The following is a 57,671-nucleotide window of genomic DNA, read 5'->3' on the forward strand; positions in this document are numbered from 1 at the left end:
GAAAAAGGCTAGATACTGGCTATATCTACTATGCCAGTTCCCACCAGCGTCAACCGGTGGCGATCGATCTTGCTTTACGGCAACGGGCGATCGCTACGATCCGAGCAGTTGAAACCCTGATCCAGACGGGAAAAATGCCCCCGGCGATCTATTCACCCCGCTGCAAGGGATGCAGTTTGTTCGATCGCTGCTTGCCCCGATTAACCGAAAAAGTCCAACGATATCGAGAGGAAGACTAAAAAATATGGGAACGGTATATGTGACAAGAGAAGACGCATTTCTCGGCAAAAATGACGAGCGTTTAACGGTTAAAGCATCCAAAGAAACGATCCTCGATGTACCTCTATTGAACGTGGAAGGAGTGGTGATTTTCGGACGGGGTTCAGTTTCTCCCGCATTGGTGATCGAATTGTTGGAACGTCATATTCCGCTCAGTTTCGTCACATCCACCGGACGCTATCTCGGTAGATTGGAACCGGAGATGACCAAAAATATTTTCGTTCGTCGAGCGCAATGGCAGGCCGCCGGCGATTCCCCGAAAGCCATTCATTTAGTTCGGGGATTCGTCCGCGGCAAGCTGAAGAATTACCGCAACATTCTACTCCGTCGTCAACGCGATCGAAAGGAGTTGGATTTACAAACGGCGATCGCTTGTTTGGAAGCAGCGATCGGCTCGATCGCAACAACCTCGGCGATCGATTCTCTCCGGGGGTTAGAAGGAGCCGGAAGCGCAGCCTATTTCAGTTGTTTTGATTCCTTAATTCTCGGTGATACTTTTACCTTTACCTCGCGTAACCGTCGCCCCCCGCGAGATCCAGTCAATTCTCTTTTGAGTCTGGGTTATGCGTTATTGCGCCATGACGTGCAGAGTGCGATCAATTTGGTCGGTTTTGACCCCTATCTCGGTTATCTTCACTATCAACGCTATGGTCGCCCCTCGCTGGCACTGGATCTGATGGAGGAATTTAGAGCGATCGTCGTTGATGCCGTGGTTCTCAATGGGGTCAATCACCCTTATCTTACCCCCGAACATTTCACCACCGAACCCTTAAGTGGTGCGGTTTCCTTGACGAGAGAAGGTTTACAGATTTTCCTGCGCTTGTACGAACAGAAGAAACAATCGAAGTTTAAGCATCCAGTAATGGGTAAACAGTGTACTTATCAAGAAGCTTTCGAGATTCAGGCCCGACTAATGGCGAAATATCTCATGGACGAGACGGATAAGTATCCACCTTTGATTTTAAAGTAGGTAGAGGCGATCATGTATTTTGTTGTCAGTTACGATATTTCCGACGATAAGCGACGAACCAAAATTCACAATACGTTAAAGTCCTACGGCCAACGGGTGCAGTATAGTGTTTTTGAGTGCGATCTAACCGATACCCAGTACGCTAAGCTGCGCGGGCGCTTGAGTAAGTTGATCAAACCCGATACCGATAGCATCCGCTTTTATTTTCTCTGCGCCTGTTGTCGGGGTAAAGTGGAACGTATCGGTGGTGAGTTACCCCGGGATAATACGATTTTTTTTGTTTAGCTCGGTTGCGCTTCCGGGTAGCTGTAAAAATCCTTAACTATTATCTGGTGGCTGAAAAGCTTATGCAATATAGATTCGAGATGATTTTCCTTTCTAACGCGGGGCGCACCTTATCCCGTAGGGTTTTGCGGGGTCTTGAAGAACTGGGTCACTTGCTGTACAATAGATTTATTGCGGGTGCGGCGCATACGAACCTTGAAAACCCCATAGCGTATAGCTTTTACCACTGGGCGGTTCCAATTAATCTTAAACCCTATTAGGGATTGAAACAAGGGCGTGCGGCCATTGCCCTATCAGGAATTTATAAGTTCCAATTAATCTTAAACCCTATTAGGGATTGAAACGTTTTTCCGATTAATGCCGGAAATTCTAAAAATAGTTCCAATTAATCTTAAACCCTATTAGGGATTGAAACATCAGCTACCAGCGATTATCAAGTAACTAGGAGTAAATCGTTCCAATTAATCTTAAACCCTATTAGGGATTGAAACGTGCCAAAGTATCGCCGGGAGAGATCATCTATACTTGTTCCAATTAATCTTAAACCCTATTAGGGATTGAAACTGGCTAGGGCTAGGATGCGAAAATTTTCCGGGTTCCAATTAATCTTAAACCCTATTAGGGATTGAAACTTTTCCGTTTTGCCCAGGATCTCCTTTAAGTCCTGTTCCAATTAATCTTAAACCCTATTAGGGATTGAAACACCCAAAAAACTGGAATGCGATCGCTTTGAAAATTAAAGTTGTTCCAATTAATCTTAAACCCTATTAGGGATTGAAACAGGTGTAGATTTAGTGGCTTATCAGCTTACAACTACCGTTCCAATTAATCTTAAACCCTATTAGGGATTGAAACAATCAAAGTTAAAGGAGGCTAATCGGAATCGGGCTAGGTTCCAATTAATCTTAAACCCTATTAGGGATTGAAACGCAGGTAATTTTGAAGAAACAATTGCATTCCTCACAACTGTTCCAATTAATCTTAAACCCTATTAGGGATTGAAACCTTGGTGCGTTGACTACGGACGAATTGAACGAAATGTTCCAATTAATCTTAAACCCTATTAGGGATTGAAACGGGCAAATCGGCAAAACTAAGCCCAATTTTAGCCATGTTCCAATTAATCTTAAACCCTATTAGGGATTGAAACAGTTGAAACTTGAGAGGGAAATTTTTCGGGAGACTGGTTCCAATTAATCTTAAACCCTATTAGGGATTGAAACAGGAGATTGTATTCTAGATTTTTGATCTGAGTATCGTTCCAATTAATCTTAAACCCTATTAGGGATTGAAACAAGGCCTGCCGCGATTTGTATCGATAGGCTAGAGTTCCAATTAATCTTAAACCCTATTAGGGATTGAAACGACTTGTAACAGTCTGGTTCACCTTGCAGCACAAAGGTTCCAATTAATCTTAAACCCTATTAGGGATTGAAACTAAGAGCCGGCAGAAGCGCCGTGATGGGAAGGTAGTGTTCCAATTAATCTTAAACCCTATTAGGGATTGAAACGAAATGATCGCTCTGATAGCTTCTGATTGCAAAGGTTCCAATTAATCTTAAACCCTATTAGGGATTGAAACTCGACCAGCAAGGACAAGCCTGGGTCTGGGGAGAAGGTTCCAATTAATCTTAAACCCTATTAGGGATTGAAACGCTGGTACATTCGATTAAAAGAATCTCGATCTATCGTTCCAATTAATCTTAAACCCTATTAGGGATTGAAACATGGATTCTATAATCAAGATATTTTTATTAAAATGTTCCAATTAATCTTAAACCCTATTAGGGATTGAAACTTAACCCCATTAGGAGTGAATCGATGATGCTATCGTTCCAATTAATCTTAAACCCTATTAGGGATTGAAACCTTTCCACACCCCGCCTAGGCCAATCGCACAAAGCGTTCCAATTAATCTTAAACCCTATTAGGGATTGAAACGCGATATATTGAGGAGCCAAATCAATCACCAGAAACGTTCCAATTAATCTTAAACCCTATTAGGGATTGAAACACTTCGATAGTAATGGACATCGATCCAGTGAATTCGTTCCAATTAATCTTAAACCCTATTAGGGATTGAAACAATGCTGTTGTTAATAATTGCAAAGAGGGAAATAGTTCCAATTAATCTTAAACCCTATTAGGGATTGAAACGACATACCCAGAATAATATAATATATTATATGTATAGTTCCAATTAATCTTAAACCCTATTAGGGATTGAAACTTCACAAGCTTCTTTGTAAAGAGTAGAAATGTAAGGTTCCAATTAATCTTAAACCCTATTAGGGATTGAAACACTAAATGCTTATCCGGGTATAGGAATAGGAATCAGGTTCCAATTAATCTTAAACCCTATTAGGGATTGAAACAAAAACTCCAAACATTAGTAAAATTCACACTATCAGTTCCAATTAATCTTAAACCCTATTAGGGATTGAAACCTTCATTTAAACCAGTTAATCTGTCCTCGTATAAAGTTCCAATTAATCTTAAACCCTATTAGGGATTGAAACCTAAAGTTAGTACTATTGGGTGTACTTTGTAAAGTTCCAATTAATCTTAAACCCTATTAGGGATTGAAACGAATTTATCATCAAAGGCTTTTAGTGTGTCTTGTTCCAAGTTCCAATTAATCTTAAACCCTATTAGGGATTGAAACAAAGAGCCGAAATCTTAGGCTTAAAAAACCAAGAAGGTTCCAATTAATCTTAAACCCTATTAGGGATTGAAACAGAGAGCCGAGATTTTAGGTTTGAAAACTCCAAAGTTCCAATTAATCTTAAACCCTATTAGGGATTGAAACCTCTCCTATTCCCTTCTTCAAAAGCTTCTCTAGAGTTCCAATTAATCTTAAACCCTATTAGGGATTGAAACTTCGCCGTCCTCTGGTTTGGCGTGAATATTTATACGTTCCAATTAATCTTAAACCCTATTAGGGATTGAAACTTCCTAAGTAGGAAGCAAATGATGGATTAATCGCGGTTCCAATTAATCTTAAACCCTATTAGGGATTGAAACTAGGGGCAAATAGAGATAATAATAGGTTAGCTCCGGTTCCAATTAATCTTAAACCCTATTAGGGATTGAAACCAACCCTTCGCAATCACTATCGGATGATCGTAAAAGTTCCAATTAATCTTAAACCCTATTAGGGATTGAAACCCATTAGCAAATATTAATTTAACCAGTTTCACTAGCGTTCCAATTAATCTTAAACCCTATTAGGGATTGAAACTATTTTGGAACTAAAAATAAAATCAATACTAAAGGTGTTCCAATTAATCTTAAACCCTATTAGGGATTGAAACATCCGACTGATGAGGAAATGGAATTAATCAACCAAGTTCCAATTAATCTTAAACCCTATTAGGGATTGAAACTTCTATCTGGCTTATTAGTTCATTAAGATTTTTTGTGTTCCAATTAATCTTAAACCCTATTAGGGATTGAAACTTGGCACTTAAGAAAGGAACCCAAGATTTAAGCGTGTTCCAATTAATCTTAAACCCTATTAGGGATTGAAACCCAAACACTAGCTTTTACAAAGCAACCAGCTCGTGTTCCAATTAATCTTAAACCCTATTAGGGATTGAAACAAGCATGGAAAAACTAAGCGAGTTAACATCAGAATGTTCCAATTAATCTTAAACCCTATTAGGGATTGAAACAACCCTGATTCTAATGCAAGAGAATTGACTTCTAGTTCCAATTAATCTTAAACCCTATTAGGGATTGAAACCGGCATTCTCTATCGGCGCGTCTCCGATAGACTCGTTCCAATTAATCTTAAACCCTATTAGGGATTGAAACAAGAGAGCTATCTTATCCCTTACCAGACGGAAAGTTCCAATTAATCTTAAACCCTATTAGGGATTGAAACTTTTGGAACTTCGCTTAGATGCCTTATTGGGTAAGGTTCCAATTAATCTTAAACCCTATTAGGGATTGAAACTTAACAGAAGCAGAAGCTCAAAAAGTCTTTGAAGAAAAGAGTTCCAATTAATCTTAAACCCTATTAGGGATTGAAACCAATAGTGATGGAACACCTCGCAAACGAGTAAAAGTTCCAATTAATCTTAAACCCTATTAGGGATTGAAACTTCGGCTGCATACATATAGCACCAATCAGGCTTGCCACAGTGGTTCCAATTAATCTTAAACCCTATTAGGGATTGAAACATGATTTACTGTGTAATAGTAATTGTGATGAGTGTTCCAATTAATCTTAAACCCTATTAGGGATTGAAACCCCTTTAGCCGATTTAATTCCTATGATTTTGGGATTCTCGTTCCAATTAATCTTAAACCCTATTAGGGATTGAAACTTCCTAAGTCAGCAAAGTTGTTGATCGTTTTTTCCGGTTCCAATTAATCTTAAACCCTATTAGGGATTGAAACATTTTACCCTGTATTTCAGAAATTAGAAGAAAAAGGTTCCAATTAATCTTAAACCCTATTAGGGATTGAAACACGATGACACTAGCAAATTCTCGGTTTATTGCTGCGTTCCAATTAATCTTAAACCCTATTAGGGATTGAAACATCACGGATATAATCGTGAGCCATATCCTGAGTGTTCCAATTAATCTTAAACCCTATTAGGGATTGAAACAAAGTCTTAGCGGGAAAAGAATTAGGCATTCCTGGTTCCAATTAATCTTAAACCCTATTAGGGATTGAAACTGGTAGAATCCTTTACCCTGGCACTCTTATTTATGTTCCAATTAATCTTAAACCCTATTAGGGATTGAAACATAAGCAATTTTTTATAAACTGAATCGCTCCCATGTTCCAATTAATCTTAAACCCTATTAGGGATTGAAACACGAGTAGCTGAATTACGCACCCTAGACGTGGCTGGTTCCAATTAATCTTAAACCCTATTAGGGATTGAAACAACGGGCAGCACCGGAGAAAGTGGATTCAGATTCGTTCCAATTAATCTTAAACCCTATTAGGGATTGAAACAATGTGACTGCTCCTAACCCTTCGGCCTTCAACGCTTCCGTTCCAATTAATCTTAAACCCTATTAGGGATTGAAACAAATTTTTGCCTACTATTCCTTTAGCTTTTGATTGTTCCAATTAATCTTAAACCCTATTAGGGATTGAAACAAGTTCCTTATCTGGCAAGGGTTTCGAGTCTTGATGTTCCAATTAATCTTAAACCCTATTAGGGATTGAAGTGAAGGGAATTTCTGAAATGGAATTCAGTCTGTCTATATTTGACTATACTTTTACTAACTAGGGCTTGCTGAATAATGGTAAAACCCTTTGAAAATAAGGCTTTTGACCTGTTAAAATCCGATGTTCATGCTGCGAAAATCGGATTGGGACCCTCAAAAACCTTGCATTATCCTTCTTGTAGTATATAAGTTGGTACGAAAAGAGAGGGCAACAAAGCCTGAAACGACCGGCTACTGACTCCTAACCCCACCAACAAACTTTTTGCCGCAAACCCTATCTAAAAATCAAACTCGTCTAACCCCGGTTGTGGGGGAGGAAAGCGACTGCGAGGAGATTTTTTCGACTTTCTCAAAAAAGCGGGGATAAATGCGGCCATAAAAAATCCAATTCCCAAAGAAAAAGCCAATAAAACACCGATAGGTACTTTAATTGACTCAAATTGTAGAAACTTTAAAGAAACTGGTTGGATATTTTGAATAGCAAAAACTGCCATGGTCATAATCCAGCCGCCGACAATAGCACTAGCTAAAAAATTACTAATTGTATTCATGCTTGTCCTCGCCATGTTTGTGGGAGATTTTTTCAGGTTTTGTAGGCTAATTTCGCAGTTAGCTCCCTATTAATACCATTTTTCTTTATTCGTGGCCCTCCTATCCATTAGTCGCATCTTTCTTAACATAAAATTTGACAAAAAGAGAAAAGTGTGCAAGATTGCTCAAGGGGGTTCTATGGGGGAAATAATTTGATCAGATAGTTTCCAAGTCTGGCTGATATCATGTTACCTTCCCAGTCCTAACCAAATAGTTTTAACACTAGGTTCACCGTCGCCTTTTCTACCTAAAAAAACCCCAAGAGAAGCAATCATTCTCACCGCTGAAGGTTGAAAATAGGGTGAATTCCCAAAATCAGATGTGGCACTGACGGCGGCTAGATTTGCCGAGGAATGTCGTACGCTTGTACTAAGTTGGCTGGCCAAGTTTTCCACGATACTGATTAACCTTTTCTTTCTTCTCGTGTCCCCTAGGTCTGCATACTGTAATTCTTGGGCTGCTCATTTCTCCATTTTTTTGCTCACCTCCACCTTGATTCCTTCTTTCTTTTAAAACTATACCTATCAATCGGTTCCCCTTTTTTTAAGTTTCTTCTCTTTTTGTTAAGAAAGCTCCGACTAACTGATTACTGATCACTGAAAAATCTCTTGTCTCTTAATCAAATTCTGCTTTTAAATCCCGACGCATCAATTCATAAACGGCAACTTGGGGAGAAATTTCCCCGCGCAAAAGACGATCAACTTGGCAGGTAATCGGTACATATAAATTTTTTTCTTGGGCAATTCTCATCAAAACTTCTGTGGTATTTATTCCCTCGGCAGTTCCCTCTAACTTCCCTAAAATCTCAGGCAAAGATAAACCTAAAGCTAATTGATAACCCACTTGATAATTGCGAGATAAAGGACTATTACAGGTGGCTAATAAATCCCCTAAACCCGATAAACCGAAGAAAGTTTCTTGACAACCTCCTAGACAAGTTCCCACCCGAACTATTTCCGGTAAAGCGCGAGTTAACAGGGCAGATTTGGCATTAGTACCTAACTGTAAACCATCGCAAACCCCAGAAGCGATCGCCATGACATTTTTTAAAGTGCCACCTAACTCAGTCCCCAAGGGATCGCTATTAAGATAAACCCGAAAAGATTCCCCAGATAATAATTTTTGTAACAATATTGCTGCTTTCTGCACATAACTTGCTACCACCGTGGCAGCGGGTAAACCTTGATTAATTTCTTTAGCTAAATTGGGACCGGAAAGAACCACAAGGGGATTAGCGGGAAAAGCTTGATTCCACAGATGAAAAGGGGTACGAGTGGTGATTGGCTCTAATCCTTTAGTAGCGGTGACGATAATTATGCGAGAATTTAATTGTAATTGCTGTAATTTTTCGATCGTTGGAACAACTCCTTTAATCGAAACTGCTGAAATAATTACCTCAGTATCTGCTATGATAGCCCCCAAATCTTCCCCAATATGACGCGACCAAACCCTAACAGCTAAGTGATTACGTCTAGCCAAATTAGCGAGAGTTTGTCCCCAAATTCCCCCACCTATCACCGTAATTTTCTTGGCATTTTCTAACAACTTTTATTCTCCTCCTTATTAGTGATCCCTGATCAGTGACTGGTTAGAAATGATTCGATTTGAAGGTTATGAGTCTTAAATGAAATTATTCACCGATTACTGATAAGTAGGTAGGTGTTAAAAGTTGTCAGACACCCCCCTTATCAAGGGGGATTAAGGGGGGATCGGCACCCCCCTTATCAAGGGGGGATTAAGGGGGATCGGCACCCCCCTTATCAAGGGGGATTAAGGGGGGATCGGCACCCCCCTTATCAAGGGGGGATTAAGGGGGGATCGGCACCCCCCTTATCAAGGGGGGATTAAGGGGGGATCGGCACCCCCCTTATCAAGGGGGGCAGGGGGGATCAGAGGCAAAATCTATCTTCAATTTAATTATAACTACTTACTTAACTGTTCACTGATAACTGAAAAAAATGACAAACTATCGCAATCCTGCCCCCACTGTTGATATTATCATCGAACTGATCGACTCGCCCCACCGTCCGATCGTACTAATTGAGAGAAAAAATCCGCCCTTTGGCTGGGCAATTCCGGGGGGATTCGTGGACTACGGCGAATCGGTGGAAACGGCGGCCATTCGGGAAGCTTACGAGGAAATCAGCTTGCAGGTGCAGTTAATCGAGCAATTTCACGTCTATTCCGATCCTAACCGCGATCCGCGTCAACACACCATTAGTATCGTTTTTATCGCCACGGCAAAAGGAAAACCGATCGCTGCCGATGATGCCAAAAAAGTGGGGATTTTTCATCTCTGGGAATTCCCCCAACCTTTATGCTTTGATCACGATCGCATTCTCAATGATTATCGTCGTTATCGGGATTATAAAATTCGTCCCACACATTAGACCCCAACTTAAGTAGCTGGTTTCAAGGGGTGACAAGGCGACTAAAAGGCTTGCTGGATAAGGCGCATAGCCGTTAGACCCCTAGAAAAATCGGGGTGTTTTCCTGGCTTGAGGCGGATCAAAGAAAAGGCGAGTTCCGAGTACGCGTCCATCGACTCGATCCAGAAGCTCCCATAAGTACCTATCCAAAAATCGCTATGTCTTTCCGGACCGCGTTTCGCTTCTTTGGAGCGACAAATATAATCGCGAGTTCCCGATTTCTTGAGATTTTGACCACGGGTTGTATTCAAAGAGTAAGCGATAGCGATTAATAAAATTAAGGCGAGAAAGCGAGGCTCGCTCACTTTCGTTTTTTCAAGATTATATCCTCCCGTTTGACAATCTTTGAACATCGCTTCAATCCCGAATCGAGATTTATATAACTTGAGAGTTATCTCTAAAGATTCTAGGTTGGTCAATAAATACCAAGGCTCTTTAGACCCTTTAGTTCGATAACCTCTTTTCCCATAAGTTGCTAGGTTGAACCCCTCGATCTCATGGCTTTTCGTGTGGGTCACTCCCCGAAAGAAGTTTCGCTCGCCCCGGTTCGGTTCTAACTCGGAAAGGGCTTGATAGTTTTCTCCATCTTTCAATCGCGTGTAGGTACTTTTCTTTTGACGGAAGATAAAAGCTACACCTCTGTCGTCAAGCCACTTCCCTAATTGCGCTGACTGAAATTCACGGTCTCCCATTACGACGAGCGGATAGGGTTTCAACAACCCTAAGACTGGCTTGAGGAATTTTTTCGGTTCCCCGAGAGCGCTACTTCCTTTTTTATTCAGTAACACCCAATATACGGGCAAAGCTCTCCGACCACAAATCACACTGGCGACGAATAAATTTCTACCCTTCCAATCGGTTCTATCTATGACGACTAATAATCTTCCCGCGTGTTTCAGTTTTTTGAGCCTTCTTCTTGGCTCTCGATTTTTATTTTTTCCGCTAAATTCTAGCTTGACGATCTGTTTGATCAAAGGAAACCACAAGAGTTTCACGTTTAGTTGCGGGAGCTTAAGAAATCTCTGCAAATTCCGTCTTCTACTTTCAAAGGTTATCGGTTGCGGGAAAAGAGCGGCCAGTTTCTCTAGTTGGACTATCCGATGACTTTGTAAGAGCAGGATTAGGAGCTGTAAGGTCAAATAGCTCGCCTCGCTAAGGTTCGCCTGTAAACAAGCCTGATAGAATGAAGGTAACATTTTAAAATTTTGAGTGGTTGTCCTAACCACTCTATTTCTTTAGGGGGTCGTTTGGCTAGACCCCCCGCTCTATCTAGCTTGTAGCCCCTCTGTCACCCCTTGAAGTAGCTGGTTATAATTAAATTAAAAATGGATTTTAGGTTCGATCCCCCCTGCCCCCCTTGATAAGGGGGGTGCCGATCCCCCCTTAGTCCCCCCTTGATAAGGGGGGGATCTGACAACTTTTAACGCCTACCTACTTAGCTATAAAAGCAATCCTTGCCAAAAACGTCCCCGAAAAAACTTAAAAAATTATACACTTCTGAGGGCGACAATCGGCTCCAATTTAGAGGCACGATAGGCGGGAAAAACGCCAAAAAAGAGACCAATACCCGTGGAAACGCTCAAAGACAGGATGACGGCGGTGGCGGAAACAGTGGCAGCCAGGGGAGAGAAACTGGAGACGAGAACGATCGCTCCTGCACCGACGAGAATACCAAGCGCACCGCCGGCGATGGAAACGAGAGTTGATTCAATCAGAAATTGTAAGAGAATATCCTGTTCTCTGGCTCCGATCGCTTTTCTTAGTCCGATTTCCCCGGTTCTTTCCGAAACCGAAACGAGCATAATATTCATCACCCCGATACCCCCGACAATTAGGGAAATACCGGCGATTAGAGCCAAAAGTAGGGTTAGACCCTGGGTAATCGTGCCGAAGATTTCGATCATCTGTTTAGCAGTTTCGACGCGAAAATCATCCTCAGCGACGATTTTATGACGTAAACGCAGGAGATTCTCGATTTGGAACTTAGCGGCGCGGATTTCCTCCCCCGATCGCGCGGTGAGACTAATCCAACTCAACTCGACACCGTAGGGGCCGGTTTTGCCCACCAGTTGCGAGTTCATGGTGCTAAGGGGAATAATCAGCATTTCATCCTGATTATTGCCAAAAAAGGAGCCTTTCGCCTCTAAAATCCCGATCACCTCAAAACTGAGATTTTTGATCCGCAGCTGTTGACCGAGGGGATTTTGGGTGGGGAAAAGTTGCGCTGCCACTTCACGGCCGATTACCGTTACCCGTTTGTTGCGGGCTAGATCGATATTATTGATAAAACGACCTTTTTCTAGGGTAAAATTGCGGACAGAAGCGTATTCTGGGGTGCTTCCCGTCACTAGAGCCGTCATGTTGCGATTACGATAGGAAATCAGGAAACGAGCGTTTATTTCCGGGGCGACTTCGGCGACGGTGGGAACCTGTTCGGCGATCGCCTGAGCATCGGCTAAAACCAAGGTTTTCGGTAAATTAACGGTGGTATTGCGTGCTTGTCGCGACCCCGGCACCACAAAAAGAGTATTGGGTCCCAAGTTAGCAAACTGGTCATTGGCTAAGGTTTGCGCCCCTTGGCCAATACCGATCATGGCCACCACCGAAGCGTTACCGATGATAATTCCTAACATAGTCAGGCCGCTACGCACTTTATTGGCCCCTAGGGTGGCGACGGCCATTTTTAAACTTTCGATGATAAACATATCAGTTATCAGTTATCAGTTATCAGTTATCAGTTATCAGTTATCAGTTATCAGTTATCAGTTATCAGTTATCAGTTATCAGTTATCAGTTATCAGTTATCAGTTATCAGTTATCAGTTATCAGTTATCAGTTATCAGTTATCAGTTATCAGTTATCAGTTATCAGTTATCAGTTAGATAGTTGTAGGGTTTTGGGGTATTAGTTGAATTCCCCCATTTCCCCATTCCCCCATTTCCCCATTTCCCCATTTCCCCATTTCCCCATTCCCCCATTTCCCCATTCCCCCATTTCCCGAATCCTGACCTAGCATAAAAAAGACAATTTAGGAATACTTGTTAAAGAAAATTATTGAGATTTTTTATTAGTTTTCGAGGTATCTTCGGCTCCTTGGGGGAGATCGATAAAGACCTTTTCTCCGGCTTCCAACCCTGATAAAATCTGGGTTTTATCGTCTAAGACCAAACCGATCGAAACGGGTTTAAAACTGGGTTTATTTTCGGCATCGGGAACTAAAACCCCTGACTTGCCTTCCCGGGTGACAATGGCGACAGTCGGCACGACCAGAGCATTATCTAACTGCTGGCCGACAAAAGTTACATCCACATTCATTTTCGATTTGAGTTTGTCTCGTCCCGTCACCAAACCGATTCTCACTTCAAAAGAAGTAACATTCTCCTCGATAATTGCTTCAGGAGCCACAAGAATAACTCGACCTTCAAAGACTTCTTCAGGAAAAGCATCGGCGACAATTCGCACGGGTTGGCCGCGCTGCAATAAACCCACATCTACTTCTGGCACTTTAGCAATTACTTCCAATCCCGATGCTAGGGCGATAATCGAGGTGGAAGTGGCGGAAGCGGTACTAGAGGCCGAAGTGGTGGGAGTGACAAAAGAACCCTCGGTGGCGTATTTTTGGGTGACGATGCCATCAAAGGGGGCAGTAATGACTGTATCGCGGTATTGAATCTTAATTTGCTCTAAATTGGCTCTAGCAGCCGCTACAGATGATTCTAGTCGAGCAAGCTCCGTTTCTTGGGTTTTTTGGCGTTGTTCGAGGGCAAATTTCGCTTCAGCGATCGCTGCTGCCGCTCGGATCATTTCCTGCTCAATTCCCGCTACTTCTGGGGAAGCGGTTTTATCCGCTTGTTCCAAACGGCGGATCGATTCGTCTAAATTGGCTTTAGCATTGAGATATTCATTGAGGACGGCATCAAATTGGTCTTGAGCGATCGCTCCTTCCCGGACTAAATTTTCATTGCGTTTAACCCGATTTTCTGCTAGTCGAAACCGGGATTGGGCCGCTTGTACCTGAGCTTGCAGTTGGTCTAAATCTTTGGGAATTCTTTCTTTGGCCTGAGCTAAACGGGCTTCTAATTGCTTATAACTGGCCTGGGCCTGATAAAATCGGGCTTGTAATTGGCGGATATCTTCGGGAATACTGCGTTTAGCCTGTTCCAGACTGGCTAGAGCTTCCCGCAGACGCGCTTCTGACTGCATTCCTTGGGCATACACCTCTAAATTATCCATGACGGCGAGGGTTTGTCCCCTTTTAACGACCATGCCCTGATCCACCAATAATCGCACTAATCGGCCGGGGTTTTTCGGGCTAATGTTGACACTTTGGATTGGTTCCACCCTACCACTAGCTTTAATTTCCACAGCGAGGGTTTCCCGTTGAGCAGGAACGGTCATTTTCGCCAATTCTAGGGCAGGAGGAGGGGTTTGCAGCAAACGATAAGAAACCACTCCCACCGCCAGAAAACCACTAGCCATGAGTCCGAATATCCAAAATAGGGGGCGATTTGATTTTCCCAACACGGTTATTGCCATCGATCAGCCAAAAGTTAATTGGTTATATACTAACGTCTCTAGAGTTGCCTTTGTTGTTTCTTTAGCCAACAACCCCCAAGCGAGATAGACTGATTAAAAAAGGCCTATCGCGGGGGTAAACTGTGCCAAAACTTCAATTAATCGTTTCTTTACTCATTTTTTTCGTCGCTGGCAGCCCGCCAGCTTTTTCCCAAGCTCTACTCCCCTACGCCATCGAACCGGGGTTAGAACAGATGGAACAAGCGGGAATTGAAATGGCTGAGGATGCCATCCAATTAGCTCGTTTTCGCCGTACCGATGCCGCCCTTTCCCGAGCTAGGTTAGCGGTGCAGTTAGCCCCCCATCTCTATCAAACTTGGTTTATTCTCGGTAGTTTATATCTGCAAGACGATCAGGTGCAACCCGGTATCGAGGCATTAAATCAATCTTTGTCCCTTGCTCCCGCCGATGCCCACGCTAATATTAAATTTTCCCTCGGTAGTGCTTATTTTCAGAATCAAGATTACCAGTCTGCTATTGCCCAGATTGAAGCGGGTTTGCAAATGAAACCCGATGTCTCCCCCGCTCTTTTTGATCTCGGTAATTCCTATCTCAAGTTAGCACAATATCCTGATGCGATCGCAGCTTACGAAAAAGCTGTTAGTCAAGATAAAAATTTTTGGCCGGCTATTAATAATATTGGTTTAGTTAAATACGAACAGGGTGATAAGGAAGCCGCTCTTAAAGATTGGCGCACCGCTTTGAAAATTGATCCTAAACAGGCGGAACCTCAGTTAGCTATTGCGGTGGCTATTTATAGTCAAGGGAAAACTGAGGAGGGCATCAAATTAGCTCAGGCCGCTCTCACTAGCGATAGTCGTTATGTCAGTCTGGAATTTTTGGGGGAAAATCTCTGGGGTAAACGTCTTTTGCAAGACACGGAGAAAATGTTTAATCATCCCCAAATGAAAGATTTTATCGCTCGTTTACCACAACCAACCCTAGAAGCGGAGGAAGAAAATTAATCTGATAGCAGCAAGCATTAAGATAAACCCTTAGTTAATTTGCTAGGAATTCTTGAGGCTTGCTCTAACTAATTAGGACTGGCTGAATATCGGTAGCAGCTCTGCTAAAAAATGGTTTTGGGACTTTATTAGCAAAACAACAAACTTTTTGCCGCAAACCCCACATACAGTACAATTATTATAGTTAAGGTTTTGAAAGGCCTAGGATGATGGCAAAGCAATCAAGGGCAATTGCGGTGACAGAACATGATAATAAGTGTCCCGAATGTCTGCACTTGGAGATTTCGGGAGAACTGGTTACGTCTGAGTCTAAGGGTGTTGTTTCCCTTTTCAAAAAGTCTGAACCAAAGGCGTTTTCCCTATCGGTGCGGCTTAATTTTAATCAGCAGTGGCTTGATTTTTCTTTTGGACGGGTTAAGTTTGGTTTGCGGGGGGGAGAGTTACGCTTAAAACTGGAGAATGGCCAAATGCCTTCTGAGTTGAGAAATGAGGCGTTGAAAAAGATTTTAGCAAGGGAGTTGGAGATTGAACGTCAGTTAGGAGGAGAACAGGAAAGCAAGTCTCAACTAGAAGGATCAGTAACTCCTGATTTATCGAAAGCAAGCTTAAAGGGAGTTAGAGAACAGCGTCAAAAAGAGTCCCAGGGAGATAAGTTTCAGCTTAAAATAGCTCAAATTAGTCACAAGGGAGCAAATAATCAGCCTGTGTGGGTGTTCGAGAATAGGACAGGTGAGCCGGTTTTACTGGGGGAATTAATGGATTTGCTTGATGAATTGGGAAAATTTATTTAGGGTTTGCGGCAAAAAGTTTGTTGGTGAGGTTCCCTTGTTTCAAGGCTCTGCCTTGAAACATAATATCTAAGGCTCTGCCTTAAAGTAGTATTTAAGAAGAACTGGAATTTCAGTGAACAGTTATCAGTAAACAGTTATCAGGTAGAACCTGAATCAAGCGTTCCCAGGTTCTACCTGGGAACGAGATAACTAGATAAATAAGTTAAAATAGTAAGGCGATCATTAACAAAGGGGTCAACAGATGCAAAATTTACGTCAGGTTTCTTTACTAACAAGTGGACAAGAGCAAGTATTAACTATTCCTCCTGAACTGGCCCTATCAAGTACAGAGGTTTTGTTACGCAAAGAAGGTCATCGCTTAATCATTGAGCCGATTTCTTCCGGTTCTCTAATTTCTTTGCTGACTACTTTGCCAGACATTACAGACAATTTTCCTGATATAGATGAAGGGTTGCTTCCCCTTGATGACATTACATTTTAGTACCACCCAATGACCTATCAATATCTGCTTGATACTAACATCCTATCACATTTGATCAGGTATCCCCAAGGTCAGGTTTTCCAGCATATTGTGGATGTCGGCGAAGAAAGCGTTTGTACGAGCATCATTGTGGCGTGTGAATTAAGATTTGGAGTGGTTAAAAGTGGTTCCTCCCGTCTGGTGCAGCAACTAGAACGCATCCTGGAGTTCTTGACAGTTTTGCCATTAGAATCAACTGTAGATAAGCACTATGCCGTAATTCGTAAACATTTGGAGCAAGCAGGAACCCCAATCGGTCCAAATGATTTACTGATTGCTGCTCATTCTCTAGCGCTTGATCTGACTCTTGTTACCGCAAATACTCGTGAATTTGAGCGTGTGCCTGCTTTGAAGTTAGAGAATTGGTTGATTGATTCTGTAATAATTTTTGGGGGATAATTTGTCATAAATGATGTTGCTGATGATGGTTTTGTATATATTCTGCAACTACTTTTTTGCGGTTTTCTCGCAATGACAAATCAGGTGGAGCATTTTCTAAAAGATGCTGAGGATGACCTCCCCGGCGTTGTGATAAAGTTTTACGCGGTTTTAAGCTTTGCCAATGTTCGTAAATGAGTTTTTTCAGAAGTTCTTCTGAGCTAATATTCTCTTCGGAAATGATGTCTGCTAGATAGTTCTCGGTTTCTCGATCTAGATTAATGGATAACATTGTTACCTCATGGGATAAATCAATATTTTTGATTATAGTTTAAAATCCATGATCGCGCTACAGATAATCCCACTCACCCCCCCATCCCCAAACGGTAAAATGTTTTATGACATATAATTAATTTGCAAGTAAAATGTAGGGTGCGTTAGACGGCGACAATCTCTGCTTAAACTTAAATCTAACAATCCGTCGTAACGCACCACACCTATTGCATGATCAGTAAAATGTAGGGTGCGTTAGACGGCGATAATCTCTGCTTAAACTTAAATCTAACAATCCGTCGTAACGCACCACACCTATCATTAATTTAACTTCATTATAACATATAATTAATTTGCAAGAGTTCTTTTTTTCCACTTCAATCTAAGAATTGAGAAAAAAGCAAAACCTTATATTATACCATAAAAAAATTATGCAAGAGGTCTATTGTACTGTAAAAGGATAATGCCTGGTTTTTGAAGGTTCCAATTTTAACAGGTCAAAAGCCTTATTTTAAAAGGGTTTTACTATTATTCAGCAAACCCTAATTAGGATAAACTCGCCCTTTCCAACCTCCCCCTTGGCCGCGCCAATAACGCAGGGCAGAATCAACGGTCATTAAACTATAAAAGAGGGCAATTAGGGGTAAAGTTAAAGCCCGCAGGGGGGATAATTTATATAGTCTTAAAGTTGGGCTATAGGAAAGGGCGATTAGTAATAAGGTGATGGTGCTAATTATGATAATTGATGTTTGTTTTAATACCAGTCCCCAGATTAAGCCCAAGGGAGCGGCTAAATAGGTTAAAAACATCCCGAAAATTGTCCCGATTAACCAAAGTGTTGAGTAATTTAGTTGTGTGAAGGCGGTGCGGGCTACCATATTCCAAATGCTGGCTAAATCGGGATAGGGACGGAGACTATAGGTGGTTTCTGTTAATCCTAACCAGATAGATTTCTCGGTATTTTCGGAGTGATTTTGCAGATATTTTTTAACCGCAATCGCTAAAGAACAATCATCAATTAAAGCTTGTTTAAGAATATCAATACTGCCAATTTTTTCTAGAATATCTCGGCGAATTAAAATGCAACCCCCAGCGGCGGCAGCTATCGGGGAATTAGGGTTATTAACTAGGGGAAAAGGATAGAGTTTCTCGAAGAAAAAAACAAAGGCAGGAATGAGAAATTTTTCCCAAAAACTGTCACAGCGTAGCAACACCATCAGGGAAACTAAAGCTTGTTTTTCTTGTACTGCTTTAGTAACTAATTGGGTTAAATTATCCGGTGGGTGGGCAATATCAGCATCGGTGAACAGAAAATAATCGGGTGCAAATTTCTCGGTAGCCTCTGTTATTCCCTGTTTCATTGCCCATAATTTACCCGTCCATCCTATCTCTAAAGGTTGTCCAGAAATAATAGTTATCTGTTCAGATTTATGAGATTTATCGGCAATTTTTTGGGCAACTTTCCCCGTGTCATCACTGCTTTGATCGTCAATTAAAATAATCGAAAATTCGCCTTGATAATCTTGGTTAAAGAGGGAAGTTAAACTGATAGGTAAAACGTCGGCTTCGTTTCGTGCGGGGATAATTGCCGAGACTTTTGGATAATTTGTTAAGGGATAAGTGACAGGATTAATTTTTTGGTTAGATAGCCAAAATTGTCCCCTAGCTAAGATTAAATATAACCAAATTATCAGCGATAGGGAAGTAACTAATAATAAGAAAAATGTCATAAGCTGGTGGTCTTTCGATGAGGGAACAGTGAACAGGTTAAAAAGAGTAAGTAGGTAGGCGTTAAAAGTTGTCAGACACCCCCCTTATCAAGGGGGGCAGGGGGGATCCCCCCGCCTATCGGCACCCCCCTTATTAAGGGGGATCCCCCCGCCTATCGGCACCCCCCTTATCAAGGGGGCGGGGGGGATCGAACCTAAAATCCATTTTTAATTTAATTATAATCAGCTACTTATCAAATTTAGATGGACAACAGCTTAACCGGTTTGGGGTTTAACAGAGGGCAATTTAGGATAAAATAGAAGCAACTTAGCAAGATTAGGCGAGGGCGTAAATCATGGATTATGATGTCGTAATTATTGGGGGCGGACCAGCGGGAGGTCACTGTGGTAGATTATTAAGTGAAAAAGGTTATCGTGTTCTTTTGGTGGAACAACATTCTAGTTGGCAAGATAATAATTTTTCTAGTGCCGCTTCTCCTCTAGAAATTTTAGAACAATTCAATCTCCCCGAAACCGTAGTGGCTAGGTTTTGGAAAAATATCGAAATCATCTCTACCAGCATACATCATTTTTGGTCATCACCGCAACCTTTAGGGGTAGTTTTTGATTTTGCCAAGTTGCGAGAGTTTTTAGCCGCAGAAGTGCTGCGTTTGGGGGGAGAAGTTCGTTTAGGTTGTCGTTATCTGAAATATCAACAGAGGGAGGATCAGCTAACTGTTTTCTTGAAATCAAAAGGCGAGAAAATCGAGACAGTTACTACTCGTTTATTGGTTGATGCCACGGGATATGCTAGAGCAGTTATGTATAAACACAGACGAGAAAAACCTGATTTTCTAAAAGCAGTGGGCATTGAATATTTAATTACTGTGCCAGAAGTAGATTATCAAAAATATCAAGATAATTTAGTGTTTTTTCTCGGTCATAAATGGAGTCCTAAAGGTTATGGCTGGATTTTTCCTATGGATAATCAGCAATTAAAAATAGGAGCGGCTTGGTTAGAGGGAGAACATCCTTATATTTCTGAAGTTAAGCCTTTAAAAAGTTATATTACACAAATTATTCAAACCTACATGAATCTCTCTAAATATGATATAATCGACATTCATGGGTCTATTTTAGAATATTCGCTCAATCTGCAAGATATTTATTATCAAGAACCGAATATTATAGCGATTGGTGATGCTGTTTCTACGGTTAACTTTTTAGGAGGGGAAGGTATTCGCTATGCTATGAAAGGAGCCGAAATTGCTTGTCAATACATGGAGGAATATTTACAGGGAAAATCGAGTAGTTTTGCCCCTTATCAACAGAGGATGCAAGAATATTTTCAACCAAAATGGAATTTATCCGATCGCCTCAGTCGCAAAGTTTATTTAGAATATAGTGATGTGCGTATAGATCAAGGAGTATCCTATCTCAAGTATCTTTCCACTCAGGATATAATCGACATTTTATTTTACTACAAATTTGAAAAATACACAAAAGGGTTAGGAGGATTTCTGCTGGGGAAATTACGTCAATGGTGGCACCGAATTTTCCCTAGTCAAAAACCTGAGTAAATAGGCTAGGATAAAGCTAAGGAAACAATATTGGTAAAGACCGTGAGTAAGTTTATTCGCTACAGTACAATGATCACCCTGCTGGGTATTTTAGGAGCCTGTAGTGGCAATCCTGCCCTAGAAAATCGTCTGGCTGCCGATCCTAATCTACAAACAAATCCCATACCAGAAAACTCTCCTAATAACCAGCAATTACCCGCAAATTTTCCCGCAGAAATTCCTCGATATAGTCAATCAGAATTATTATCCGTGCAGACAAATCCTGATAATACTGGTGGGCAAACTCGTTGGCAATCCAACGATCCCAGCAATGCGATCGAGGCTTTTTATCAACAGGAATTAGTTAATAATAATTGGGAAATTATCACTCCCTTTTCTGGGGAGGGAGTTAATAGCACCTTGACAGCCCGTCGAGATAATTTAGAATTAACTATCACCATAACTGCCACTTCTCCCAATACCGAATATAGCCTCGATTATCGTCCAACGGGAACCCCGATTGCTTCCCCTAGTCCCTCCCCTATTTCTTCCCCCTTACCCAATCTTAATCCCACCAGTTTTAACGATATCGAATCCTTACCTAATCCCTTAAAAAGCCACATTCAAGACTTAGCTAGATTAGGAGTATTAACAGGTAATAACAATCAGTTTAACCCTAATAATACAATAACGCGCAGAGAATTTGCTCGCTGGTTGTTACAGGCTAATAATGCCATTTATGCTAATGTAGCGGGTAAACAAATCCGTTTAGCTACTCCCAATAGTTCCCCAGCTTTTAGTGATGTTAAAAATAACGATCCCGATTATATTTATATTCAAGGATTAGCGGAAGCGGGGTTAATTCCCTCTCCCTTAACGGGAGATAGTAGCGCCCTTTTATTCCGTCCCAATGCTCCTTTAACCCGGGAAGATTTAATCGCTTGGAAAGTGCCATTAGATATTAGAAAAGCTTTACCGAGCGCCAATCTTGATACGATTAAAAATACTTGGGGTTTTCAGGATACTAATAAAATTAACCCGCAGCTGGTGCGCGCTCTTTATGCCGATTTTCAAAATGCTGAACAAGCTAATATTCGGCGAGTTTTTGGTTTTACTACCCTATTTCAGCCAAAAAGACCAGTAACTCGCGCTGAAGCTGCCGCTACTTTATGGTATTTTGGTTTTCAGGGTGATGGTGTTTCCGCTGCCGATGCTGTGCAGGGTCAAGATACGCAACAGAGTGGGGTTAACTGAAATTTGTCCACAAAAACTAAGGGTGTGTCAGGAAAATACAGGCACTATTTTTGACATTTCTTCATATCTATTCAGAAAAATTAACAGAGGATTCTTGACCCTGCAGCTAGGGGAATATTTTATGCTCAAGATATAACTCTGCTGCAGGGGATTTTCTTGCTGACTTCCGCTGCTATTAACATTATGACCCATCAAACTCTCAAACTCGCCGGGATGAGTTGCGCTGGTTGTGCTGATTCGATCGAACGGATCATTAAATCTATCCCCGGAGTGATTCGATGTCAAGTTAATTTTGGCATGGAACAGGTGGATGTGGACTATGATCCCAAGCGTACCGATCTTAACACTATTCAAGCAAAAGTTAGGGATGCCGGTTTCCAAGCGACACCGATAACGGAAATTAATCTCGAATCCAGGCCAGAAAAAGAACTTCTCACTAAACTATCGATCGCTATTGTTATTAGTATTATACTTTTTATCGGTTCTTTACCGATGATGACGGGTTTATCTCTATCTTTTATCCCCCATTGGTTACACGATCCTTTACTACAATTAACTCTCGCTACTCCCGTCCAATTTTGGTGTGGTCAAAGTTTTTATAAAAATGCTTGGAAAGCCTTTAAAAATCGCACTGCCACCATGGACACTTTAGTAGTTTTGGGAACCAGTGCCGCCTATTTTTATTCCCTGTTTTTAACCTTCGGGAGCGATTTTATCGAAAAACAGGGGTTTAATTCCCATGTCTATTACGAAGCATCAGCTATCGTCATTACTCTGATTTTACTCGGTCGTTTCCTCGAAAAACGTGCCAGAAAAGAAACGGCCGCCGCTATTAAACAATTAATGGGATTACAGGCAAAAACTGCTAGGGTAATTAGGGAAGAACAGACGCTAGATATACCAATAGAAGAGGTGAAAGTAGGAGATATAATTTTAGTGCGTCCGGGGGAAAAAATTCCCGTCGATGGCATAATTATCCAAGGCAGTTCTAGCATTGATGAATCGATGGTGACGGGGGAAAGTTTACCCGTGCGAAAAACCGTCAATCAACAGGTAATCGGTGCGACAATTAATAAAACCGGTAGCCTACAAATGCAAGCGTTACGGGTGGGAAAAGATACGGTTTTAGCTCAGATTGTCCGATTAGTGCAAACCGCGCAAGCATCAAAAGCACCTATACAAAGATTAGTCGATCGAGTGACCGCTTATTTTGTGCCGGTGGTGATGATTATTGCGGTAATAACTTTCTTATTTTGGATTCTCCGCACGGGTAATCTCACCCTCGCTTTGATTACAATGGTGGAAGTCTTAATTATCGCCTGTCCCTGTGCGCTAGGATTAGCTACACCCACCTCGATTATGGTGGGAACAGGACAGGGAGCAAAACAGGGAATTTTAATTAAAAATGCCGAAAGTTTAGAATTAGCCCAGGGCATTACTACTATTGTTCTAGATAAAACCGGAACTCTCACCCAGGGTAAACCAACGGTGACGGACTTCTTGACTCGCGAGGGGGTGGGGGATGGACGGGAATTATCGCTGCTGCAGTTAGTCGTATCGGTGGAGAATCATTCTGAACACCCGTTAGGAGAAGCAATAGTTAAATATGGGCGGTTAAACGCCATTAAAACCCTAGAAGTAACCGAATTTGACTCAATAACTGGGTCAGGAGTGCAGGGAAAAGTCGGGTCGGATTTAGTGCAAATCGGTACACAACAATGGTTAGAAAGTCAAGGGATCGAAACAAAAGTTCTTAAAAAAGTCGCCCACGATTGGGAATGGCAGAAAAAAACCGTGGCTTGGATAGCGGTTAACGGGCATTTAGAGGGGTTGATTGCCATTTCCGACGTTTTAAAACCTTTTTCTTCTTCAGTGGTCGCCAAGCTCAAAAAAATCGGCTTAGAGGTGATGATGATGACGGGGGACAACCTCGAAACCGCAGAAGCGATCGCCAGCGAGTTGGGTATCCGGCGCTTTTTTGCCGCACTCCGTCCCCAAGAAAAAGCCGAAAAAATCGAATATTTGCAGAAAAAAGGGAAAATAGTCGCCATGGTTGGAGATGGCATCAATGATGCGATCGCATTGGCGCAAGCGGACTTAGGTATTGCCATTGGCACGGGAACCGATGTAGCGATCGCTGCTAGTGATATAACCTTAATTTCGGGAGATTTACAGGGAATTGTGACCGCTATTGAGTTAAGTCGGGCAACAATGGCAAATATCAAAGAAAATCTCTTTTTTGCTTTTATTTATAACCTAATTGCCATTCCCATCGCTGCCGGAATCCTCTATCCTTTTCTGCTCAATCCGATTATTGCCGGTGCTGCCATGGCTTTAAGTTCCCTTTCCGTGGTGACAAATGCTTTACGATTGCGTCGAGTTCATCCCAGGGTGGGGGGATAATTTTCGTTAACAATTCTTAAGGAAAAACCAGAAAAATTAGCTGTACGGGGGATGATACCGTAGAAAAGGCAATAGAATAATCACCGTGATATGACTGACTCCCCTGAAATACCTTATTTATTACGCGCTGCCAAAGGAGAAATCTTACCCCGTCCTCCCGTGTGGATGATGAGACAAGCAGGACGTTATATGCAGATTTATCGAGAATTGCGGGATAAATACCCCAGTTTTCGGGAAAGATCGGAAAATGCCGATTTAGCGATCGAAATCTCCCTGCAACCTTGGCGTGCTTTTCAACCGGATGGGGTGATCATGTTCTCCGATATCCTCACTCCCTTGGCGGGAATCGGTATTCCCTTTGATATTATCGAAAGTAAGGGGCCGATTATCGATTCTCCCATTCGTACTCAAGCGCAGGTGGACCAACTTAATCCCCTCGATCCCGATCAGTCTTTACCTTTTATCAAAACGATTTTAAAAACCCTGCGTCAAGAGGTGGGAAATAAATCCACTGTCCTCGGTTTTGTCGGAGCGCCTTGGACTTTAGCAGCCTATGCAGTGGAAGGGAAAGGTTCTAAAAGTTATTCTGTGATTAAAGGGATGGCTTTTTCGGAACCCTCGGTACTGCACCAATTTTTAGATAAATTAGCGGATATGATCGCCACCTATGTCCGTTATCAAATTGATTGTGGGGCGCAAGTGGTACAAATGTTCGACTCTTGGGCGGGTCAATTAACTCCCCAAGATTACGATGTTTTTGCCTTACCCTATCAACAAAAAGTAGTTCGTTTGGTGAAAGAAACCCATCCCGATACACCCTTAATTCTCTACATTAGTGGCAGCGCCGGCGTTTTGGAAAGAATGGCTAAATCGGGGGTTGATATTATTAGCGTCGATTGGACTGTCGATATGGCGGAAGCGAGACAGCGTTTAGGTAAAGCGATGATGGTTCAAGGTAATATCGATCCGGGGGTTTTATTCGGTTCCCAGTCCTTTATTCGCGAGCGGATTATTGATACTATTCGTAAAGCGGGTAATCAAGGTCATATTCTTAATTTAGGTCATGGTGTTTTGGTGGGAACTCCTGAAGATAACGTGCGTTTCTTCTTTGAAACTGCTAAAGGATTTAGTTATCAATAAAGTTACTCAGGGAACAGGGGGTGGGGAAATGGGGAAATGGGGAAATGGGGGGATTCAACTAATACCCTAAAACCCTAAAACCCCAAAACACAACACCCTTTTTGACTTTTTACTTTCAAACTGTCCCCTAAATTCTGCCAGATCAATTAAAATAATGAAAAAAATATTTCTAACGGGTGTGAGTGGCTGTATTGGGCATTATATCGCTGAGATTTTACTGGAAAATCCCGACTATGAATTATATTTTTTAGTGCGTAATCCAGAGAAGTTAAAATTTGCTTACCAAGGGCGATCAAATGTTCATATACTTTTAGGAGATATGGAAAATATTGGGGTATATGCGGAGCTTTTAAAAACAATGAATATAGCGGTTTTAATCGCTACCAGTTGGGGAGGAGAGGAGGAAAGTTATCAGATTAATGTGGTAAAAACCCTAGAATTAATTAGTTATTTAGATGCTCAAATCTGCGAGAAAGTCCTCTACTTTTCTACCGCCAGCATTCTCAATCAAAATAATCAACCTTTGCCCGAAGCTGGGGAGATAGGAACTAATTATATCCGCACTAAATATATTTGTTATAGTAAATTTACTGACCTAGAAATCGCCGATAAAATTATCACTTTGTACCCCACTTTTGTCTTAGGTGGTGACGAAAATAAACCCTATTCTCATATCTATGGGGGTTTACCGGATGTGTTGAAATATATCGGTTTAGTGCGTTGGTTTCAAGCTGATGGCAGTTTTCATTTTATCCATGCCAAAGATATAGCTCAAGTGGTGAATTATTTAATCGAAAATACCGCACCAGAAAGCAAAATTGTTCTAGGCAATCAACGCACAACAGCTAACCAAGCAGTGGAGGAAATCTGCGCTTATTTAAACAAAAAAATCTATTTTCGGATTCCTTTATCTTTAACCATTGCTAACTTTTTTATCAAAGTTTTTAACTTGCAGATGGAAGCATGGGACCGTTTTGCGATGAATTATCGCCACTTCACCCACATTAAAACCTATACTCCTGCTGATTTTGGTTTAAAAAACTATTGTTCCACCCTCGATGATGTTTTAACCTTGCGAGGAATTCCCCGAAAAAAACCCTAAGTAGGGTTTGCGGCAAAAAGCTTTTCCTGGGAGCAGGGTGTGGGGTGTGGGGTGTGGGGTTTTACCGATTTTGAGGTAGTCAGTTACCTAATTTTCAGGGAAAAAGTCCAGGAATTTTCCCCCCGATCCCCGCAATGGCTGGCACTTTTTGAGGGGAAAAAAGTCTAAAAGTCTTAGCCAACAAGGTTTTTAGATTTATTCAGCAAACTCTAATTAATTCTGTCTGGATACTATTTTCCTTTATTCGTAGCAGGCATTTTACTCTCTTGGGTTTGGTGGGTAAAATGTATTCTAAAATACATTCCTGCTGGCGAGCAAATGGAACGAACCACAAAGACACAAAGGACACAAAGATTGATCGGTCTTATATAACTTAAACTTATCACACAAAGAATAAGAGAGCCGGCATTTTACTCCCCTCTCCCTTTGGTTGTGGGGGTAAGGGAAATTAACCATCTCTGCGATTACTTTTGAAAAATGGCATCAGTGACAAGAAAACGGCAATTTTCTACTTAAGACTGTCCACTAAAAACTCACATCTGATAACTGATCACTGATAACTGATAACCGCTCAGGTACAATAAAACCTTGAGGCTTAATAGATATTGAGATTATGGGTAACACTTTCGGACGACTATTTCGGGTTTCCACTTTTGGAGAATCTCACGGGGGTGGGGTAGGAGTGGTTATCGATGGTTGTCCTCCGCGCTTAGAAATTTCCGAAGAGGAGATTCAAATCGATTTAGACCGTCGCAAACCGGGACAAAGCAGAATCGTGACCCCGCGTCGGGAAAATGACCTTTGTGAGATAATTTCGGGCGTTTTTGAAGGCAAAACCCTCGGTACACCGATCGCTATTTTAGTGCGGAATCAGGATGCTCGTTCGCAAGATTACAACGAAATGGCCGAGAAATTCCGACCTTCCCATGCGGATGCCACCTACGAAGCAAAATACGGCATTCGCAACTGGAAAGGAGGAGGCAGATCTTCGGCCCGGGAAACCATCGGCCGGGTGGCCGCAGGAGCGATCGCTAAAAAAATCCTTAAATCTGTCTATAATGTCGAGATTATCGGTTATGTGAAGCGAATTAAAGATATTGAGGCAATCATCGACCCCAACACCGTCACCCTCGACGAGGTGGAAAGTAATATAGTGCGTTGTCCCAACGGGGAAACGGCCGCCCAAATGATCGCCCTGATCGACCAAATTCGCCTGAATAAAGACTCGATCGGCGGTGTGGTGGAATGTGTAGCCAGAAATGTGCCGAAAGGTCTAGGAGAACCCGTTTTTGATAAGCTAGAAGCCGATTTAGCTAAGGGGATGATGTCCTTACCCGCGAGTAAGGGATTTGAAATCGGATCGGGATTCGCGGGAACCTTCTTAACCGGCAGCGAACACAATGACGAGTATTTTATCGATGATAACGGGGAAATTCGCACCACGAGCAATCGTTCGGGAGGCATCCAAGGAGGAATCAGTAACGGTGAAAATATTATTATCCGCACCGCTTTTAAACCCACCGCGACTATCGGTAAAGAACAAAAAACCGTGACGCGCACCGGGGAAGAAACCACCCTAGCAGCCAAAGGAAGACACGATCCTTGTGTTTTACCCCGGGCCGTCCCGATGGTGGAAGCGATGATGGCTTTGGTATTATGCGATCATCTGCTCCGTTTTCAGGGACAATGTACGATTAGCGATCGCTTTTTCTAAACCTTTATCTGCGATGAAATTTTTATTCCTTCATTCCAATTTTCCCGCCCAATTTCGCCATTTAATCACGGTTTTAGCTCAAAAACCTGGAAATCAAGTGATTTTCGGCACTACCCGGCAAGAGGGAGAGATAGCGGGGGTAAAAAAATTTATTTACAAGGAAAGTCGCGCTGTTTCTCCCCAAACCCATCATTATGTCCGTCCCCTTGAAAGTGCGGTTTTACAAGGTCAAGCGGTTTATGCTGTTTGCCAACAACTGAAAAATCAAGGATTTTATCCCGATATTGTCTATGCACATTCTGGCTGGGGGCCGGGTCTATTTATCAAGGATATTTTCCCGAAAACTAAGTTTTTAGCCTATTTTGAATGGTTTTATCATGCCCATGGTTCCGATGCTGATTTTGATCCAGAGGATCCCCTCAATGCTGATGCCGAGGCCCGGATTAGAATTAAAAATGCGCCAATCCTGATCGATCTGGTCAGTTGCGATCGAGGTTTATCGCCGACTATCTGGCAAAAACAACAATTTCCCAGCGAATTTCACTCGAAACTGACAGTTTTACACGATGGCATCGATACGGACTATTTTTGTCCCCGTCCCGATGTGCAGTTAGTGATTCCAGAGATAGGTTTAGATTTATCCGGTGTTAAGGAGATTGTCACCTATGCAACCCGGGGAATGGAACCCTATCGCGGTTTTCCCCAATTTATGACGGCTGTTTCCCTAATTTTAGCCCGTCGGCCTAACTGTCATGTGGTGATTGTCGGTGAGGATCGGGTCGCTTATGGGAAAACTCTACCGGACGGCAAAACCTATAAAGAATTGATGTTAGAAAGCCTTTCTTTGGATTTATCCCGGGTGCATTTTACCGGTTCTCTACCTTACGGTCAATATAAGCAGGTTTTACAGGCATCGGCAGCCCATATCTATCTTACCCGTCCTTTTGTGCTGTCCTGGTCAATGTTAGAGGCCATGGCCATGGGTTGCGTGGTGATTGGTTCCGATACTCCCCCCGTGCGAGAATTAATTACTGATGGGGAAAATGGTTTATTAGTGGATTTCTTTTCTCCCCAACAAATAGCCGATCGCGTGGATGAAGTGTTAAATTATCCCCAGCGTTGGCAAAATCTGCGTTTAAATGCGAGGGAAACTATCAAGCAACGCTACGACCTCAAGCAATGTTTACAGGATCATCTAGATTGGTTATTGAGTTGATTTTTCAGTGAACAGTAATCAGTGAACAGTAAACAGTGAAAAGAAAGCTGCGAACTTGCCAGACCTTGCCACTTTCTATGTTAGCATAATTTTGCCCCCCCTAAACGGTTAAACGGTTACTGTGATTTAGAGGATAACCCAATGAACTTATTTATTATAGGCTGGCACATATCAAGCAAAATTCAACATATAGTTTTGGATCAACTTGCTGAAACATCCAAAAGCTATCCTTCATTAGATTCATCGAAATTATGGTCTTGTAAATTCGAGAGTGGCTCAATATTTGGATATATTCCAGAATCACAACCATTTGTTAATTCTAATGTTTTCTATGATCAGGATACCGTTGTTTTTTATGATGGAGTAATAGTTAATTATCAAAATACTTTTAATACTCAGAATGCAAGAGAATTAAATGATCACTGGGGGGAAATATTTTCAGTCTTAGAAGGGAAGTTTGTCGCTATTAAGATATCTATCCACCCACTTAAAATTGAAGTTGTTAACGATTACCTTGGACTCTATCAAGTTTATTACTGGAATCGTGGAAAAACATGGTTAATTAGTAATAGTGTAAGTCTAATTCAAAAAGTAATTAACTCGACCTCTTTTGATTCACTAGGAGTTAATCTATTTCTTTGTCTAGGATGGACTGGACATGATAGAACTTTATGTTCAGGAGTGAAAGTTATACCTAGCGCACAACATTGGCAATTTGATATAAATTTACCAGTACCAAAACAGAAAAACTATTCAGAACAGAAAACCTATTCAGAAAACAACTTAAAGTATCCGAATATCGAGTTATTATTGAGTAGGTTAATTGGAATGTGTGAAATCTTACCAACTAATTTCAGAAGGATTAGATGTGGCTTAACAGGGGGTCTAGATACGCGACTTCTCCTAACTATTTTGACTTTAGCCGAAATTAACGCAGAATACTTTACCTATGGACATCCTGATAGTTATGATGCAACAATTGCTAAAGCAATTGCCCAAAATATGACTCTTGATCACCAAATAGTGACAGTGATAGAAAGAGAAATAGTTGAAATGTGGGATACCATAAGTTTAAGTTTAATGAAACAATCTGATGGTATGGTCAATTTGATGTATGCACCAGACTTGATCGCAATAGCAAAATTGGAGAATAGTCAAGACACCTCGATATATCTAGGAGGAGGAGGAGGGGAAATTGTTAGAGGAAATTATTGTGATGCTGCTTTTTTAATGGGACGGCATGGATATGAAAAAAACATGATACAGAAGTATCTGACTAATCAAACATTTAAGTTTAAGACAATTGCTAAGACAGAAGGACAATTTTTAGTTAAACAATATTTGAATGAATTCGTACAAAATTGCTTCAATGATGGTATTCCGCCCGCAGATATACTAGACTTCTTCTATACTCAAGAACGTATGAGACGCTGGCTTGGAAATCAAGTCAGGTCAAAAAACTCATTTGAATTGTTTTGTACTCGTCCTCTTTTAGAAGTAGCGCTTGGTATGTCTGCCCAAAGAAGATATACATCACCTATCCATTACGAAATAATCAGAAAAATTCCCTCACTACATCAACTTCCCTTCAATAATCAAACTTGGCGTTCCCAAAATGTTCTCATTAACTTATTAGGAAGTTATTTACAAAAAAAGATCAAGATAAAGACTACCAGTAAAAATGCAATCAACAGTAATCCTGCCTTTAATCGCTACAATTTTCTAGCTTGTTCTCAAAATCACTTATTTCTGAAATTAAGAAGTTTTTGTCTAGATAATGAACAATCCCAAGTTTGGGATTTTGTAAGCAGGGAGTTGTTTGAGGAAACAACAAAACTGGAAAATTTTAATTCAAATACTAACCTGCATAATTTTTTTACTACTGTATCCTTAATGTATTATGATGTTTTTGCGTTGCATAACAGAGATATGAATGTAGGAAATCAAAATGCAATGCCCTGAGTTTAAATCGCCGATTCATATCTGAAATGCAAAGAAGTCTGAAGTATGTTTGTAGAATACTTCATCGGGAGTTTGATAGTCAATGCAAAGAAGTCTGAAGTATGTTTGTAGAATACTTCATCGGGAGTTTGATAGTCAAGGTATTTTCGAGGTCTGTGATTAATCAAATCAAACAATCTTTCAAGTTCAGCAGGTTTCTTGATTCTGCAATTTGTTTGTCTGGGAAAGAATTGCCTTAGCAATCCATTGGTATGTTCATTTAATCCTCTATATCACTGGACTTCCCCCGTATAAACATACTAGCTATGGCTCAAAGTCTTACAGAGCCTGAGTTAAAGCAATGTAATACTAATAAACTACTGGGTACAAACTCCTGAAATTCTTACGCAGACAGGGTTTGAGGCAAAATTTTTCAAATTTGACTCTTCGACCATTATAGCTTGTTTCGGGGCAGAAAACCATCAAAAACATGGCTACAGAGGGAATCGCTGACTCTAGAGATTAATGACACCATCTGTTACAATAAGGTTAGCGATCACTATACAGCCAACTCTACGGAATCGCTCTACTCTAGATACAGTCAACGGTACAGCCATTTTCAAAGGGAAAATGTACCCAGTAGCGTCTTTTCAATTTTTTCTGAGAAGCTCCATGCAGTAAGGGTTTTGTTAATTTTTTAGTATTTCTGTATGGGGGAAGTCCAGATATCAAAGCCATCAGCCGTCAGCCATCAGCTAGATAAGCTGTTGATTATAAACCTCTTCTAAAAATCAAAAATTGTCTTGGTTGGTTAGGAGTCAGTAGCCAGTAGTCAGGAGTCAGTCCCGATGAAAAAATTTTCACCACCAGAGATGAAAGAGGTTTCCTTCCCTACACCCCACACCCTACACCCTCTTTCAAGTCAGGAGAATTAAGAATGAATAATATTAAATCTGTTGAGTATAGGCTACATATCAAGACAGGCAAAAGGCAAGAGGCAAAAGGCAAGAGGCAAAAGGCAAAGGGGAGAATAAATAATCAGTTTTTAATAAACGGATTTAGTATGAGAGCATTTTTCAAAAAATACTGTCTTTTAAAGGATTCATATCGCTATTAAATCCTTTCTCTTATAATCCTAATTCCTTGCCAAGCAGGAATATGGCTCTTCTGGTTTCTGTGTGGAAACGAGGTCTATACTGATAGAATATCCGCCAAATAGCGCTGAAAGTCTTGCCTGATAAGCATTTCACGATTCCATAAGCAAAAATTATCAGACAAAATCGAGAAGAGCCGGAATATTACCTGCTCGTCTTTCTTCTAATAATACGGAGGCGATAAAACGGTTAAAAACTTGTTCCCTTTCGCTGGAATATTGAAAATTTAATTCTTGGCATTCTGCAACTGTTAAGTTAACCCATAATCTTTAGATAGGCAGAAAAATTACCATTTTATATTGTTATGTTGATTCAATAATTTTTATCCCTGCTCTAAATTCCCGCAGTGCTTGAGCATGATTTTCTGTATTAATACAGCGCATCAATAAGCCTACATCTAAACTCGGTAAAAGTTGCGATTTACTAACAGCTTCATATCCCTCATTTCCTAAACTATAAAACAATAACTCATCATTCATCCAAAACCAAACTTCGGGAATTTGTAAGCGTTTGTATGCTTCCAGTTTATTAATTCCTCCACTACTAACAACCACCTCAATCACTAAATCAGGATGTTTTCTATTGGCTCCCAACTCATAGGATTTATCACCTTCTCTTTTAACCTTTTCAAATTCATTTTCTAGGGTGACAGAACCAGTAGGAGTAAAATCTAATCCCAAAAATTCTAAATAAATTTCTACTAAAGAAGCAATACGTTTTTTGATAGTTTCGTGTTTTTTCCCTGGCATTTTTCTAATCTCCAAAACTCCATCTAAAAAAGATAACCTTAACCCTGGGCGATCGATTAGCTGTTCAACAGCTTTAAATTCTCTCCAGGTTAAGTCACTAATTAAAATTGGTTCTGCTTCTCGTTCGATTAGTGTAGTTATCATGATTTAAACCCAAATTTAGAGCGTGAATTTTTTCTCAGCATGATATCAGATAAAAACAGATGATCATGGAAAATATCATAGTCTAACAAACTACCCTTAATCATACCATAGCCAGTAAACCTTTTGAGAATACCAAATCATCAGACCTCTTGTAAAAATCAAAAATTGTTGTTAGGATTAGAAGTCAGTAGTCAGGAGAATTAAGAATGAATAATAATCAATTAAATGGTCTATTTACAGATTTTAGACAATCTAATCCTTATTTTTGACGTTTTTGAACGAACCATCAAAAATTAATTATGCAAGAGACATTATCTAAATTACTTGTTAATACTGCACACTTAAAACTCAAATCTGATAACTGATAACTGATAACTGATAACTGATAACTGATAACTGATAACTGATAACTGATAACTGATAACTGATAACTGATAACTGATAACTGATAACTGATAACTGATAACTGATAACTGATAACTGATAACTGATAACTGATAACTGATAACTGATAACTGATAACTGATAACTGATAACTGATAACTGATAACTGATAACTGATAACTGATAACTGATAACTGATAACTGATAACTGATAACTGATAACTGATAACTGATAACTGATAACTGATAACTGATAACTGATAACTGATAACTGATAACTGATAACTGATAACTGATAACTGATAACTGATAACTGATAACTGATAACTGATAACTGATAACTGATAACTGATAACTGATAACTGATAACTGATAACTGATAACTGATAACTGATAACTGATAACTGATAACTGATAACTGATAACTGATAACTGTCTTACTCAGCTTTTACCAAACCCTGAGAGCGAATGCAGGCCTGTTCCCAGCGACAATCGGGATTAACTTCCACTGGTTTGAGTCGCGCCCAGATTTCGCCTTGATCATCGGCATAAAAACTATCGATAATAGCAGGAATACGAGTACCGAAAGGTTCAGTAATCAGGACAGAATCGGTCAGATTAAATACTTCGCCATTAGCTCCCGTCGCTTTTTCGATGACGGGAATTTCTGCTTTGGGAATCGGTTTTCGGAATAGAGGAGCCGAATCGAAACGGGGACGGAGAGGAGATTTTATCTCGCTACTGACTGATTTTACCGTTTCCTCGGCTGGTTTTTCCTCAATTATTTCTGGAGGGGTTTCTGGAGGTTTGGGGGGTACTGCAGCCCTAGAACCCTTTTTAATAATTTGTAGAGGTTGTAGGGGAGGAGTGGATTTAATTGGCTCTTCGGGGGGTTCAGGGGTGCTAGGGGTTTTCTTCGGGGGACGTGGCATGATACGACAAGGAAAATAAAAACTATAGGATTATTGAAGCACATCGAGCCGCTAACCTGCTCGACCGATGCTGGTATCAATTTTGCTGTGGCTAATTCTTCCCTGGCCCTAGGGCCAGACACCCGCACTACAGCTATCTACGAATTAGTCGATTCCCCTCTACCCTCCAACTTATTGAAAAAAGTTCTCATTAAGTATTGACAAAAATTCCTAATAAGCTTATAGTTATTTATAGTGTTCTCCTCTCAAGGATCGGCAGTGGAACCGCGCGGCAGTCTCTAACAATGCGGTTCCCATTTTTTTTGGAACGATAGAAGGCTTTTAACGTCTCTAAACTTCTAGGTTTCCTCATCCTTTGGCTTTTATGAACGATAATTCCGACCTGTACCTCGATCATCTCACCCATGCGGATACTGTCATTACTGCTGAAATTGTCGAGCATGAGAGTCAATCAACAGATGAGACAGATTGGCCGGCTCTATCCTCTCATTTACGTCAACAAAATCAAGAATTACAAGCGGAGATCTGGCGACGGGAGCAAGCTCTCGCAGAACTGCGATCGCGGTTAGCCGAGCAACATCGTCGCTTGCACAGTTGCGATACCCTAATCCAGCAGCAAAACGAGGAACTGCAATACGAAAAGCAACAATTACAGCGAGCTTTAGGGGAAATCGAACAGTATCGTCAAGCAGAACAACGGCAACCGCTGATTATTGCCAATTTGACCGCAGAATTGACCCGCACGCGCCAACAATTAGCCCGTTTAGAGCGAGAATGTGCCTTAATTCAGGAAAGTTATCAGGAAAAAAGCCAAAAACTGTGCAACTATGACCAGCAATTACAGGAATTACGCACCCGTCTTCAACGTCAACAACGCTACACCCTCCAGTATAAAGCGGCCTTGGCTCAGTATTTCCAGCGCGGTAGCGATCGCAATTCTCCCCCGGATTTAACCATTGTCGCCAAGGCAGCCGCGATCGAGCCTTGGTCTCAGACAGAGAATCAAGAAAACGATGAAGTGGCTGCCATAAATGAGTTTGTAGCGGAATTAGAGACAATTGAGCCAGTAGAATCCTTAAAGAAGAAAGACAGGGATTGGCCCGCACCTATCATCTCTCCTTCCCCGAAATATTCCTCTTTTCGGGTTGATTTGCCCACTTTTATTAAATATCGCCAAGAAAAAGATAATTCCTGAACAACAGAAAGAGAGCCGGCGACTGTCCATGTTTCGTCTCGGCTCTCTATTCTGGTTCGCTCCTCACACTAATTAAAATCTATCATAAGCTGATGGTTTTGTCCACTAAATTCATAAAAGTTAATATTTTTATAGCTTCGTCATCGGCAGCAGTTGCCATTTTTGACGGAGAAGACGGTTAAGTAGTTTTTGACTGACGCTAATCAGGATTAATCTCGATCGCTGAATTGGGGCCGATTCTCCGATAATGCGACAGTTACGCTCAAAATTGAGCATCGCTTCGCAAAAATTGGCAGTTAAGGGATAAAGTTTCTGGCTTTCCCAACAATCACAAACGGTTAAAATTTGCAGGATTAAGGCTATTTCGGCGGGATGATGCCATGATAATAGTTCTGGCTCGATTAATCTAACTTTTTCCCGATTGAGCAGTTGTAACAAACCAGAATAGCGAGCGTGGGTGTATTGAAATAAAAAGAAAAATTCTCCTTCGGGATGGAAAGGAAGCTGATCGGAGAAAAATTTATCGATTAAATCGTTTAGTTTCAGTAACCAAAAGGACAAAAATTGCTGATCTAATAACAGTTCTAGCCATCCTTCCCTAAGCTGAATTTGCGGAAAAAGGGCGATTAAATGGTTAAATATAGCTTGACATTGAGCAGGTGTAAAATAATAAAACAGAGGTGAACGATAGAGGATACTATCAGGTTTTGGGCAACGATAGAAAGTTAATTTATGGTTGTTTTCTGGAAAAATATTAATTAATTGTTGTTTTAAAAAATGCTCGATCGAGGGGTGATTGTAGATAAAATTCATACTCAGAAGGGTAAACGTAGTCGTATCAAATGGCTCTCTCTGTTTTGGATTTAGTGAATCATACCTATCAAACGATTCTTGAGCTATTAGTAACTCGGACTTCTTTCTTTAAGGATATTCGTACCATATTAAAATTTATTTTGTTTAATTTTGTTTAAGAACTGGTGGAAATTTTTCTCATTTATTCTCTATTATCAACGAATATGTCCCATTTAAAACTGGACTTCCCCCGTATAAACATACTAGCTATGGCTAAAAGTCTTACAGAGCCTGAGTTCAAGCAATACAATACGAATGAACCACTGGACACAAAATCCTGAAGTTCTTACGCCGATAGGGTTTGAGGCAAAAATTTTCAAATTTGACCTTTAGACCATTATAGCTTGTTTCGGGGCAGAAAATCAGCAAAAACATGGCTACAGAGGGAATCCCTTACTCTAGAGATTAATGACACTATCTGTTAAAATCAGGTTAGCGATCACTATACAGCCAACTCTACGGAATCGCTCTACTCCAGATACAGTCAACGGTACAGCCATTTTCAAGTCAAAAATGTACCCAGTAGTCTCTTTTCAATTTTTTCTTAGAAGCGACCTGCAGTAAGGGTTTTGTTAATTTTTTAGTATTTATGTATGGGGGAAGTCCAGTTAAAAAAGTAAATTCTAGTTGAAAATTTCATATCTCTTAAAGAAAAAAATAAAGCTATTCATCAAAAAAAACTAAAAATTTTGTTAGAATTTTATCTGAATTTATGAGTTGAAATCGATTTTTCATGAACAGAGTTCTTAAAACCTGTCTATCTCCAGCATTGGATGATAATTATCTGTTAAAAAATAATGCTTCGACACAAGTTCTCTATTTATAAGTACCTAGGCAAAATTATTTACACATGACGATCATTGCCCCGTAAGGGTTTTAGCTCGATCGGGCAGGTAATTAATTTTGCATGACTACTTAGCATTTCCTGTTCGCAAGAGGTACATTAAGTACCTAGGCAAAATTAATTACACATATCCATCCCCGATCTTGCCTCTTGCCTCTTGCCTCTTGCCTCTTGCCTCTTGCCTCTTGCCTATCTTCACTTCACTAGGAAATTAATTTTGCACGACTACTTATCGATATTAAAAAGCTTAATCAGCAAAAGTTTAAATGTACCACATAGGGCAATACCTCTCGGTTAAGGATTTTTTAGGGCTTCTCGCCTACGGGATCATAAGGGTTTCAGTCTCATTGTGAACGCACGAATGACGTTATCCGAGAAGTATTGCCACACAGGGGTGAAAACCGCTATAAATAAGAGAATTTTATCTGATTTTTTTCAAAATGAGGATTGCTGTCATAGAATAAGTAGTCATGCAAAATTAATTACCTGCCCGATCGAGCTAAAACCCTTACGGGGCAATGATCGTCATGTGTAAATAATTTTGCCTAGGTACTTACCTCATTAGGTTATACTTCACCTTGACGAGAAGGGCTTGAAGTTTTATAAAAAACAAAAACCGCCCCTGATACTTGTACATATTTATCAAGCTTTTTATATAATTCTTAATATTCATCTCGTTTTTGCCCTCCTCGGTTTTCTCGATCGAATCGCTAAAATAATTAGAGGTTTTTGTTTTTGATGTCAGTCCATGAGTGAACCCGTTACCCTTGAGGATATTTACCAGCTATTCCGCGCTTCGGCCGAGGAATTTGATCGCCGTTTAAGGGAAAGCGATCTTCGTCGAGCGGAAATGGAACGTATCTTTGCCGAAGCGAAATTAGAAAACGAGCGCCGGGCTGCCGAACTTGAGCGCCAAGCTGCCGAAGCGAAATTAGAAAGCGATCGCCGGTCTGCTGAAGCCGAGCGCTCGATGGCAGAACTGAAACGCACCGTAGAACGAACCAGCAAAGCGGTAGATAGTCTCACCACTCGCTGGGGTCGATTTGTGGAGGAATTGGTAGAACCGGCGGTTTTACGGCTTTTTCAGGAAAAAGGCATTGATATTAAAGAAGTTTATCCCCGCGCTAGAGTCAAGCGTCAAGGTATCGCCATGGAAATTGATATCCTAGGGGTGGATGATACAGAACTCGTTTTAGTCGAATTACTACCTAGATTTTCTCAAGATGATGTGGATGAATTTATTGAAAAATTGACTCGTTTTAAAATCGCTTTTCCCCATTATCAAAACTATCGAGCTTACGGTGCAGTGGCAGGAATTGAAATCAACGAGGGAATTGATCGCTATGCTTATAGAAAAGGTTTATTTGTGATTAAACCCTCTGGGGATACGGTGGCAATTATTAATGATGCTGACTTTCAACCGAACACTTGGTAAAGAGATATAATTAGGCATTATTAGGTAGGTGTTAAATCCCCCCGTCTATCGACACCCCCTGTCAGTCCATGAGTGAACCCGTTACCCTTGAGGATATTTACCAGCTATTCCGCGCTTCCGCCGAGGAGTTTGATCGCCGTTTAAGGGAAAGCGATCTTCGTCGAGCGGAAATGGAGCGTATCTTTGCCGAAGCGAAATTAGAAAACGAGCGCCGTGCCGCCGAAGCGAAATTAGAAAACGAGCGCCGTGCCGCCGAAGCGAAATTAGAAAACGAGCGCCGGGCTGCCGAAGCGAAATTAGAAAACGAGCGCCGGGCTGCCGAACTTGAGCGCCAAGCTGCCGAAGCAAAATTAGAAAGCGATCGCCGGTCTGCTGAAGCCGAGCGCTCGATGGCAGAACTGAAACGCACCGTAGAACGAACCAGCAAAGCGGTAGATAGTCTCACCACTCGCTGGGGTCGATTTGTGGAGGAATTGGTAGAACCGGCAGTTTTACGGCTTTTTCAGGAGAAAGGCATTGATATTAAGGAAGTTTATCCCCGCGCTAGAGTCAAGCGTCAAGGCATCGCCATGGAAATTGATATCCTAGGGGTGGATGATACCGATCTCGTGGTGGTGGAATGTAAATCGAGATTATCTCAAGATGATGTAGATGAATTTATCGAAAAATTGACTCGTTTTAAAATCGCTTTTCCCCATTACAAAAACTATCGAGCTTACGGTGCAGTGGCAGGAATTGAAATCAACGAGGGAATCGATCGCTATGCTTATAAAAAAGGTTTATTTGTGATTAAACCCTCTGGGGATACGGTGGCTATTATTAATGATGCTAACTTTCAACCGAACACTTGGTAAAGAGATATAATTAGGCAGGAGAGCAAAAAGATGGAGTTGTGATAGATTAAGTCTAGACAACCGCAATAAAATAAACAGGAGAATTTTTATGACTCGTTTAGTGGAATTTACCTCAGAAGAGGGGACTATTTACATTGAGGTGGATGAAAAGTTACCCTTACCCAAACCGAAACCAGAAGATGAACTTATTAGTCTAACAGATGAAATAGCTGTTAAAGCCGCTCAGTCTTTTGAAGACGCATTAAATGGCATAAAACCCGTGGCAAATGCCATAATTAATAAGGTTAAAAGTTTGAATGAACCGGCCGATCAGGTAGAGGTCAAGTTTGGGATAAAAATGACTGTTGGACTAGGGGCTATTATTGCATCTGGCAGCGCCGATGTTAACTATGAAATTACCCTAAAATGGGATAACAAGGAAAAAAATAAGCAATCATCTACTCAATGAGGACTTAGATAAAAATAATGGTTGCATCTCTAGAATTTTCTGTGGTTAGAATTTATAAGCAACGACAAAATAAAGATGATAAAATAGAAATTGTTGGGGCAGGATTTCTAATATCATCAGAATACTTGATTACCTGCGCTCATGTTGTTAATAAATCATTAAAACTAGAAGTGACATCTCCTGAGAAACCCACTGATATTATTGAGTGTGATTCTCCTATCATTGCATCGGGTACATCTTTAGAAGCAACCGTAGAAGTTTGGCATCCAGTTAAATTTAACAGCCATGATCCGCAAGATATTGCTATCTTAAGATTAAAATATTCAGTTCCTTCACAAGCTCAACCAGTTTCTTTAATTACCTCTGAAATAGGAGATTTATCTGATCATAATTATAAAGCTTATGGTTTTTCCAGAAACGAAGGTGTCTGGTCTGATGGTAAGATAATAGGTCATATTGCTAACAACAAAATTCAGATAGAAGATACTAAAAGCACAGGATATGCTGTAGAAGGTGGGTTTAGTGGGACAGCTATCTGGGATGAGCAATTGGGGGGAGTAGTGGGGATGGCAGTAATGGCTGATAAGGAAAAAATGTTTGCAAAATCTGCATTTTTTATTCCTACTAATGTTCTTTTAAAAGCTTGGAAGAAGTTGCTAGATATAGCACAAATAGCAGGAAAAATTCCTGAGATTATCTCCTCGATTAGATGTATATTTGAAAACAAGAGTTATCAAGATCAACTTAATACAGCTTATGAAAATTTAGTAATTGAAGTGAGGGATCATTTAGTGGATTTACCTAGAAAAATTCCTTCCTCTTGGTCTGATTTTATAGAAATACTCTATCAATTAGATGAAAGACATTTTACCTATACTTCTCAATCAAAATTTTCTTGGTTAGAAATATTTATTGGCTATTTAATCATTCAGTTAAACTTAACAGATGCTCTGGCAAAGTTATTAAAAGAATGGCTAAAAAAATATCAAACCAAATGGGAAGTTTTAATCAATACTTTAGAAAATAATCTTAATCATCGCTCACAAAATATCGCTCAAAAATCAACAGACAAAAATCCCTGCTTATTTGTTACCCTTACAGAGGAAAACAAATCTTTAATGCTGAGAGCTTGGATTGTTAAAGATATCAACAATTATCATCCCACAGAAAAAGAACCTCAAAAACGTGGAGAATATCAATCTTTAACACCCAATGAAGGAATAAGTCTGGGTAATCATCTCCAAGAAAATGAATTGATTAATCACCTAAAAAAATTTAAACGAGAATCAGAAAATATCTGTCAATCTTCCCTAGAAAAAGTTCAATTTTTTCTTCCCTATAGATTTATTGAAAAAGAGATTAAACCGATTGATTTATTTTCAATTGATGAAGTGGCAACAGCTACAGGCTGCGATCCTCATCATTGGGGAGTCGATCATGAGATAATCATGAGATTTTCAGAACGAATAACAGCCGAAAATATCAACAATCAACAAACCTATTTATGGATCAAAAAATGCCAACTTTTTCGGAATATACAGCAGCAAAATCTCACCCAAATTTTAAAGTGTGAAGAAGAAATCAAAAAACTGATCGAATCAAACAATCAGCAAACAGTTATTTTTAAAAAACCTCTGGCAAATAATGACCATCCGAATAAAATACTCAAATATCATAAATTTAACAATGTTATCGGTTCAAGGTTAACTAATCTCAGTCAAGAAAACTCCTTAGAGTTAAAAAATATTCTAGCCATTTTATACGAGACTGGAATCCCTTTATCTCTGTGGATACGACCCGATGCTAACCAAGAACTTAACTGTCAGGAAAAATTAGACCCTATCTGTCAATGTCCACTAGAGAAATTACCAGAAATAATTAAAAATAGACGTTCTGCGGCTTGGTTAGAAGATAATCATATTGGGAATCATTTATCATTACTTTGGGATGACTACCAGCTTGTTCCCCCCAACTATCCACTTTTGATGCCATAAATTGAATCATGAAAGACTGGAAAATTTTTAAAGGAAATCAGGCTCCCACAGACGCTTGGACATTACCAGACCCTCCCAGCTGGCGACCTTTTGGCAAAGAAAAGCAACCGGGAGAAAGTCGTCGTAAGCATCGGGGAGAAACCTTTCTAGTGCGCGACGAAGAAATTAAAATGGTCAATGCAGCCTTGTATTTACGGCGACCTTTATTAGTAACTGGCAAACCAGGGACAGGAAAGTCATCTCTTGCCTATAAAGTCGCCCAGGAATTAAAATTAGGAGAAGTATTATACTGGCCGATTACCACCCATACTACCCTAAAAGACGGACTTTATAACTATGATGCGATCGGTCGATTACAGGAAGTTAAATTACTGGAACGAGAGCAAAAAGAATTAACCCCAGAAGAACGAAAAGACCAATTAAAACAGATTGAAAAATATATTACCCTTGGACCCTTGGGAACCGCACTATTAGAGTCGGAAAAGCCAAGAGTACTGTTAATTGATGAAATTGATAAGAGTGATATCGATTTACCCAATGATTTACTCACCTTATTTGAAGAAGGACGCTTTGAAATTCCCGAATTAGTTAGGCTAAAAGAAGAAGTCCGAAGGGTTGAAGTCCGCACTGCTTATACCGATACAACCGACGTTACCCAGAAAGATATAAAAACAACTGTAAAAGATGGTTTAGTTATCTGTAACGCTTTTCCTTTTGTGATTTTAACTAGCAATGGAGAACGAGACTTTCCCCCACCTTTTTTGCGTCGTTGTCTCCGTTTAACTATGAAAGAACCGGAAAAACCCGACTTAATTAAAATAATTGAGGCACATTTAGAAGAAACAATTGCTAATAATCCAGACATCGATAAACTTATTGATAACTTCATTCAAAAGCGCAATTCACAAACCCTAGCCACGGATCAATTACTTAATGCTATTTTTATGGTCAAAAAAGGAGCTATATCAACTGAAGATGACCTGATTAATCAACTTTTGAAAGATTTGGGGAGGGTAGAAGATGAGTGAATCCCCATCCAATTCATCAATTAAAAAACTATTAGATTATCTAGAGCAAACAGGACTACTAGAACAGTTACAACTCAGTGATGAAGATGTAGCTGATAGTATCTGGTTAGCCCTACAAATGGGAGTTGAAGACTTGCAATCAACGCCAATATTTCCAGAAAATAAACAGCCAATAGATTCATCAACTTCTAATCAAATAGAGGAAAACTTAGAGGATATTCCAGAAGATACTCTATCAAAATCTCCACCAAATGTCGATGTTATTACCGAAGAATCTCTCCCCAAAGAAATAGAAAAAACTACCCCAATCCAAGACTTTCCTTTTCAAGTTCCTGCTGCTCCTGCACTACAGACAGCACTCTTTATTAGTCGCGCTTTGCGTCCTTTCATGGGAAAAGTTCCCTCAGCAACTAAAACGATTTTAGATGAAGAAGCAACCGCTTCTTTTATTGCAGAAAGGGATATTTGGCTACCCGTGACTAAACCCCAACCGGAACGCTGGTTAACCCTCGAATTAGTAGTAGAAGAATCTAGATCCTCTTTCATTTGGCGAGAATTAATTAATGAGTTACAAAATCTCTTAGAAAATCAAGGAGCATTTAAAACCGTCAGAGTTTGGCAACTATCAACCTCAAATAATCAAGAATTACAGTTAGTAAGACGCAGAAAAAAAGGTAAACCGGGACAACGTTATCACCCCCATAAAGAACTTATTCATCCCAGGGGACGGGGATTAGTTTTGCTAGTAAGTGATTGTGTCTCTCCTCTCTGGCAAAAAGCCTTAATTCATCCTTGGTTAAAAGATTGGTCAGAAAAACAACCCACCGCTATTCTGCAACTTTTCCCCGAAAGATTATGGAATAGTACCCAACTAGGACGAGGACGTAAACTCTTCACCACTGCTTTAACTGCTGGTGTTCCCAATCCGAAATTAATCTTAAAAAATTATCCCCAATGGCTACCGATTAACTGGCAAAATACCCTTCTTATTCCCGTAATCACTTTGGAAACAGAAGTCCTCAAACAATGGGCAAAAGTTGTCGCTGGTTCAGGTAATGCTCAGATTTCTGCCTTTTTATTTGATTTAGAATTTATTCAACAACAAATTATCGAAATTCCCCCTATATCCAGAGAGGAAAATAAGCAAGACAGCGAAGATAAAAACAGCATTAAAAATAAGGCCGAGGCAATGGTCGAGCGATTTTTTGCCACCGCGTCAGAACCGGCCAAAAAACTAGCAAAAATGATGGCAGCTGCCCCGGTAAGTATGCAGGTGGTCAATCTTATTCGTAAAACTCTTTTAAACGAAGTGCGTCCCGTTCATGTGGCAGAATTTTATATGGGAGGTTTATTAAAACCGATTGTAGAAAATGAAGAAGGACAGTATCGAGTCTATGACTTTTTACCCGGGGTACGTCAAGTCTTAAATGATGCTATCGGTAGGCGACAAACTATCAAGGTACTCGATGCTATTTCCCAATATATTGCTGGGGAAATTAAAAGTCCTATCCGCAGTTTTGCCGCTTTATTAACCCTATTACCCACCTATCCCCGAGAACAAAGAGAAAAAATTCTTCCCTTCGCTCAAGTCAGCATCGAAGTCTTACGCAATCTGGGGGGAGAATACGCAGAATTTGCCGAAGAAATCGCCGTTAATATCTCCAATCCCCTTCCAATCCCTCAATCCTCGCCACCTCCCTTAAAAACCTCTATCTTTGACGTTGCCACCATCGAAATCCTAGAAACCCGTACCTTTGAATTTACCCTGGCAACCATAGAACGTCAGTCTCAAAGTCGTTTTGAACCAGAAAAATGGGTAATCAAAAAGGAAAAAAGGCAAGCAGAAGGCATTGTCGAAAAACTAGCCGAGGGAGTCGAATTGGAATTGATGGAAATCCCCGGCGGCACATTTATGATGGGAACTGAAGACAAGGAAATCAAAAGACTGGTGAAAAAATTTGGTCGGGATGGATTTAGACGAGAAAAACCCTCACACCGAGTAACCGTTTCCTCTTTCTACATGGGACGTTATCCTATCACCCAAGCTCAGTGGCAAGCTATCGCCGCAACCGCTAAAATAGCCATCGACCTAGAGACAAACCCTTCTCACTTTAAAGGGGATGAGCTACCCGTAGAAAGAGTCAACTGGTATCAAGCAACAGAATTCTGTAAACGACTATCAAGGGAAACAAAACGGGAGTATCGGCTACCGAGTGAGGCAGAATGGGAATATGCCTGTAGAGCGGGGACAACAACCGCCTTTCACTTTGGGGAAACGATAACGGCAGATTTAGCTAACTATCGAGCTACTGAAACCTATGCCGATGAACCTAAAGGAGAATATCGAGATAAAACAACCCCAGTGGGCTATTTTCAGGTAGCTAATGCCTTTGGGTTGTACGATATGCACGGCAATGTCTGGGAATGGTGTGCCGATACCCGGCACAATAATTATTATGGCGCACCGACGGATGGCAGTGCTTGGATAGAAAATGGGAAGGATAATCGTTCTCCATTGCGGGGCGGTTCTTGGTACTACGATCCCTATTACTGCCGTTCCGCTTACCGCCACTACTACTTCCGCCGCGTCGACGACTTCGGCAACGACGGTTTTCGGGTGGTGTGCGGTGCTGGGGGGACTTTATAACCGTTTTTCTCTTTTTTTCCCGCCCAAAGGCCGGTCGATTTTGTAGGGGCGAACTGCGGTCAGTGAGTTTATCGAACTGTGGTCATCCCGGATTAATATTGAATTAAGCAAAAAATTAAATTTTGTTCATTTATAGAACTTAAGTAGGGCTTGCTGAAAAAGTACGGGCGAAGCATTCGGATAGAAAATCTCCGGTTTCACCGATAGGTTATTGCCCGAATGCTTCGCCCCTACAGGACGCGGGCCGATGAAGACGCGAGGTTTTGAACGACGATTCTCTCAAAATCTTGCACCTGTTTCGCGAGAAAAGCCCCAAAACCCTTACTTTGCCTACATTTCACATTTATTCAGCAAGCCCTAAGTAGTTGGTTATAATTAAATTAAAAATGGATTTTAGGTTCGATCCCCCTGCCTTCCTTGATAAGGTTCGATCCCCCCTGCCCCCCTTGATAAGGTTCGATCCCCCCTGCCCCCCTTGATAAGGGGGGTGTTGCCTTTTCTCATCTTAAAAAAACAGGAGACAGGACAATGACATCGATCGAATTGCGGCAAAAACTAATCAACCAAATTGATCGGCTGAGTTTTGAAAAACTTCTCGTTGTAGAAAAGCTGATCGAAAGTTTAGAAAGCCATTTACCAGAAACCTCAAAAAATATAGATTCTGCCCTAGAATCTCCAGCTTCAACAAACACTTATTTAGAAGATGATCCAATTATAGGAATGTGTTCTGGTGTAATTCCTAATTTTTCGGAGCGAGCGGAAGAAATTTTAGAAACAGCCATTAAACCTCGATCGGGATGGACATGGAAAGAATGAATTCTCTTGCTGATACAGGATTCATTGTTGCACTGATAGATTCTCAGGATTCCCATCACCGGGAAGTAAAAAACATCTATCTTCAGCAACACTCCCCTTATTAAGTTGGGAAGATTCATTTTACCAACAACAAAAACTAACTCGAACTTTCCACGAGGCGACCAGTAACATATTTGTGTAGAATGCTAGAGATAAGTGTTTGATAGGGAATACCTTCCTCTATTGCCTTAGCTTGAAGCGCTTCCAAATCTAGGGAAGACAGAAGTAAAGTAATTTTTTTATCTTGAGTCAGCGTCTCCTTAGCATAGGACTTCAACTCAGCCATTCTAGCCGGCGTTGCCACAGAAACCCACTCATCATTGTTATAGGATTCGAGGATATCTTTTTCTTCAGGAGTTAACTTAGTCATGATTATTTTTATCTCCGAGATATTTTTTAGTTGCTTTTCTAGAAGGGATGATAGTCTTAAGAAAGAGTTCCGAGGAAACTTTAGTCCTTATCCTGCTTGAAGTTGCCTATTTTTTTCTTGACTCCACCGAATTGTTTTAATGCGCCTAAGTAGGCAGGTGTTAAAAACTTTCAGATGCCCCCCTTATCAAGGGGGGTAGGGGGGATCGATGCCCCCTTATCAAGGGGGGTGGGGGGATCGATGCCCCCCTTATCAAGGGGGGTAGGGGGATCGATGCCCCCCTTATCAAGGGGGGTAGGGGGGATCGATGCCCCCTTATCAAGGGGGGTAGGGGGGATCGATGCCCCCTTATCAAGGGGGGTAGGGGGGATCGATGCCCCCTTATCAAGGGGGGTAGGGGGGATCGATGCCCCCCTTATCAAGGGGGGTGGGGGGATCGAACCCAAAATCTATCTTCAATTTAATTATAACCAGCTACTTAACCGCTTCAGAAAAAATGACTAAATTAATCATTCACCGACAGCAGCGAGAAGCACAATATTACAGCGAGAATTTAGGGGAAGGCATTAATCTCGACATGATGCTTATCCCTAGCGGTTCCTTCCAGATGGGAACCCCAGATCAAGAAATAGAAAGACTCTGTAAAGAATACGATCGAGACTATTTTCAAAGAGAAAGTCCTCAACACACCGTTAATATTTCAGCTTTTTTCATGGGACGCTATCCCATCACCCAAGCACAGTGGCGAGCGATCGCCGCAACTGCTAAAATAGACATCGATCTAGAACTAGAGCCTTCCCACTTCAAAGAGCCATATCAAGAGCAGGATAGATGGACAAGACCCGTAGAACAAGTAAACTGGGAGCAAGCAACGGAATTCTGTAAACGATTATCAAGGGAAACAACAGGGGAGTATCGGCTACCGAGTGAGGCAGAATGGGAATATGCCTGTAGAGCGGGGACAACAACCGCTTTTCATTTTGGGGAGACGATTACCACAGATTTGGCTAATTACAGCGGAACTGATTGGGAAAGAGACCAAAAAGTTTATCCAGGGAATTATGGAAGGGGACCAAAAGGCATTGATCGAAAACAGACGACACCAGTAGGCTATTTTAAGGTAGCTAATGCCTTTGGTCTGTACGATATGCACGGAAACGTTTGGGAATGGTGTGAGGACGATTATCACCCTAATTATCAAGGCGCACCCACTGATGGGAGTGCTTGGATTAGCATGAACAAATCTACTACCAAAGTGCTGCGGGGCGGTTCTTGGTACAGCAATCCGTATTACTGCCGTTCTGCTTTCCGCAGCTACTACAGCCGCCGCCACTACTACTCCTACGGTTTTCGGGTGGTGTGCGGTGCTGGGGGGACTGTGTAACCCTTTTCCTCTTTTTTCCCTTTTTACCCTTGTTCGATTTTTTTGGGCAAATGTACTATGCGTGTACTATGGGGGGATTGAGAGAATTATATGAGTAGAAAACAGGTTTCTCGGAGAAACCCGTTTTCTGTGCGTTACTCAACGGATTTAGTATAAATTGCTTGTTGAGACGAGATAAGAGGCAATAGTAAAGGGATTGGGGAGAAATTTAGGCACTTTTTCCCTGAAAATTAGGTAATTGGCCACCTAAAAATCGACAAAACCCCACACCCAAATTCATAATTCATAATTCATAATTCATAATTCCCACACCCCACACCCCACACCCTGCCCCCGGGAAAAACTTTTTGCCGCAAACCCTAATTATTGATCAGTAATTCCCAAATTTCTCCCCTATTATTGCCCTGGGAATTAATATTTCTTCGGGCTTTTACCCTTTGAATATTATAGTTTTTATATAGGTCATCAAAAAAATTATTGTCAGAGTCAAAGTTTTTAAGGTCGGAATTACTTAAGATAAATTTATAACCAGCCTGATCCACTCGATCGATAAATTGTTTTAATCTTATTTGCTCCTCATCGTTAAAATCTTCTTTAGTATAAGAGGTAAAAGCTGATGTTTTTTTAATCGGTTTATAGGGAGGATCAAAATAAAATAAAGTCTTGTTATTGGCATAATTTAGAGTTTGGACAAAATCTCCTTGTAGGATCGTCACTTTCTGTAAATGATGATTGACAGCTAATAAGTTTTCTTCATTGCAGATCAACGGTTTGACATATTTTCCAAAGGGGACATTAAAAAGTCCTTTGCTATTGACTCTATAAAGTCCATTAAAACAAGTTTTATTGAGAAATAATAACAAAACTGTTTTTTCTAGACAGTCATCGCAGCTGCGAGAATTAAATTCTATTCTTTTATCTAAAAAAAACTTTTGTTGTTCCTCTAGATTTTTAAGTTCATAAAAATCCTGCTGGATTTTTTTAAGCTTTACTATTAATTCTTTGACATTATTTTTAATAACATTATAAGCCATGATTAAATCAGGATTGATGTCATTAATAATAACTTTTTGAACAGGATAGGGATTATTTAATACTGAGAATAAAACCGCACCACCTCCGACAAAAGGTTCAATGTAGTTAAACTGACAATCTTGAGAAATCTGGGAATTAATCAAAGATAGAATATTAGGAACCAGTTGAGTTTTGCCTCCCGCCCACTTTAAAAAAGGTTTGCCGCTAACTGTTTTCCTTTCAGACAAAGAAGTAGTCATTATTATTACCAGATTATCCTAATCTATTCAATTTACAGCCCAATTCATGAAAACCTGATCAGAGAATGGGTTACGCTGGGCTAACGCATCTGAATATCCAATATAAGTAACTGATTATAATTAAATTGAAGATAGATTTTGGGTTTGATCCCCCCTACCCTCCTTAATAAGGGGGGTATCGGACAATTTTTAACACCTACCTACTTATCTATTAGATATCAGAAAGGTAAACGGGGCATTTTTTTCAATACTGATTCAATTTGGTTGATTAAATCGAGCAGACGATTGCCATCCACATGAACCTCGCTGGTGGGATAATTAGCGAGGACTTCGATAATTTGAATCTCATTATCATTAATGGCAGAAGTGACTAAGGCACCGCGTAAAGCTTGCCGACTAGCAGCCCGATTGGGTGTATGGACAATTTCGGCGGCATAATCTAGCAAACTTTCGCCAAAAAAACTATTAAGAAATTTGGAAAGAAAGACGGCATCCACCGCTACGCGACGATTAAGGATTTTACGGAATTCTTCGGGTTTTTGGTTAGCCATCTTTAATTGTGCCGCTAAAGCGGGGGCTAATTCGCCTGTTTCGCTCAATTGCTTTAATTCTGATACCGATACGGACCCTTGGAAGATGTAGTATTTGATGATAGCTGATTCGGCGGCTGACAAAGATTGACAAACACCGAGAAAGATAGATATTCCTAGGGGAAGTAAAAGATTTTTGAACATAAACCAAAGGTGCAAAACAAGCGAAAAGCGATCGGGATGATTGACTCATTCTAGCGGAATTGGTTGCCGCTTAGGAAAAACTTAAGACGGAGTTGATTATCTAGAGATGAATTTTTTAGTCACCCAACAAGGGGCAGAAAGCTGATAGCTTAATGCTAATCATTAATTTACATTCGCGAGAGAGCAGCGATTTTCGCTAGTTTATCTTTTTCCAAACCGTTGAGATCTTCTAGCTTCAACCATCCTTCCTTTAATAGTTGAGCAAAGACAAAAATTAGGGAAGTATAGCGATAGTCATATTTACCATCAATCTGATGTCGTCGGGCGCTTAGATAATCGTGCATTTGCCAGATATCATCTAAAACCGTGATCTGACCAGACTGTTCTTTAATATGTTCTATTAAAGTGCTAGTTTCGCGCTGATAGGCTTTTTGGAAAGCAGTTTGAGCAATTTCTTGTTCGGTATCTGACCAAATTATTTCACTCATAGGCATGATTTTAGTTTTAGGGATGATAATTTTGGATTTTTGAACTACCTCGACTCTTTTCGCCGACACCTGTTAAGAATGATGTTTAGTTATTCTTACCTAGATCGGAGAAGAAACCGGTGTATTTACCAATTTTTTTAAGTCAGCCTTTTAATTGTATAAAAAAAGAGTTCACTTGACAAGGAACTCTAATAAATTTCATCAGAATTTTTAATGATTTCTCTCAGTAGCTATTTAGCCACGGGCAAAGTTTAATAATTCTTTCGGAGAAGCTAATAAATCGATCGCTACGAAGAAAATTTTATTATCAGGAGTTAGGAGGAAGCGCCATGCCATATTCATACCCACACCTGCACCAAACCAAGGAGTTTGTACTTTTCCCGTCACTTTAATCTGAGTAAAACCGTCATCGGCGGGTTCCACCACACCGCGTTCGGGGATTAATTTCAAATTTTGGCATTCTTCGCGGAAAAAGCGATATACTGCCTCTTTACCGACGATGGGACGTTGGAAAGGTGGTTGTAGAGCGCCGTCAGGGGTGAATAATTCAATTAATACATCAAAGTCGTTAGCGTTGAGGTTGTCCATGTAGTTGAGGACGGTGGCATTGGTAACGCCTTCAATGCTAACTTTAGTCCGTTCGGCAATATTTTGGGGAGGAACCACGGGTTCGGAAATACGGTTATAATCGCCCAGTTTCTTGGGATCATAGCCCATATCCACCACACAATTCCGCAGAACGGTGATTTGTTGTCCCGACTCTAATTTTTTAATCCCGTCTAAAACGGCGCTGGCATTAGCAGATAGTTCATAACCCTTGGGAATTGGGGCAACACTGCCATCTTCCATCCATTGTCCTAATTGATACCAGAATCCCAGTTTGATATTAGCAGACCAAGTGCTGTAGGTGCGACAAACCGGGGTGTCAGCATGGTTAGCTAAGTCGCACATCACCTGCGATTGTTGCAAGGGTGACATCTGCCGAATTTCATTCATGGTTTTTTCGGCAAACACCATACTAGCAGCGCCGGGGGCGGCAACGGTGATGGTTTTGCCCATTTCTAGGTAGGCAAACCAAATCAAGGCTAGTTGATCTTCGGTATTCAGCTGATTGAAACGCGCAATCGTGGCAGGAACCACATCCGCTGATAGCGTGTTGGGGAAAATGCTCCGCGCTGATTCGATCGTAAACGGCATAGATTCACCTTGAAGTAAAGTTTTGTATCAATTTACTGACATTCTATCATATTGGCGACCCAAGGCAGCACCGATGGAGAAAATTTCCCAAAAAAGCTGTACTTTAGATCACACTTACCCGGTATTATCACCAAATCTTAATGGTTGAACAACTGTTCCATCATTTATCTAGGGTTTGCAGCATCGAGCGATCGCTGTTTGAGGATGATTTTTGCTGCTCTAACTCGTTTTCAATCCGTGACTACTCTTGATGCTTCCTAGTTTTTTCTAGGATTTCTCACCCCGTAGTAGGCCATAAATTTGATCCGTATAGTCATAAAACTGAGATTGTCGTTTAATTTTATAATTACGATCTGCGGGTAAATTAATTGTTAATTCCCGTTGTATAGTCCCTGGCCTAGCACTCAAAACATAAATACGTTGCGCCAAAAAAACCGCTTCATCCACATCATGGGTAATCATTAAAATACTACACCTAATTTTTTGCCAAATTTCAATTAAATATTCGTGCATTCTTTCTTTGGTTTGTACATCTAAAGCGGCAAAAGGTTCGTCCATTAATAAAACTTTGGGATGACAAGCAAGAGAGCGGGCGATCGCAACCCGTTGTTTCATCCCACCCGATAGTTCTCTAGGGTAAGCATTAGCAAATTGGGTTAAACCGACAATATCCAGATAATAACAGGCCACTTCCCAGCATTCTTTTGTCGATAATCCCTGTAGTTTTAAGCCAAATTCAACATTTTTTTGGATCGTCATCCAGGGATAGAGTGTATAATTTTGAAAAACCATGCCGCGATCGGCTCCTGGCCCTGTCACTTCAACACCATCAACGGTAATTTTGCCGGAAGTGGGCAGTTCTAAACCCGCAATCATTCGCAACAAAGTCGATTTTCCCGAACCAGAAGCCCCGACCGCACAGACAAATTCAGCACTGTCAACGTGTAAATTAATATCTTTCAGAGCGACTACAGCACCTCGTTTAGTGGTGAAAATTTTATTGAGTTGAGTAATTTCTAAGTGCATTAAGGTTCTTCTCTTATCATTAAAATAACTTTACTGGTGACATAATAAACTCTGTGCTTGAGTTTTTAGGTTAACGAGTAATTGACCATTTACAAGTCCACTGCAAAAACAAACGAAAACTTAAATCTAGAGCAAAGCCAATAATTCCCAGGACAATTAAACAGGCAAAAATTTCATCGGTTCTCAGAAATTTCTGAGCCAATAAAATGCGTTTGCCTAATCCATTATCCGCCGCTACCAATTCCGCTACCACTACCAAATTCCACGCCGCCGCCATATTAACACGAAAAGTATCGATAATATTAGGAATAATATAGGGAGTAATCACTTTAAATAAAACCTGTTTTCGAGTTCCTCCAAGAGTATAAGTTACTTCGATTAATTCCCGGGGGATAAACTTAACTGCATCCATAATCATCAGAGTATTAAAGAAAATTGTCCCGATAAAAATCAGCATGATCTTTGACGTTTCTCCAATACCCAAATAAATAACCAATAGGGGAATAAAAGCAGGAGCGGGCATATAACGGACAACGCCAATAATCGGTTCCATTAAACTGCGAATACTGGGAAAAGTTCCCATTAAAATGCCGAGGGGAATAGCAAACAATCCTCCCAAAAAAAGCCGCCAACTACTCGTAAAAAACTGGTAATAGTATCTTGAATTAAAAAGCCCTGTTCTGCTAATTTTCCTAAGGCCTGAATAACGGCTAAAGGAGAGGGTAAAAATACAGATTCAATGCCCGCAAAACTAGAGATTAGTAACCATAAAATAAGCGGGACAATAATAGAGGAAACCATTAAAGTCCACTTTAGGGATTCGGGAATATCCTCGGTAATCCGCCAAAAAGTGCTTTGAGGAAGCGTTTTAGGTGTTGTGGTCATGGGATTTGCCAAAGAAAAGAATAATTTTGATAGCCAATATCACCCAGTTATCAAACAATTCTTGCAGTCAATGATCGAGGGAATAATTAGGAGTTTTTGTCTTGATTTGCCAAGGCCTTGACAAATTGGGAATCTAGAATAGTTGTTAGATCGGGGACTTTTTTAATAAAGCCAACTTCCATCATAAAATCAGCCATTTTTTGAGCGGCAAAGGGCATATTTTTCATGGTTTTCCCCGGACTAAACGCTTCTAGGTTTTCTTCTAAAGTAAAAAACTTCGTTCCCTCTTTATATAGGGCTAATTCTTCTGGACTAATGCCCGCACGCTTGGCCATAATCTCATCGGCTTTTTGGGGATTTTTAGTCATAAACTCTCGAACATCAAACCAGGTTTTGACAAGAGCCTGAACCTGTTCTGGCTTTTCTTTGATTAATTTGGCACTGACAACTAATAAATCAGGAATAGCACCGGGAAAAGCTTTAGAACTAATTAATTCTTTGGAACCTTTTCGTTTAAGGGCGGTTGACCAAAAGGGTGGAAAAGCGGCCACTGCATCCACTTTTCCCGATGCAAAAGCGGCGGCAGCAGCCCCTGTTTCCATGGGGACAATTTGCACATCTTTACGGCTCATTCCTTCTTTTTCTAGGGCTAAACTGAGGAGAAAGTCACCGACAACACCTTCTTCAACAGCAACTTTTTTGCCTTTTAAATCTTGAATCGTTTTAATCTCTTCTGTGACAATAACTTTGTCATTTCCTGACGAGTTATCATTGACTAAAACAGCAACTTGACCATTCACTGCATCTCCCGCAAAAGCGATTGTATCGTTGAGAGTTTGACTATTTCCATCTAATTGTCCGGCAGCTAAAGCTTGCAAGGATTCAAGATAACCATCAAACCATTTCATTTGAACATTAGCCCCATTTTTAGCAAATAATCCCTCTTCTTCAGCGATCGCCCAGGGCCACCAACCGGCCCAATTACTATAACCAATGACAATGGGGGTAGTATTATTTAGAGAACTACTTGCATTGGGGGTTTGCTGAGGAGCTTGATTACAACTAATGGTTAGGAGTAAGCTACTAAAAAAAACGAGAGGTAAGGAGAAAAAATTGCGCCGTTTCATAGGTAATAGCCTTGAGAGATGACAGCTAGTAAAGCAGAAATAAATCTCAAAAACTGTTACTGATTAACAATTCAAAAACTTCGGCCTATGGACTTGGCTTTTTAGCCAATTTAACCACTCTTCTAAACCTTCTCCTGTTTGAGCAGAAAGAGCAATAATGGTTACATCGGGATTCATAGAACGAACATTTGCCTCTAAACTTTTTAAATCAATCTCTAAATAAGGAGCCAGATCTAATTTGGTAATAATCAGACAATCCGCCTCTTGAAACATAATTGGATATTTGAGGGGTTTATCTTCTCCTTCAGTAATACTTAATAGAGCAACTTTTGCGTGTTCCCCTACCTCAAATTCGGCGGGACAAACTAAATTTCCCACATTTTCCACCAACAATAAATCAAACTCTTTCGGGTTGTAATCTTCTTTAAAACGATGAATTCCCCCAGCTACCATTTTGGAATCTAAGTGACAGGAGCGACCCGTATTAATGGCAATCACGGGAACTCCATATTGTCTCAGGCGCTCTGCATCTAGTTCTGTAGTCATATCACCTTCAATAACAGCCATTTTTAATTGATCTTTTAAGGCTGCGAGGGTTTTTTCCAATAACACAGTTTTACCCGCACCAGGACTACTCATCAGGTTTAAACAGGTAATACCCCACTCGTCAAAATGTTCCCGGTTGTGATCGGCTCCTGCTTGATTGGCATGAAGTAGATTAATTTCTAGGGCCGCGTCAAAAGTTTGGTGCATTTTAATTGAGAATGAATAATTGATCATCGAACTTTTATAAGCGATCGCCCAACTTTGTTTAAAAATCTAAAGAATATTCAATGTGGTCAATTTTTAACTCTCGACCTGAACGAATATCCTCCATCGGTGATCGACAAGTTGGGCAGGAATATTGCTGGCCAATTTGGGGTTGATAATCTTTTTGGCAGCAATGACAATAAGCAATTAGGGGAATATTTTTAATAGCTAATTCCACGCCGGCAAGAAAAGTATTGGCAGTTTGAACTTCAAAGGCAAATTGTAAACTGACCGGTTCGACACAGGTAAATTCACCAACCATGAGATGAATTTTTTCAATTTTGAGCTTTTCAGGTTGGCTATCATACCAATCTCGAACTGTCATAATTAACGCCTTGGTCATATCAGTTTCGTGCATAGGAAATTACTGCCAGGGTTCGTCAACGGCCAGATTGGCCTCAGGATGAATATAATAGGGCTTTTCTTTACGCGGTAATTGACCTGAAATCACCAGATGAGCCATGGCATCACAAATAACACGGGTAGCCATTAAAGAGGTCATATCACTAATATCGTAGGGAGGGGAAACTTCCACCACTTCCATGCCACAAATGGGAGCTTTTTGGATAATTTTACCTAATAAAGCTAAGGCTTCACGGGGTAATAAACCCCCCGGTTCTGGCCAACCCGTGCCGGGGACAAAACCGGCATCAATGCAATCAATATCAAAACTAATCCAAACGCAATCCGTACCATCTAAAGCTCGTTCTAAGGCAAATTCGGCGGCCGCATCAATGCCTCGTTCTACAATGTCGGTGACGGTCAAAATATTAGTGGCCCGCTCGCGGCAAACTTTAACACCTTGACGGGGAACTTGCCAACCACCAATCCCTAATTGGACGAGATTTTTAGCAGGAGCATTTTTCATATTGGTGGCATGAAACCAGGGGCAAGTGTGCATCCGTTCATCTAAATCTGTTTCCTGGGTATCCACATGGCGATCAAAGTGAATAATACCGACTTTTTTATCCCCTAAATGCCGACAAATACCCCGCACCGTCGGAAAACCAATAGAATGATCACCCCCTAAAATAATCGGCAATGCGCCGGAACTAAAGACATGGGCAACCCCCTTCGAGATTTGATCGAAGGACTTTTCATTATTAGCAGGAATGGTGAAAATATCCCCCAAATCACAGAGAGTAATTTGTTCCCGCAGATCTACCCCTAATTCAAAATTGTAGGGCGTATAAAGGGCCGAAATCCGCCGAATTCCCTGGGGACCAAAACGAGTTCCGGGTCGGTAAGTTGTCCCCGAATCATGGGGAACTCCCACGATTGCCACGTCATAATTGCCCACATTCCGCACATCTTCCAAATAGGGAGCCTTCATAAAGGTGTTAATTCCCGCATAGTGGGGTAACTCACCCCTGGAAAAGGTGGGAATACTGCGATCGCGAATACTATCGGCCGCCTCTAAACCGTAGGTTAACCCCTGAGAAACTTCCTGTTGCCAACCGGTTAGGGGCAAATGGCGTTCTTTTTCTAGGGCCTGTTCAGCTTCGGTTAAATGCGGGGGTTGAAAAGTAGATTCCTCGGACATCATTTTACCTCAAAATACAATAACCCGGGAGT

Annotated in this window: 47 protein-coding genes, 4 pseudogenes and 1 CRISPR repeat array (1 of these 52 running past the window's edge); of the genes and pseudogenes, 27 read left to right on the forward strand and 24 right to left on the reverse strand. The window is 40.9% G+C overall.

Annotated features, from left to right (window positions below; translation table 11 throughout):
• The 3 genes in view from cas4 to cas2 are tightly spaced (at most 12 nt apart) and all read left to right on the forward strand, a layout consistent with a single transcriptional unit that may run on beyond the window.
• Nucleotides 1-239: the end of a CRISPR-associated protein Cas4 gene (gene cas4, locus VL20_RS22160; protein WP_052277825.1), read on the forward strand. Its footprint begins 355 nt before the window's first position; the window shows 239 of its 594 coding nt (coding positions 356-594); its start codon lies off the left edge, out of view; its stop codon occupies nucleotides 237-239.
• Nucleotides 240-244: 5 nt separating this feature from the next.
• Nucleotides 245-1,249, forward strand: coding sequence for a type I-D CRISPR-associated endonuclease Cas1d (gene cas1d, locus VL20_RS22165; protein ID WP_052277826.1), 1,005 nt, complete (start codon nucleotides 245-247; stop codon nucleotides 1,247-1,249).
• Nucleotides 1,250-1,261: 12 nt separating this feature from the next.
• Complete coding sequence (gene cas2, locus VL20_RS22170; protein WP_002742874.1) at nucleotides 1,262-1,534, forward strand: CRISPR-associated endonuclease Cas2; 273 nt, start codon at nucleotides 1,262-1,264, stop codon at nucleotides 1,532-1,534.
• Between the two features lie 233 nt (nucleotides 1,535-1,767).
• Nucleotides 1,768-6,727: a CRISPR direct-repeat array (repeat unit 37 nt; unit sequence GTTCCAATTAATCTTAAACCCTATTAGGGATTGAAAC).
• A gap of 277 nt (nucleotides 6,728-7,004) precedes the next feature.
• On the opposite strand, the gene VL20_RS22175 is transcribed toward cas2, so the two are convergent.
• From VL20_RS22175 to VL20_RS22180, 4 genes and pseudogenes are all read right to left on the reverse strand, one after another.
• A complete protein-coding gene (locus tag VL20_RS22175) occupies nucleotides 7,005-7,277 on the reverse strand; it encodes a lipopolysaccharide assembly protein LapA domain-containing protein (protein WP_002788612.1) in 273 nt (90 codons plus the stop codon).
• 165 nt (nucleotides 7,278-7,442) lie between these two features.
• Nucleotides 7,443-7,601, reverse strand: a pseudogene (locus tag VL20_RS33895) (IS4 family transposase); the annotation flags it as partial.
• A pseudogene (locus tag VL20_RS29990) lies at nucleotides 7,596-7,778 on the reverse strand (transposase DNA-binding-containing protein); the annotation flags it as partial. The pseudogenes VL20_RS29990 and VL20_RS33895, both read right to left, overlap by 6 nt.
• A gap of 154 nt (nucleotides 7,779-7,932) precedes the next feature.
• Nucleotides 7,933-8,862 carry an NAD(P)H-dependent glycerol-3-phosphate dehydrogenase gene (locus VL20_RS22180; RefSeq protein WP_052277827.1) on the reverse strand — a complete coding sequence of 310 codons (930 nt, stop codon included), beginning with the start codon at nucleotides 8,860-8,862 and terminating at the stop codon, nucleotides 7,933-7,935.
• 413 nt (nucleotides 8,863-9,275) lie between these two features.
• Here VL20_RS22180 and VL20_RS22190 point away from each other — a divergent pair, with 413 nt between their 5' ends.
• Nucleotides 9,276-9,707, forward strand: a complete 432-nt coding sequence (locus VL20_RS22190) for an NUDIX domain-containing protein (RefSeq protein ID WP_002804545.1) — start codon at nucleotides 9,276-9,278, stop codon at nucleotides 9,705-9,707.
• A gap of 41 nt (nucleotides 9,708-9,748) precedes the next feature.
• Here VL20_RS22190 and VL20_RS22195 read toward each other — a convergent pair whose 3' ends face one another.
• Both VL20_RS22195 and VL20_RS22200 read right to left on the reverse strand, forming a co-directional pair.
• On the reverse strand, nucleotides 9,749-10,942 hold the full coding sequence (locus tag VL20_RS22195) for an IS4 family transposase (protein WP_052276899.1): 1,194 nt from the start codon (nucleotides 10,940-10,942) through the stop codon (nucleotides 9,749-9,751).
• Nucleotides 10,943-11,233: 291 nt separating this feature from the next.
• Nucleotides 11,234-12,451 carry an ABC transporter permease gene (locus VL20_RS22200; RefSeq protein WP_052277829.1) on the reverse strand — a complete coding sequence of 406 codons (1,218 nt, stop codon included), beginning with the start codon at nucleotides 12,449-12,451 and terminating at the stop codon, nucleotides 11,234-11,236.
• Between VL20_RS22200 and VL20_RS22205 the strand changes: the two genes are divergently transcribed.
• Nucleotides 12,441-12,632, forward strand: coding sequence for a hypothetical protein (locus VL20_RS22205; RefSeq protein WP_158499377.1), 192 nt, complete (start codon nucleotides 12,441-12,443; stop codon nucleotides 12,630-12,632). The two genes, VL20_RS22200 and VL20_RS22205, sit on opposite strands and share 11 nt — an antisense overlap.
• A 165-nt stretch (nucleotides 12,633-12,797) precedes the next feature.
• On the opposite strand, the gene VL20_RS22210 is transcribed toward VL20_RS22205, so the two are convergent.
• Nucleotides 12,798-14,282: an efflux RND transporter periplasmic adaptor subunit gene (locus tag VL20_RS22210; RefSeq protein WP_052277830.1), complete on the reverse strand. Its 1,485-nt coding sequence runs from the start codon at nucleotides 14,280-14,282 to the stop codon at nucleotides 12,798-12,800.
• Between VL20_RS22210 and VL20_RS31905 the strand changes: the two genes are divergently transcribed.
• The 5 genes from VL20_RS31905 (at nucleotide 14,224) to VL20_RS22230 (ending at nucleotide 16,996) form a co-directional block, all read left to right on the forward strand.
• Nucleotides 14,224-14,370, forward strand: coding sequence for a hypothetical protein (locus VL20_RS31905; RefSeq protein ID WP_167341562.1), 147 nt, complete (start codon nucleotides 14,224-14,226; stop codon nucleotides 14,368-14,370). The two genes, VL20_RS22210 and VL20_RS31905, sit on opposite strands and share 59 nt — an antisense overlap.
• Nucleotides 14,371-14,404: 34 nt before the next feature.
• Nucleotides 14,405-15,286, forward strand: coding sequence for a tetratricopeptide repeat protein (locus VL20_RS22215; RefSeq protein ID WP_052277831.1), 882 nt, complete (start codon nucleotides 14,405-14,407; stop codon nucleotides 15,284-15,286).
• Nucleotides 15,287-15,492: 206 nt separating this feature from the next.
• On the forward strand, nucleotides 15,493-16,077 hold the full coding sequence (locus tag VL20_RS22220; protein WP_272079325.1) for a hypothetical protein: 585 nt from the start codon (nucleotides 15,493-15,495) through the stop codon (nucleotides 16,075-16,077).
• Between the two features lie 241 nt (nucleotides 16,078-16,318).
• Complete coding sequence (locus VL20_RS22225) at nucleotides 16,319-16,558, forward strand: antitoxin (protein ID WP_002793069.1); 240 nt, start codon at nucleotides 16,319-16,321, stop codon at nucleotides 16,556-16,558.
• 9 nt (nucleotides 16,559-16,567) lie between these two features.
• The gene (locus VL20_RS22230; protein ID WP_052277832.1) at nucleotides 16,568-16,996 is read left to right on the forward strand and encodes a type II toxin-antitoxin system VapC family toxin; all 429 of its coding nucleotides are present in this window, start codon (nucleotides 16,568-16,570) and stop codon (nucleotides 16,994-16,996) included.
• 4 nt (nucleotides 16,997-17,000) lie between these two features.
• Here VL20_RS22230 and VL20_RS22235 read toward each other — a convergent pair whose 3' ends face one another.
• The gene (locus VL20_RS22235) at nucleotides 17,001-17,267 is read right to left on the reverse strand and encodes a hypothetical protein (RefSeq protein ID WP_002784632.1); all 267 of its coding nucleotides are present in this window, start codon (nucleotides 17,265-17,267) and stop codon (nucleotides 17,001-17,003) included.
• 523 nt (nucleotides 17,268-17,790) lie between these two features.
• Nucleotides 17,791-18,978 (reverse strand): glycosyltransferase, encoded by a 1,188-nt coding sequence (locus VL20_RS22240; RefSeq protein WP_052277833.1) that lies wholly within the window; start codon nucleotides 18,976-18,978, stop codon nucleotides 17,791-17,793.
• A gap of 335 nt (nucleotides 18,979-19,313) precedes the next feature.
• On the opposite strand from VL20_RS22240, the gene VL20_RS22245 reads away from it, so the two are divergent.
• From VL20_RS22245 to VL20_RS22280, 8 genes are all read left to right on the forward strand, one after another.
• Entirely contained in the window at nucleotides 19,314-20,537 is a 1,224-nt protein-coding gene (locus VL20_RS22245; RefSeq protein ID WP_052277834.1) for an NAD(P)/FAD-dependent oxidoreductase, read from the forward strand.
• 30 nt (nucleotides 20,538-20,567) lie between these two features.
• Entirely contained in the window at nucleotides 20,568-21,770 is a 1,203-nt protein-coding gene (locus VL20_RS22250) for an S-layer homology domain-containing protein (RefSeq protein WP_128575278.1), read from the forward strand.
• Between the two features lie 183 nt (nucleotides 21,771-21,953).
• A complete protein-coding gene (locus VL20_RS22255) occupies nucleotides 21,954-24,173 on the forward strand; it encodes a heavy metal translocating P-type ATPase (protein ID WP_072925622.1) in 2,220 nt (739 codons plus the stop codon).
• A 90-nt stretch (nucleotides 24,174-24,263) separates the two neighbouring features.
• Nucleotides 24,264-25,313 (forward strand): uroporphyrinogen decarboxylase, encoded by a 1,050-nt coding sequence (gene hemE, locus VL20_RS22260; RefSeq protein ID WP_052277836.1) that lies wholly within the window; start codon nucleotides 24,264-24,266, stop codon nucleotides 25,311-25,313.
• Nucleotides 25,314-25,467: 154 nt separating this feature from the next.
• Nucleotides 25,468-26,415, forward strand: coding sequence for an NAD-dependent epimerase/dehydratase family protein (locus VL20_RS22265; protein ID WP_052277837.1), 948 nt, complete (start codon nucleotides 25,468-25,470; stop codon nucleotides 26,413-26,415).
• 613 nt (nucleotides 26,416-27,028) lie between these two features.
• Complete coding sequence (gene aroC, locus VL20_RS22270) at nucleotides 27,029-28,129, forward strand: chorismate synthase (protein WP_052277838.1); 1,101 nt, start codon at nucleotides 27,029-27,031, stop codon at nucleotides 28,127-28,129.
• Nucleotides 28,130-28,142: 13 nt separating this feature from the next.
• Nucleotides 28,143-29,345 (forward strand): glycosyltransferase family 4 protein, encoded by a 1,203-nt coding sequence (locus VL20_RS22275; RefSeq protein WP_052277839.1) that lies wholly within the window; start codon nucleotides 28,143-28,145, stop codon nucleotides 29,343-29,345.
• A gap of 141 nt (nucleotides 29,346-29,486) precedes the next feature.
• Nucleotides 29,487-31,307, forward strand: a complete 1,821-nt coding sequence (locus VL20_RS22280) for a hypothetical protein (protein ID WP_052277840.1) — start codon at nucleotides 29,487-29,489, stop codon at nucleotides 31,305-31,307.
• An 80-nt stretch (nucleotides 31,308-31,387) separates the two neighbouring features.
• On the opposite strand, the pseudogene VL20_RS33190 reads toward VL20_RS22280, so the two are convergent.
• From VL20_RS33190 to VL20_RS22295, 3 genes and pseudogenes are all read right to left on the reverse strand, one after another.
• Nucleotides 31,388-31,576 (reverse strand): annotated as a pseudogene (locus VL20_RS33190) (IS30 family transposase); the annotation flags it as partial.
• A gap of 1,166 nt (nucleotides 31,577-32,742) precedes the next feature.
• On the reverse strand, nucleotides 32,743-33,333 hold the full coding sequence (locus VL20_RS22290; protein WP_052277842.1) for a Uma2 family endonuclease: 591 nt from the start codon (nucleotides 33,331-33,333) through the stop codon (nucleotides 32,743-32,745).
• A gap of 821 nt (nucleotides 33,334-34,154) precedes the next feature.
• Entirely contained in the window at nucleotides 34,155-34,649 is a 495-nt protein-coding gene (locus tag VL20_RS22295) for a hypothetical protein (protein ID WP_052277843.1), read from the reverse strand.
• A gap of 364 nt (nucleotides 34,650-35,013) precedes the next feature.
• On the opposite strand from VL20_RS22295, the gene VL20_RS22300 reads away from it, so the two are divergent.
• The gene (locus tag VL20_RS22300; protein WP_052277844.1) at nucleotides 35,014-35,844 is read left to right on the forward strand and encodes a hypothetical protein; all 831 of its coding nucleotides are present in this window, start codon (nucleotides 35,014-35,016) and stop codon (nucleotides 35,842-35,844) included.
• Nucleotides 35,845-35,973: 129 nt separating this feature from the next.
• On the opposite strand, the gene VL20_RS22305 is transcribed toward VL20_RS22300, so the two are convergent.
• Nucleotides 35,974-36,657: a DALR anticodon-binding domain-containing protein gene (locus tag VL20_RS22305; RefSeq protein WP_052277845.1), complete on the reverse strand. Its 684-nt coding sequence runs from the start codon at nucleotides 36,655-36,657 to the stop codon at nucleotides 35,974-35,976.
• 1,631 nt (nucleotides 36,658-38,288) lie between these two features.
• Between VL20_RS22305 and VL20_RS22310 the strand changes: the two genes are divergently transcribed.
• The 7 genes from VL20_RS22310 (at nucleotide 38,289) to VL20_RS22340 (ending at nucleotide 46,762) form a co-directional block, all read left to right on the forward strand.
• The gene (locus VL20_RS22310; protein ID WP_052277846.1) at nucleotides 38,289-38,975 is read left to right on the forward strand and encodes a hypothetical protein; all 687 of its coding nucleotides are present in this window, start codon (nucleotides 38,289-38,291) and stop codon (nucleotides 38,973-38,975) included.
• 68 nt (nucleotides 38,976-39,043) lie between these two features.
• A complete protein-coding gene (locus tag VL20_RS22315; RefSeq protein WP_052277847.1) occupies nucleotides 39,044-39,829 on the forward strand; it encodes a hypothetical protein in 786 nt (261 codons plus the stop codon).
• 88 nt (nucleotides 39,830-39,917) lie between these two features.
• Nucleotides 39,918-40,277, forward strand: a complete 360-nt coding sequence (locus VL20_RS22320; protein WP_024969526.1) for a CU044_2847 family protein — start codon at nucleotides 39,918-39,920, stop codon at nucleotides 40,275-40,277.
• A gap of 17 nt (nucleotides 40,278-40,294) precedes the next feature.
• Entirely contained in the window at nucleotides 40,295-42,271 is a 1,977-nt protein-coding gene (locus tag VL20_RS22325; RefSeq protein ID WP_052277848.1) for a VMAP-C domain-containing protein, read from the forward strand.
• 8 nt (nucleotides 42,272-42,279) lie between these two features.
• A complete protein-coding gene (locus VL20_RS22330; RefSeq protein ID WP_052277849.1) occupies nucleotides 42,280-43,299 on the forward strand; it encodes an AAA family ATPase in 1,020 nt (339 codons plus the stop codon).
• Complete coding sequence (locus VL20_RS22335) at nucleotides 43,292-45,946, forward strand: formylglycine-generating enzyme family protein (protein ID WP_052277850.1); 2,655 nt, start codon at nucleotides 43,292-43,294, stop codon at nucleotides 45,944-45,946. The genes VL20_RS22330 and VL20_RS22335 overlap by 8 nt, the downstream gene beginning before the upstream one ends.
• 528 nt (nucleotides 45,947-46,474) lie before the next feature.
• Nucleotides 46,475-46,762, forward strand: a complete 288-nt coding sequence (locus tag VL20_RS22340; RefSeq protein ID WP_052277851.1) for a hypothetical protein — start codon at nucleotides 46,475-46,477, stop codon at nucleotides 46,760-46,762.
• A gap of 136 nt (nucleotides 46,763-46,898) precedes the next feature.
• On the opposite strand, the gene VL20_RS22345 is transcribed toward VL20_RS22340, so the two are convergent.
• Entirely contained in the window at nucleotides 46,899-47,171 is a 273-nt protein-coding gene (locus VL20_RS22345) for a hypothetical protein (protein ID WP_002791728.1), read from the reverse strand.
• 496 nt (nucleotides 47,172-47,667) lie between these two features.
• Here VL20_RS22345 and VL20_RS22355 point away from each other — a divergent pair, with 496 nt between their 5' ends.
• Nucleotides 47,668-48,555, forward strand: coding sequence for a formylglycine-generating enzyme family protein (locus tag VL20_RS22355; RefSeq protein WP_052277853.1), 888 nt, complete (start codon nucleotides 47,668-47,670; stop codon nucleotides 48,553-48,555).
• Nucleotides 48,556-48,914: 359 nt separating this feature from the next.
• Here VL20_RS22355 and VL20_RS22360 read toward each other — a convergent pair whose 3' ends face one another.
• The 10 genes and pseudogenes from VL20_RS22360 to VL20_RS22405 all read right to left on the reverse strand — a co-directional run bounded on the left by VL20_RS22360 (nucleotide 48,915) and on the right by VL20_RS22405 (nucleotide 57,639).
• Nucleotides 48,915-49,829, reverse strand: a complete 915-nt coding sequence (locus tag VL20_RS22360) for a DNA adenine methylase (RefSeq protein ID WP_052277854.1) — start codon at nucleotides 49,827-49,829, stop codon at nucleotides 48,915-48,917.
• 218 nt (nucleotides 49,830-50,047) lie between these two features.
• On the reverse strand, nucleotides 50,048-50,563 hold the full coding sequence (locus VL20_RS22365; protein WP_052277855.1) for an alpha/beta hydrolase: 516 nt from the start codon (nucleotides 50,561-50,563) through the stop codon (nucleotides 50,048-50,050).
• A gap of 167 nt (nucleotides 50,564-50,730) precedes the next feature.
• The gene (locus VL20_RS22370; protein WP_043996363.1) at nucleotides 50,731-51,120 is read right to left on the reverse strand and encodes a hypothetical protein; all 390 of its coding nucleotides are present in this window, start codon (nucleotides 51,118-51,120) and stop codon (nucleotides 50,731-50,733) included.
• Between the two features lie 165 nt (nucleotides 51,121-51,285).
• The gene (locus VL20_RS22375; protein WP_002765486.1) at nucleotides 51,286-52,248 is read right to left on the reverse strand and encodes an orange carotenoid-binding protein; all 963 of its coding nucleotides are present in this window, start codon (nucleotides 52,246-52,248) and stop codon (nucleotides 51,286-51,288) included.
• Between the two features lie 267 nt (nucleotides 52,249-52,515).
• Nucleotides 52,516-53,274 carry an ABC transporter ATP-binding protein gene (locus VL20_RS22380; protein ID WP_052277856.1) on the reverse strand — a complete coding sequence of 253 codons (759 nt, stop codon included), beginning with the start codon at nucleotides 53,272-53,274 and terminating at the stop codon, nucleotides 52,516-52,518.
• Between the two features lie 70 nt (nucleotides 53,275-53,344).
• Nucleotides 53,345-54,159, reverse strand: a pseudogene (locus tag VL20_RS22385) (ABC transporter permease).
• 86 nt (nucleotides 54,160-54,245) lie between these two features.
• Entirely contained in the window at nucleotides 54,246-55,286 is a 1,041-nt protein-coding gene (locus tag VL20_RS22390) for an ABC transporter substrate-binding protein (protein WP_052277857.1), read from the reverse strand.
• Nucleotides 55,287-55,349: 63 nt separating this feature from the next.
• A complete protein-coding gene (gene hypB / locus VL20_RS22395; RefSeq protein ID WP_072926033.1) occupies nucleotides 55,350-56,039 on the reverse strand; it encodes a hydrogenase nickel incorporation protein HypB in 690 nt (229 codons plus the stop codon).
• 58 nt (nucleotides 56,040-56,097) lie between these two features.
• Nucleotides 56,098-56,454 carry a hydrogenase maturation nickel metallochaperone HypA gene (gene hypA / locus VL20_RS22400; RefSeq protein ID WP_036402098.1) on the reverse strand — a complete coding sequence of 119 codons (357 nt, stop codon included), beginning with the start codon at nucleotides 56,452-56,454 and terminating at the stop codon, nucleotides 56,098-56,100.
• A 6-nt stretch (nucleotides 56,455-56,460) separates the two neighbouring features.
• Complete coding sequence (locus tag VL20_RS22405; protein ID WP_043995923.1) at nucleotides 56,461-57,639, reverse strand: agmatinase family protein; 1,179 nt, start codon at nucleotides 57,637-57,639, stop codon at nucleotides 56,461-56,463.
• Between the last annotated feature and the right edge of the window lie 32 nt (nucleotides 57,640-57,671).

Source organism: Microcystis panniformis FACHB-1757, assembly GCF_001264245.1.
Classification (GTDB): Bacteria; Cyanobacteriota; Cyanobacteriia; order Cyanobacteriales; family Microcystaceae; genus Microcystis; species Microcystis panniformis.

Excerpts from the sequence above, each read along its gene's own strand:
- cas1d (WP_052277826.1), top strand. The coding sequence starts at position 245 with ATGGGAACGGTATATGTGACAAGAGAAGACGCATTTCTCGGCAAAAAT.
- cas2 (WP_002742874.1), top strand. The coding sequence starts at position 1,262 with ATGTATTTTGTTGTCAGTTACGATATTTCCGACGATAAGCGACGAACC.
- VL20_RS22175 (WP_002788612.1), bottom strand. The coding sequence starts at position 7,277 with ATGAATACAATTAGTAATTTTTTAGCTAGTGCTATTGTCGGCGGCTGG.
- VL20_RS22190 (WP_002804545.1), top strand. The coding sequence starts at position 9,276 with ATGACAAACTATCGCAATCCTGCCCCCACTGTTGATATTATCATCGAA.
- VL20_RS22195 (WP_052276899.1), bottom strand. The coding sequence starts at position 10,942 with ATGTTACCTTCATTCTATCAGGCTTGTTTACAGGCGAACCTTAGCGAG.
- VL20_RS22205 (WP_158499377.1), top strand. The coding sequence starts at position 12,441 with ATGATAAACATATCAGTTATCAGTTATCAGTTATCAGTTATCAGTTAT.
- VL20_RS22200 (WP_052277829.1), bottom strand. The coding sequence starts at position 12,451 with ATGTTTATCATCGAAAGTTTAAAAATGGCCGTCGCCACCCTAGGGGCC.
- VL20_RS31905 (WP_167341562.1), top strand. The coding sequence starts at position 14,224 with ATGAGTCCGAATATCCAAAATAGGGGGCGATTTGATTTTCCCAACACG.
- VL20_RS22210 (WP_052277830.1), bottom strand. The coding sequence starts at position 14,282 with ATGGCAATAACCGTGTTGGGAAAATCAAATCGCCCCCTATTTTGGATA.
- VL20_RS22220 (WP_272079325.1), top strand. The coding sequence starts at position 15,493 with ATGATGGCAAAGCAATCAAGGGCAATTGCGGTGACAGAACATGATAAT.
- VL20_RS22225 (WP_002793069.1), top strand. The coding sequence starts at position 16,319 with ATGCAAAATTTACGTCAGGTTTCTTTACTAACAAGTGGACAAGAGCAA.
- VL20_RS22230 (WP_052277832.1), top strand. The coding sequence starts at position 16,568 with ATGACCTATCAATATCTGCTTGATACTAACATCCTATCACATTTGATC.
- VL20_RS22235 (WP_002784632.1), bottom strand. The coding sequence starts at position 17,267 with ATGTTATCCATTAATCTAGATCGAGAAACCGAGAACTATCTAGCAGAC.
- VL20_RS22240 (WP_052277833.1), bottom strand. The coding sequence starts at position 18,978 with ATGACATTTTTCTTATTATTAGTTACTTCCCTATCGCTGATAATTTGG.
- VL20_RS22245 (WP_052277834.1), top strand. The coding sequence starts at position 19,314 with ATGGATTATGATGTCGTAATTATTGGGGGCGGACCAGCGGGAGGTCAC.
- VL20_RS22255 (WP_072925622.1), top strand. The coding sequence starts at position 21,954 with ATGACCCATCAAACTCTCAAACTCGCCGGGATGAGTTGCGCTGGTTGT.
- hemE (WP_052277836.1), top strand. The coding sequence starts at position 24,264 with ATGACTGACTCCCCTGAAATACCTTATTTATTACGCGCTGCCAAAGGA.
- VL20_RS22265 (WP_052277837.1), top strand. The coding sequence starts at position 25,468 with ATGAAAAAAATATTTCTAACGGGTGTGAGTGGCTGTATTGGGCATTAT.
- aroC (WP_052277838.1), top strand. The coding sequence starts at position 27,029 with ATGGGTAACACTTTCGGACGACTATTTCGGGTTTCCACTTTTGGAGAA.
- VL20_RS22275 (WP_052277839.1), top strand. The coding sequence starts at position 28,143 with ATGAAATTTTTATTCCTTCATTCCAATTTTCCCGCCCAATTTCGCCAT.
- VL20_RS22280 (WP_052277840.1), top strand. The coding sequence starts at position 29,487 with ATGAACTTATTTATTATAGGCTGGCACATATCAAGCAAAATTCAACAT.
- VL20_RS22290 (WP_052277842.1), bottom strand. The coding sequence starts at position 33,333 with ATGATAACTACACTAATCGAACGAGAAGCAGAACCAATTTTAATTAGT.
- VL20_RS22295 (WP_052277843.1), bottom strand. The coding sequence starts at position 34,649 with ATGCCACGTCCCCCGAAGAAAACCCCTAGCACCCCTGAACCCCCCGAA.
- VL20_RS22300 (WP_052277844.1), top strand. The coding sequence starts at position 35,014 with ATGAACGATAATTCCGACCTGTACCTCGATCATCTCACCCATGCGGAT.
- VL20_RS22305 (WP_052277845.1), bottom strand. The coding sequence starts at position 36,657 with ATGAATTTTATCTACAATCACCCCTCGATCGAGCATTTTTTAAAACAA.
- VL20_RS22310 (WP_052277846.1), top strand. The coding sequence starts at position 38,289 with ATGAGTGAACCCGTTACCCTTGAGGATATTTACCAGCTATTCCGCGCT.
- VL20_RS22315 (WP_052277847.1), top strand. The coding sequence starts at position 39,044 with ATGAGTGAACCCGTTACCCTTGAGGATATTTACCAGCTATTCCGCGCT.
- VL20_RS22320 (WP_024969526.1), top strand. The coding sequence starts at position 39,918 with ATGACTCGTTTAGTGGAATTTACCTCAGAAGAGGGGACTATTTACATT.
- VL20_RS22325 (WP_052277848.1), top strand. The coding sequence starts at position 40,295 with ATGGTTGCATCTCTAGAATTTTCTGTGGTTAGAATTTATAAGCAACGA.
- VL20_RS22330 (WP_052277849.1), top strand. The coding sequence starts at position 42,280 with ATGAAAGACTGGAAAATTTTTAAAGGAAATCAGGCTCCCACAGACGCT.
- VL20_RS22335 (WP_052277850.1), top strand. The coding sequence starts at position 43,292 with ATGAGTGAATCCCCATCCAATTCATCAATTAAAAAACTATTAGATTAT.
- VL20_RS22340 (WP_052277851.1), top strand. The coding sequence starts at position 46,475 with ATGACATCGATCGAATTGCGGCAAAAACTAATCAACCAAATTGATCGG.
- VL20_RS22345 (WP_002791728.1), bottom strand. The coding sequence starts at position 47,171 with ATGACTAAGTTAACTCCTGAAGAAAAAGATATCCTCGAATCCTATAAC.
- VL20_RS22355 (WP_052277853.1), top strand. The coding sequence starts at position 47,668 with ATGACTAAATTAATCATTCACCGACAGCAGCGAGAAGCACAATATTAC.
- VL20_RS22360 (WP_052277854.1), bottom strand. The coding sequence starts at position 49,829 with ATGACTACTTCTTTGTCTGAAAGGAAAACAGTTAGCGGCAAACCTTTT.
- VL20_RS22365 (WP_052277855.1), bottom strand. The coding sequence starts at position 50,563 with ATGTTCAAAAATCTTTTACTTCCCCTAGGAATATCTATCTTTCTCGGT.
- VL20_RS22375 (WP_002765486.1), bottom strand. The coding sequence starts at position 52,248 with ATGCCGTTTACGATCGAATCAGCGCGGAGCATTTTCCCCAACACGCTA.
- VL20_RS22380 (WP_052277856.1), bottom strand. The coding sequence starts at position 53,274 with ATGCACTTAGAAATTACTCAACTCAATAAAATTTTCACCACTAAACGA.
- VL20_RS22390 (WP_052277857.1), bottom strand. The coding sequence starts at position 55,286 with ATGAAACGGCGCAATTTTTTCTCCTTACCTCTCGTTTTTTTTAGTAGC.
- hypB (WP_072926033.1), bottom strand. The coding sequence starts at position 56,039 with ATGCACCAAACTTTTGACGCGGCCCTAGAAATTAATCTACTTCATGCC.
- hypA (WP_036402098.1), bottom strand. The coding sequence starts at position 56,454 with ATGCACGAAACTGATATGACCAAGGCGTTAATTATGACAGTTCGAGAT.
- VL20_RS22405 (WP_043995923.1), bottom strand. The coding sequence starts at position 57,639 with ATGTCCGAGGAATCTACTTTTCAACCCCCGCATTTAACCGAAGCTGAA.